The sequence below is a fragment of the Corallococcus praedator genome (genome assembly GCF_003612125.1).
In the GTDB taxonomy this organism is placed as follows: Bacteria; Myxococcota; Myxococcia; order Myxococcales; family Myxococcaceae; genus Corallococcus; species Corallococcus praedator.
Map to the genome: position 1 here is coordinate 1 of NZ_RAWI01000004.1, position 57,671 is coordinate 57,671.

Consider the following 57,671-nt stretch of genomic DNA (forward strand, 5'->3'; position numbering starts at 1 on the left):
CCAGCGCTCGCGGCGCTCCCTCTAGCTGGTGCTTCCACCACGAAAGCTGCGCCTCCAGCACTTCGCCCTTCAGCCACTCCCGCTGCCACACCGCGTAGTCCGCGTACTGCACCGGCAACTCCGGCAGCGGCGAGGCACGGCCCTGCGAATGCGCCTCGTACCGCGCCACCACTTCCCTCACCAGCACACCCATCGACCAGCCGTCCGACACGATGTGGTGCATCACCAGCACCAGCACGTGCTCTTCCTCCGTCAGACTCAGCAGCGTCGCCCTCAACAGCGGGCCCTGCTCCAGGTTGAACGGGCGCACGGCTTCTTGTTCCGCGAGGCGTTTGGCCTCCAGCGCACGCTCGGTGGCGGGCAGTGTTCCCAGCTCCACCACCTCCAGCCGGGTCTGAGACCTGGCGTCGATGACCTGGACGGGCGACCCGCCCTCGGTGTGGAACGTGGTGCGCAGCGATTCATGCCTGCGCACGAGGTCGTCGAAGCTCCGCTCCAGAGCTCCGATGTCGAGCGTCCCCGTGAGCTTCACCGCCACGGGCACGTTGTAGAAGGAGCTCCCCGGCTCCAGCTGATCCAGGAACCACAGCCGCTGCTGCGCGAACGACAAGGGCAGAGTCCCCTCGCGCGAGGCCCGAACCAACGGCGGCCCGTGCACTGCCAATCCAGGCCCTGACGTGCGCTCCAGTTGGTGCGCCAGCTTCTCCACCGTGGGGGCTTCGAAGATGTCGCGCAGCGGCAGCTCCACCTGGAACGCCTCGCGCACGCGAGACACCAGCTGTGTCGCCAGCAGCGAGTGACCGCCGAGTTCGAAGAAGTCTCCGTCCAGGCCGACGCGCTCCACCATCAGCACTTCAGCGAAGATGGCTGCCAGCTTCTCCTCGGTCACCGTGCGCGGCGCCACGAATCGCGCGAGGGCCGTCCCCGCCACGTCGGGCGCAGGCAGGGCCCTGCGGTCCACCTTGCCGTTCGGCGTCAGCGGCAGTGCATCCAGCACCACGTACGCCGACGGCACCATGTACTCCGGCAGCCGCTGCTTCACGTGACTCCGAAGCTCGCTGGCCTCCAACTCCGCTCCTGCGCGGGCCGTCACGTATGCCACCAGCCGCTTGCCTTCGGCTCCGTCGTCCCGGGCCACCACCACCGCTTCGCTGACTCCGGCGGATTGGCTCAGCGCCGATTCCACTTCACCCAGCTCGATGCGGTAGCCCCGCACCTTCACCTGCGTGTCCTTGCGGCCCGTGAACTCCAGCGTGCCGTTGCTCAGCCACCGCACCACGTCGCCCGTGCGGTACAGCCGTGCCCCTTCCGCGAAGGGATTCGGGACGAAGCGCTCCGCGGTCAACCCGGGCTGTCCCAGGTAGCCTCGCGCCAGGCCCTCTCCGCCCACGTACAGCTCACCGGGTACGCCCACCGGCACCGGCTGCATCGTCCCATCCAGCACGTACGCCGTCGTGTTCCGGATGGGTCGGCCGATGGACACCGTCGTGCCCACTTCCTCCGCCGTCTCCATCCGGTGCGTGCTGGAGAACGTCGTGTTCTCCGTCGGGCCGTACCCGTTGATGAGCATGCCTCCCGAGGCAAGCCGCTCCTTCACGCGGCCGACCGGCAGCACGTCTCCTCCGGCCAGCACCTGCTTCACCTTCGCCAGGGCCTGCGGCTGACGCGCCTGCATCTGCTCGAAGAGCGCCGCCGTCAGCCACAGCGACGTGATGCATGCCTCCTCCAGCTTGCGGCCCAACTCCTCCAGCGACGGCGTCCCCGCCGGGTACACCACCAGCTTCGCCCCGTGCAGCAGCGCGCCCCACACCTCCAGCGTCGAGGCGTCGAACGAGATGGGGGCCAGTTGCAGCCACACCTCTTCCGGTCCGAAGTGCGCGAAGTCCGTTCCCAGCACCAGCCGCGACACCGCCCGGTGCGGCACGCCCACGCCCTTCGGCTGGCCCGTGCTCCCCGACGTGAACATCACGTACGCCAGATTGCCGCCGACGACACTCGGGCTCGGATTGCTCTCAGGGTGGCGCGCGATGGCCCCCCACTCGGTGTCCACGCTCACCACCAGCTCGCCACCCGACGCGACTTCGTCCGCCAGCTTCTCCTGGGCTACCAGCAGCGCCACCTCCGCCTCTCGCTTCATCCACGAAAGGCGCTCCAGCGGGTAGCTGGCATCCAGCGGGACGTACACGCCTCCCGCCTTCAGGATGCCCAGCACACTCACCACCAGCTCCAGCGAGCGCTCCACGCACAGCCCTACCCTCACTTCGGGTCCCACTCCCATGGACCGCAAGTGGTGCGCCAGTTGGTTGGCCCGCCGGTTCAGCTCCCCGTACGTCAGCCGCTGCGCCCCGTACTCCACCGCCACCGCTTCCGGCGTCTTCAACACCTGCGCTTCGAAGAGGACAGACAGGCTGGATTCACGCGGGTACTCCGCTGGCGTTCCACCCCACTCCCGCACCAACCGCTGCCGCTCTTCCTGACCCATCAGCGGCAGTTCGCACAGCCGCTTCTCGGGCTGCTCGACCGCCGCATCCAGCAGCACCCGCAGGTGCTCCAACAGCCGATGCATCGTCTCTGCATCGAACAGGTCGCTGTTGTAGTTCACCGCCGCCACCACGCCTTGCGGCACCTCCTCCACCACCAACGACAGGTCGAACTTCGACGTCTTCCCTTCCGACTCCAATCCGGAAAGCGTCAGTCCCTGCGCCAGCTTCACCTCCGTCACTGGCGTGTTCTGCAGCGTCAACGTCACCTGGAAGAGTGGACCCCGGCTCAGGTCACGCTCCGGCTGCAGTTCCTCCACCAGCTTCTCGAACGGCACCTCCTGGTGCGCGTAGGCGCCCAGGGTCGCCTCGCGCGTCTGCGCCAACAGCTCACGGAAGCTCTGCTCTGGCGACAGCTTCGCTCGCAGCACCAGCATGTTGGCGAAGAAGCCGATCAGCCCTTCCGTCTCACCCTGCGTGCGCCCCGCGATGGGCGATCCGACGCTCACATCCTCCTGCCCCGAGTAGCGCGACAGCACCGTCTGGAACGCCGCCAGCACCACCATGAACGGTGTCGCGCCTTCTCTCTGTGCCAGGGCCTTCGCGCGTTCCCACAGCGGCTTGGACCACTGGTGTTCGAAGTGCCCTCCGCGGAAGGTCTGCACCGCCGGACGCGGCCGGTCGGTGGGCAGCTCCAGTGCTCGCGGCGCGCCCTCCAACCGCCGTTTCCAGTAGTCGAGCTGCGCCTCCAGGACCTCGCCCTTCAACCACTCGCGCTGCCACACCGCGTAGTCCGCGTACTGCACTGCGAGCTCCGGCAACGGCGCCGGACGTCCCAGCGAGAAGGCCTCGTAGAGCGCGGCCACTTCTCGCACGAGGACGTTCATCGACCAGCCATCCGACACGATGTGGTGCATCACCAGCACCAGCACGTGCTCTTCCTTTGACAGCTTCAGCAGCGTCACTCGCAGCAGCGGGCCACGCTCCAGATCGAACGGCTGGTGCGATTCCTGCTCCGCCAGACGCATGGCCTCCGCCGCACGGAGTCCTTCCGGCACGGGCCCCAGCTCCACCAGTCGGAAGGCCAGCACCGGCTCCGACGTGATGATCTGGACGGGCTTTGCGTTCTGGGTGCTGAACGTCGTCCGCAGCGACTCGTGGCGGCGCACGAGTTCCTCGAAGCTCCGCCGGAGCACTTCGGTCTCCAGGACACCCTCGACCCGCACCACCGCGGGCACGTTGTAGAAGGCACTGCCTGGTTCCATCTGATCCAGGAACCACAGCCGCTGCTGCGCGAACGACAGCGGCAGGGCCGCCTCGCGGTCCACGCGCTGCTTCAGCGGTGGAGCCGTGAGCGACTGGCCCGCACGAGTGGCCTCGTCGATGCGCTCGGCCAGGGCCGCCACCGTGGGCGCTTCGAACAGCTCCCGGAGAGGCAGTTCGATGCCGAAGGCGCCGCGGATCCGCGAAATCACCTGCGTTGCCAGCAGCGAGTGCCCACCCAGCTCGAAGAAGTGATCCTTCGAACCGATGCGCTCGACTCGCAGCACCTGGGAATAGAGGCCCGCCAGCAGTTCCTCGGTGGGCGTACGGGGGGCCTCGTAGTCGGAGCCGGTCGTGCGATGCGCCGCTGCCGGTGCGGGCAGAGCCTTGCGGTCCACTTTGCCGTTGGGCGTCAGCGGTAGCGCGTCCAGCACCACGTACGCCGACGGCACCATGTACTCCGGCAGCCGCTGCTTCACGTGGCTTCGAAGCTCGCTGGCCTCCAGCTCCGCTCCTGCGCGGGCCGTCACGTATGCCACCAGCCGCTTGCCCTCGGCTCCGTCGTCTCGGGCCACCACCACGGCCTCGCTGACTCCGGCGGATTGGCTCAGCGCGGCTTCCACTTCGCCCAGCTCGATGCGGTAGCCCCGCACCTTCACCTGCGTGTCCTTACGGCCCAGGAACTCCAGACGCCCGTCGTCCTGCCACCGCGCCATGTCTCCCGTGCGGTACAGCCGGTCGCCTTGGCCGAAGGGATTCGGGACGAAACGCTCCGCCGTCAGCTCCGGCCGGCCCACGTATCCACGGGCCAGGCCCTCTCCGCCCACGTACAGCTCGCCCGGCACTCCCACCGGCACCGGCTGCATCGTCCCGTCCAGCACGTACGCCGTCGTGTTCTGGATGGGCTGACCGATGGACACCGTCGTGCCTACTTCATCGGGCCCTTCCATCCGGTGCGTGCTGGAGAACGTCGTGTTCTCTGTCGGGCCGTACCCGTTGATGAGCACGCCTCCGGTGGTGAGCCTCTCTTTCACACGGCCCACCGGCAGCACGTCTCCTCCAGCCAGCACCTGCTTCACCTTCGCCAGGCCCTGCGGCTGCCGCGCCTGCATCTGCTCGAAGAGCGCCGCTGTCAGCCACAGCGACGTGATGCTTGCCTCCTCCAGCTTGCGACCCAGTTCCTCCAGCGACGGCGTCCCCGCCGGGTACACCACCAGCTTCGACCCGTGCAGCAGCGCGCCCCACACCTCCAGCGTCGACGCATCGAAGGAGATGGGTGCCAACTGCAGCCACACCTCTTCCGGCCCGAAGCGCGCGAAGTCCGTTCCCAGCACCAGCCGCGACACCGCCCGGTGCGGCACGCCCACGCCCTTCGGCTGGCCCGTGCTTCCCGACGTGAACATCACGTACGCCAGGCTCCCCCCGCCCACTTGGGCAGGCAGGTTGCTCACGGGCTGGCTTGCGATGAGCGTGTCCCACTCGGTGTCCACGCTCACCACCGACGCGCCCTCCGCGAGGCCCATGGGCTGGAGCAGCTTCTGTTGGCCGACGAGCAGCGTCACCCCGGCCTCTCGCTGCATCCACGAAAGGCGCTCCAGCGGGTAGCTGGCGTCCAGTGGGACGTACGCGCCTCCTGCCTTCAGGATGCCCAGCACGCTCACCACCAGTTCCAGCGAGCGCTCCACGCACAGGCCCACCCTCACCTCGGGCCCCACGCCCATCAACCGCAAGTGGTGCGCCAGTTGGTTGGCCCTTCGGTTCAGCTCCCCGTACGTCAGCCGCTGCGCTCCGTACTCCACCGCCACTGTTTCCGGCGTCCTCTGTACCTGCGCCTCGAAGAGGACTTGCAGACTGGAGTCACGCGGATACTCCGCTGCCGTTCCGCTCCAGGCCTTCACCAGCCGCTGCTGCTCCTCCGGACCCATCAGCGGCAGTTCCCACAACCGCTTCTCCGGCGCCCGCACCGCATCTTCGAGCAATACGCGCAGGTGCCCCAGCAACCGCTCCACCGTGCGGCCCTCGAACAAGTCGCTGTTGAACTCCAGCGCGCCCGACAGGCCCTCTTCCGATTCGCCCAGGCCCAGCGTCAGGTCGAACTTCGCCGTCTTGCCTGACGACTCCGCCGCCTCCAGCTTCAGCCCCGGCAGGCTCACCGCTGAGCCCGGCGCGTTCTGCAGCACGAACATCACCTGGAAGAGCGGGCCCCGGCTCAAGTCACGCTCCGGTTGCAGCTCCTCCACCAGTCTCTCGAATGGCACTTCCTGGTGCGCGTACGCACCCAGCGTCGTCTCCCGCACCTGCGCCAGCAACTGCCGGAAGCTCTCCTCCGGCTTCAGCTTCGCCCTCAACACCAGCGTGTTCACGAAGAAGCCAATCAGCCCCTCCGTCTCCGCCCTCGTGCGGTTCGCGATGGCAGAGCCCACGCTCACGTCCTCCTGCCCCGCGTACCTCCCCAGCACCGCCTGGAACGCCGCCAGCAGCACCATGAAGGGCGTTGCGTTCTCCCTCTGCGCAAGCCCCTTCACCGACTCCCACAACGCCCTCGGCCACTGCACCGGCCTCGTGTCTCCCCGGTACGTCTGCACCGCCGGACGCGGCTTGTCCGTCGGCAACTCCAGCGCTCGCGGCGCTCCCTCCAGCCGCTGCTTCCAGTAGCCGAGCTGCGCCTCCAGCACTTCGCCCTTCAGCCACTCCCGCTGCCACACCGCGTAGTCCGCGTACTGCACCGGCAACTCCGGCAGTGGCGAGGCACGGCCCTGCGAATGCGCCTCGTACCGCGCCACCACTTCCCTCACCAGCACACCCATCGACCAGCCGTCCGACACGATGTGGTGCATCACCAGCACCAGCACGTGCTCTTCCTCCGACAGCCTCAGCAGCGTCGCCCTCAACAGTGGGCCCTGCTCCAGATTGAACGGGCGCTGGATCTCCTCTGCGACCCACCGCTGCGCCGTGACGTCACGCTCCGCAGCCAGCTCGCTGACATCGAGCAGATGGAAGGATTGGGCCGGCGCCTCCGCGATGACCTGCACCGGCTCGCCGCCCTCTGCGCGGAACGTCGTGCGCAGCGATTCGTGCCGGCGTACCAGCTCGCGGAAGCTGGTCTCCAGCGCCGTGGTGTCCAGGCGCCCCGTGAGTTTCACCACCGAGGGCACGTTGTAGAAGGAACTGCCCGGCTCCAGTTGATCCAGGAACCACAGCCGCTGCTGCGCGAACGACAACGGCAGTGGCTTGTCCCGAGGCGCTCGCCTCAGTGGCGGTGCTCGGACCGCGGACTCCTCCTGCCCAAGCTTCTCTTCGATGCGCAGGGCCAGCTTCTCCACCGTGGACGCCTCGAAGACGTCGCGCAGGGGGAGCTCCACACGCAACTCTTCCCTCACCCTCGACACCAACTGCGTCGCCAGCAGTGAGTGCCCGCCCAGTTCGAAGAAGTCTCCGTCCAGGCTGATGTGCTCGACGTTCAGCACGTTGGCGAAGATGGCCGCCAGCTTCTGCTCGGTGTCCGTGCGCGGTGCCACGAAGCGCTCGGGCCCCGGGCTTCGGGCCTCCGGCGCGGGCAGCGCCTTGCGGTCCACCTTGCCGTTGGGCGTCAGCGGCAGTGCGTCCAGTACCACGTACGCCGACGGCACCATGTACTCCGGCAACCGCTGCTTCACGTGACTGCGCAGGGCGCTGGCTTCCAGTTCCGCTCCTGCGCGGGCCGTCACGTACGCCACCAGCCGCTTGCCTTCGGCTCCGTCGTCCCGGGCCACCACCACGGCCTCACTGACTCCGGCGGACTGGCTCAGCGCGGCTTCCACTTCGCCCAGCTCGATGCGGTAGCCCCGCACCTTCACCTGCGTGTCCCTGCGGCCTGTGAACTCCAGCGTGCCGTTGTTCAACCACCGCACCACGTCACCCGTGCGGTACAGCCGTGCCCCTTCCGCGAAGGGGTTCGGGACGAAGCGCTCCGCTGTCAACTCGGGGCGGCCCACGTACCCGATGGCCAGACCCTCTCCGCCCACGTACAGCTCGCCCGGCACTCCCACCGGCACCGGCTGCATCGCCCCGTCCAGCACGTACGCCGTCGTGTTCGGAATCGGCCGGCCGATGGACACCGTCGTGCCCACTTCCTCCGCCGTCTCCATCCGGTGCGTGCTGGAGAACGTCGTGTTCTCCGTCGGGCCGTACCCGTTGATGAGCACGCCGCCTGCGGCAAGCCGCTCCTTCACGCGGCCCACCGGCAGCACGTCTCCACCCGCCAGCACCTGCCTCACCTTCGCCAAAGCCTGTGGCTGCCGGGCCTGCATCTGCTCGAAGAGCGCCGCCGTCAACCACAGCGACGTGATGCTTGCCTCCTCCAGCTTGCGGCCCAACTCCTCCAGCGACGGCGTCCCCGCCGGGTACACCACCAGCTTCGCTCCGTGCAGCAGCGCGCCCCACACCTCCAGCGTCGAGGCGTCGAACGAGATGGGGGCCAGTTGCAGCCACACCTCTTCCGGCCCGAAGTGCGCGAAGTCCGTCCCCAGCACCAACCGCGACACTGCTCGGTGCGGCACGCCCACGCCCTTGGGCTGGCCCGTGCTTCCCGACGTGAACATCACGTACGCCAGATTGCCGCCGCCAGAACTCGGGCTCGGATTGCTCTCAGGGTGGCGCGCGATGGCACCCCACTCGGTGTCCACGCTCACCACCAGCTCGCCGCCCGATGCCACCTCGTCCGCCAGCTTCTCCTGGGCGACCAGCAGCGCCACCCCCGCCTCTCGCTTCATCCACGAGAGGCGCTCCAGCGGGTAGCTCGCATCCAGCGGGACGTACACGCCTCCCGCCTTCAGGATGCCCAGCACGCTCACCACCAGTTCCAGCGAGCGCTCCACGCACAGGCCCACCCTCACCTCGGGCCCCACTCCCATTCCCCGCAGGTGGTGCGCCAGCTGGTTGGCCTTCCGGTTCAGCTCCCCGTACGTCAGCCGCTGCGCCCCGTACTCCACCGCCACCGCGTCCGGCGTCTTCAGCACCTGCGCTTCGAACAGCTCCGGCAGCGACCTCTCTCGCGGGTACTCCGCCGCACTGCCACTCCACTCCCGCACCAGCCGCTGCCGCTCCTCCGGACCCATCAGCGGCAGTTCCCGCAGCCGCTTCTCTGGCGCCCTCACCGCCTCTTCGAGCAACACGCGCAGATGCCCCAACAGGCGCTGCATCGTCGCGGCTTCGTACAGGTCGCTGTTGTAGTTCACCGCCGCCACCACGCCTTGCGGCACCTCCTCCACCACCAGCGACAGGTCGAACTTCGACGTCTTCCCTTCCGACTCCACTCCCGCGAGTCGCAGCCCCCGCGCGAGCTTCACCTCTGTCACTGGCGTGTTCTGCAGCGTCAACGTCACCTGGAACAGCGGACTGCGGCTCAAGTCACGCTCGGGTCGCAGTTCCTCCACCAGCTTCTCGAACGGCACCTCCTGGTGCGCGTACGCGCCCAGCGTCGCCTCACGCGTCCGCGCCAGCAGCTCACGGAAGCTCTGCCCGGGCGTCAGCTTCGCTCGCAGCACCAGCATGTTGGCGAAGAAGCCGATCAGCCCCTCCGTCTCCCCGTGCGTGCGCCCCGCGATGGGCGCGCCCACGCTCACGTCCTCCTGCCCCGAGTAGCGCGACAGCACCGTCTGGAACGCCGCCAGCAACACCATGAACGGGGTTGCCCGCTCACGCCGGCCGAGCACCTCCAGGTCACGCCACAGCGCCCTGGGCCACAGCACATGCCGCAGCTCTCCGCGATACGTCTGCACCGCCGGACGTGGCTTGTCCGTGGGCAACTCCAGCGCGGCCGGGGCTCCCTCCAGCCGCTGCTTCCAGTAGCCGAGCTGCGCCTCCAGTACCTCGCCCTTCAGCCACTCGCGCTGCCATACCGCGTAGTCCGCGTACTGCACCGCGAGCTCCGGCAGCGGCGCCGCACGCCCCAGCGAGAAGGCCTCGTAGAGCGCGGCCACCTCGCGGACGAGCACGTTCATCGACCAGCCGTCCGACACGATGTGATGCATCATCAGCACCAGCACGTGCTCCTGACTCCCGAGCCGCAGCAGGGTGGTCCGCAGCAGCGGCCCCTTCTCCAGGTCGAACGGTCGGAGGGACTCGGCTTCCGCGCGGCGCCGGGCCTCCTGCTCACGCTCGGCTCCCGGCAATCCACCCAGATCCACCAACTCCAGCGCGACCCGGCCCGCAGGCGAAATGACCTGCACGGGCAGACCGCCCTCGGAGCGGAACGTCGTCCGCAGGGATTCGTGGCGGCGGACCAGCGCTTCGAAGCCGCGCTCCAGTGCGGCCACGTCAAGCGGCCCTGTCAGCCTCACCACCGCCGGCACGTTGTAGAAGGCACTGCCGGATGCGAGCTGCTCCAGGAACCACAGCCGCTGCTGCGCGAACGACAGCGGCAGGACGTCCTTGCGGTCCGCCCTCGGCTTCAGCGGAGGCGCCACGAAAGCGGCGTCGGACCGCGCCGAGCGATCCACCCGTTCGGCGAGCATCGCCACCGTCGGCGCTTCGAAGAGTTCCCGCAGGGGCAGCTCGATCCCGAAGGCACCCCGGATCCGGGAGATGGCCTGCGTCGCCAACAGTGAGTGCCCACCCAGCTCGAAGAAGCCGGCGTGGACGCCCACCCGCTCCAGCCCCAGGACCTCCGCGAAGAGACCCGCCAGGACCTCTTCCGTGGCCGTGCGCGGTGCGACGAAGGCCTCTGGCTCCGTGGCCTGGAAGTCCGGTGCCGGCAGCGCTCCCCGGTCCACCTTGCCGTTGGGCGTCAGGGGCAGCGCCTCCAGCACCACGAAGGCCTGCGGCACCATGTAGTCGGGCAGCGTCCAGCCCAGGTAGTCGCGGAGGGCTTCGGCCTCCAGGGATTGGCCCGGCTTCGGCACGGCGTACGCCACGAGGCGCTTGCCTCCCGTCACGGCCTCGCGCGCGACCACCACCGCCTCACGCACGTCGGGGTGCCGCTCCAGCGCGGCTTCCACCTCTCCCGGCTCCACGCGGTAGCCGCGGACCTTGAGCTGGTGATCCACGCGACCGAGGAACTCCACCCGGCCCTCCGCCAGCAGGCGAACCCGATCCCCCGTGCGGTACATCCGCGCTCCCGGCACGTCCGAGTGCGCATCCGGCACGAAGCGCTCGGCCGTCAGGTCCGGGCGGCCCAGGTAGCCCCGGCCCACCGCGCTCCCGCCAATGCACAGCTCTCCCGGGATGCCCGCGGGCACCGGGCGCAGGTGCGCGTCCAGGACGTAGATGCGCGCATTGGGAATGGGCCGGCCGAGCGGTACGGACGCGGACACGCGCCCCTCCGTGCCGCGCTCCACCCGCTGCGTGAGCACGCCCACCGTCGTCTCGGTGGGCCCGTAGTGGTTGAACACCACCAGCTCCGGCGACAGCGCGCGCACCCGGTCGATCAGCGCCCAGTCGGAGACATCGCCGCCCAGCACCAGGCGCTGGCGCGGCAACACCCGCTCGGGGTTCCCGGACGCCAGGAGCGCCTGCAGGTGCGCGGGGACGATCTTCAGGCAGTCCACCGACTCGTGCTCGAAGAGCGCGGCCAGCGCGGACGGATCCGACGCACGCTCGCGCGACACGAGGTGCAGCGCGCCGCCACGGCAGAGCGTCGGGAACACGGCGGTGTGGCCCAGGTCCGCGGCCAGCGTGGACACGGAGGCGAACGACGCGCCTTCCGGAAGCTCCAGCCGTTGCGACACGCCTTGTACGTAGTTGACGAGCTGCCGGTGCTCGATGGCCACGCCCTTCGGTCGGCCCGTGGAGCCGGATGTGAAGATGACGTAGGCGAGGTTCTCCGGGGCCGCCGTGGGCACCGGGCTGCCTTCACTCCGCTCCATCAGGCGGCCCGCGTCCGCATCCAGGCGGATCACCGCTCCGCCGTCCCAGCCCAGGGCTTCCGCCAGCGCCGACTGCGTGACGAGCACCCGCGCCCCCGCGTCCGCGAGCACACCCCGGAGGCGTTCAGCGGGAAACGCGAGGTCCAGGGGCACGTAGGCGCCGCCCGACTTGAGGATGCCCCACAGGCCCACCAGGGCACTGGCCGAGCGGTCCAGGTACAGGCCCACCACGACGTCCGGGCCTACGCCCAGCGAGCGCAGGTGGTGCGCCAACTGGTTGGCTCGTAGGTTCAGCTCGCGGTACGTCAGGCGCGAGTCCTCGGCCACGACGGCGAGCGCATCCGGGGTCCGCTCCACCTGAGCCTCGAAGAGGGCCTGGACGGTAGCGGGCGCGAAGGGAGTGCGGGTGTCGTTCCACTCCACGAGCACCCGGCGCTGCTCGTCCTCGCCCAGCAGCGGCAGCTCCGCCAGCCGGACGTCGGGAGTCCGCAGGGCGGCCTCCAGCAGTACGCGCAGGTGCCCGAGCAGCCGGTCCATCGTCCCGGGCTCGAAGAGGTCGCTGTTGTACACGGCGCTGACCGAGAGCCCTTGCGGCGTCTCGGTCAGCTCCAGCGTCAGGTCGAACTTCGACGTCCGGGCCTCCCCGTCCATCCCCTCCAGGGTGAGGCCCGGCAGGCGCAGCTCCACCGTGGGCGTGTTCTGCAGGATGAACATCACCTGGAAGAGCGGACTGCGGCTCAGGTCGCGGTCTGGCTTGAGTTCCTCCACCAGCCGCTCGAAGGGGATGTCCTGATGCGCATACGCCCCGAGCGTCGTCTCCCGCACCTGCGCCAGCAGCTCACGGAACGTGGGGTTGCCACCGAGCCGTGCCCGCAGCACCAGGGTGTTGATGAAGAAGCCGATGAGCCCTTCTGTCTCGGCCCGGGTGCGATTGGCGATGGGAGAACCCACGCACACGTCGTCCTGTCCCGAGTACCGCGACAGCACCGTCTGGAACGCCGCCAGCACCACCATGAAGGGCGTCGAGCCCTCCCGGTGCGCGAGCGTCTTGACCGATTCCCACAGCGCATGGGGCCACCGGACGTCGCGGCTGTCGCCCCGGAACGTCTGGACCGCGGGGCGCGGTCTGTCCGTCGGAAGCTCCAACGCACGGGGCGCTCCCTGGAGCTGTTCCTTCCACCAGGCAAGCTGGGCTTCCAGCACCTCGCCCTGGAGCCACTCGCGCTGCCACACCGCGTAGTCCGCGTACTGGAGGGGAAGCTCGGGCAGCGGCGACGGCAGGCCCTGCGAGCACGCCTCGTAGAGCGCGGCCACCTCGCGGACGAGGACGCCCATCGACCAGCCGTCCGACACGAGGTGGTGCATCACCAGCACCAGCACGTGCTCCTGCTCCGACAGCTTCAGCAGCACCGTGCGCAGCAGCGGCCCCTGCTCCAGACTGAACGGGAGCGAGGCCTCCTGGCCGACCCGACGCTGCGCCTCCGTGGTGCGCTCGGCCGCTGGCAGTCCACTCAGGTCCACGACGGGCAGCCGCACCCGCGAGTCCTGGGAGATGCGCTGCACGGGCGCTCCGCCCTCGGCATGGAACGTCGTGCGCAGGGATTCATGGCGACGTACCAACGCGTCGAAGGCGTGCTCCAGCGCGTCGACCCGCACCGTTCCCGTCAACTTCACCGCCACCGGGATGTTGTAGGACGGGCTGCCTGGCTCCAGCTGATCCAGGAACCACAGCCGCTGCTGCGCGAACGACAGTGGCAGCGCGTCCGTGCGCGGCACCCGCTTCAGCGGTGGCACCTGGAGGCCCGGCGCGAGGGTGAGCACGCCTTCCAGCCACCGGGACAGCTTCTCGACCGTGGGGGATTCGAAGACGTCCCGGAGCGGCAGCTCCACCTGGAACACTTCGCGCACACGAGATACCAGCTGTGTCGCCAGCAGCGAGTGACCGCCCAGTTCGAAGAAGTCTCCGTCCAGACCGACGCGCTCCACCTTCAGCACTTCGGCGAAGATGGCTGCCAGCTTCTGCTCGATGGTCGTGCGCGGTGGAATGAACCGCGCGCTCGCAGTGCCCTCCGCGTCCGGTGCGGGCAGGGCCTTGCGGTCCACCTTGCCGTTGGGCGTCAACGGTAGCGCGTCCAGCACCACGTACGCCGACGGCACCATGTACTCCGGCAGCCGCTGCTTCACGTGACTCCGAAGCTCGCTGGCTTCCAGTTCCGCTCCTGCGCGGGCCGTCACGTATGCCACCAGCCGCTTGCCTTCGGCTCCGTCGTCCCGGGCCACCACCACCGCTTCGCTGACTCCGGCGGACTGGCTCAGCGCGGCTTCCACTTCACCCAGTTCGATGCGGTAGCCCCGCACCTTCACCTGCGTGTCCTTGCGGCCCGTGAACTCCAACGTGCCGTTGCTCAGCCACCGCACCACGTCGCCCGTGCGGTACAGCCGTGCCCCTTCCGCGAAGGGATTCGGGACGAAGCGCTCCGCGGTCAACCCGGGCTGTCCCAGGTAGCCTCGCGCCAGGCCCTCTCCGCCCACGTACAGCTCGCCCGGCACTCCCACCGGCACCGGCTGCATCGTCGCGTCCAACACGTGTGCCGTCGTGTTCGGAATCGGCCGGCCGATGGACACCGTCGTGCCCACTTCCTCCGCCGTCTCCATCCGGTGCGTGCTGGAGAACGTCGTGTTCTCCGTCGGGCCGTACCCGTTGATGAGCATGCCCCCGGAGGCAAGCCGCTCCTTCACGCGGCCCACTGGCAACACGTCTCCACCCGCCAGCACCTGCTTCACCTTCGCCAGGGCTTGCGGCTGACGCGCTTGCATCTGCTCGAAGAGCGCCGCCGTCAACCACAGCGACGTGATGCTTGCCTCCTCCAGCTTGCGACCCAACTCCTCCAGCGACGGCGTCCCCGCCGGGTACACCACCAGCTTCGCTCCGTGCAGCAGCGCGCCCCACACCTCCAGCGTCGAGGCGTCGAACGAGATGGGGGCCAGTTGCAGCCACACCTCTTCCGGCCCGAAGTGCGCGAAGTCCGTCCCCAGCACCAACCGCGACACTGCTCGGTGCGGCACGCCCACGCCCTTGGGCTGGCCCGTGCTTCCCGACGTGAACATCACGTACGCCAGATTGCCGCCGACGACGCTCGGGCTCGGGTTGCTCTCCGGCTGGCGTGCGATGGCACCCCACTCAGTGTCCACGCTCACCACCAGCTCGCCGCCCCATGCCACTTCGTCCGCCAGCTTCTCCTGGGCGACCAGCAGCGCCACCCCGGCCTCTCGCTTCATCCACGAGAGGCGCTCCAGTGGGTAGCTCGCATCCAGCGGGACGTACACGCCTCCCGCCTTCAGGATGCCCAGCACGCTCACCACCAGCTCCAGCGAGCGCTCCACGCACAGGCCCACCCTCACCTCGGGCCCCACTCCCATTCCCCGCAGGTGGTGCGCCAGCTGGTTGGCCTTCCGGTTCAGTTCCCCGTACGTCAGCCGCTGCGCTCCGTACTCCACCGCCACCGCTTCTGGCGTCTTCAACACCTGCGCTTCAAAGAGGACAGACAGGCTGGAGTCACGCGGATAGGCCACCGCCGTGCCGCTCCACTCCTTTACCAGTCGCTGCTGCTCAGCCGCCTCCATCAGCGGCAGTTCCCACAGCCGCTGCTCCGGACGCGCGACCGCCTCCGTGAGCAACACGCGCAGGTGCCCCATCAGCCGGCACATCGTCTGCGCTTCGTACAGGTCGCTGTTGTAGTTCACCGCCACGGCGAGTCCGTGCGGCGCCTCTTCGACCAGCAGTGACAGGTCGAACTTCGAGGTCTTCTCCTCGGAGTCCATGCCCTTCAGCGTCAGCTCCCGCAGACGGAACTCGGACGCGGGGGTGTTCTGCAACGTCAACGTCACCTGGAACAGCGGGCCCCGGCTCAGGTCGCGCTCCGGATGGAGTTCTTCGACCAGCTTCTCGAACGGCACGTCCTGGTGCGCGTACGCCCCCAGCGTCACCTCGCGCACCCGCGCCAGCAGCTCACGGAAGCTCTGTCCGGGCGACAGCTTCGTGCGCAGCACCAGCGTGTTGACGAAGAAGCCGATGAGCCCTTCCGTCTCCTCGCGCGTACGGCCCGCGATGGGCGAACCCACGCTCACGTCGTCCTGCCCTGCGTAGCGCGACAGCACCGTCTGGAACGCCGCCAGCAACACCATGAAGGGCGTCGCGCCCTCCTTCTGCCCGAGCGCCTTCACCGCGGCCCACAGCTCCGCCGGCCACATCGCTTCCAGCAGACCGCCGTGGAACGTCTGCATCGCCGGACGCGGCTTGTCCGTGGGCAGCTCCAACGCTCGCGGTGCCCCTTCCAAGTGCTGGCGCCAGTACGCGAGCTGCGTCTCCAGCACCTCGCCCTTCAGCCACGCGTGCTGCCATGCAGCGTAGTCGCCGTACTGGAGCGGCAGCTCCGGCAGCGGCGAGCGCTGTCCCTGGGCCAGCGCCTCGTAGAGCGCCGCCACCTCGCGCACGAGGATGCCCATGGACCACTCGTCCGACACGATGTGGTGCATCACCAGCACCAGCACATGCTCCTGCTCGCGCAGACGCAGGAGCGTGGCCCGCAGCAACGGCCCCTTCTTCAAATCGAAGGGCCGCTGGGCCTCCTCCTCGGCCCACCGCTTCGCCTCCGCTTCGCGGCCTGCTTCCGGCACCTCCTCCAGCGACACCACCGCGAAGGCGAGCTCCGGCTCCGGCGCGATGACCTGCACCGGCGTGCCGCCCTCGGCACGGAACGTCGTACGCAGCGATTCGTGCCGGCGCACCAGCTCCTCGAAGCTCCACTCCAACGCGCGCGCATCCAGCGGCCCGGTCAGCTTCACCCCCGCGGGCACATTGTAGAAGGCGCTCCCGGGCTGGAGCTGATCCAGGAACCAGAGGCGCTGCTGCGCGAACGACAGCGGCAGCTCACGGGCGTGTGACTGCGACTGACTCCGGGGGACCACCGACAGCCCGGGCCCGCGTCGCTGGGCTTTGTCCACCCGCAGCGCCAGCTCGGCCACCGTCGGCGCTTCGAACAGCTCTCGCAGCGCCAGCTCCACCCGGAACGTCGATCGCACCCTCGACACGAGCTGGGTCGCCAGCAGCGAGTGCCCCCCCAATTCGAAGAAGCCGTCGTGCACGCCCACGCGCTCGACGCCGAGCAGCCGGCTGAAGAACCCGGACAGCAGCTCCTCGGTGGGCGTACGCGGTGCGAGGTACTCGCGCTCGGTGACGTCCACGTCCGGCGCGGGCAGGGCCTTGCGGTCCACCTTTCCGTTCGGCAGCAGTGGCAGGGATGCCAGGACCACGAAACGCGAGGGCACCATGGGCGGTGGCAGGCGCCGGCCCAGGTGGGTCCGCAGCTCCGCCGCGTCCAGTCCATCTGCGCCTTCCGTGGACGGCTCCGGTGTCCTGGAGACGCGGGGCACCACGTAGGCCACGAGCCTCATGTCACCCGGCACGTCCTCGCGCGCCACCACCACCGCGACGCGCACGGCCGGGTGCTCCGCCAGCACCGCTTCCACCTCGGCCAGTTCGATGCGGTAGCCCCGCACCTTCACCTGCGTGTCCACCCGGCCCAGGAATTCCAGCGTGCCGCCCGCGAGCCAGCGCGCCCGGTCTCCTGTGCGGTACAGCCGTGCGCCCGGATCTCCTCCGAAGGTGTCCGGCCCGAAGCGCTCCGCCGTCAGGTCCGGACGGCCCACGTAGCCGCGCGCCAGCCCCTCGCCGCCGATGAACAGCTCTCCAGGGACTCCTGCGGGAACCGGCTGGCCCCGGGTGTCCAGCACGTACGCCCGCGTGTTCCCGATGGGACGGCCAATGGGCACGGTGGGGCCTTCGCCCGGATCGCCTCCGAGCCACGCCGTCGCGTCGACGGTGGTTTCGGTGGGCCCATAGGCATTGACGAAGAGCGTGGACGGCAGGCGCTCATTCACCTGGCGGACGAACTCCACCGGGAGCGCCTCGCCTCCGGACAGCAACACGCGCAGGCCCGCCGCGCGCTCCACGCGCGCATCCTCCAGCAGGACGCGGAGCTGCGACGGCACGAGCTGGAGCACCGTCACCCGCAGGCGCTCCAACGAGGCCAACAGGGCGTCCGTGTCGCTCTCCGCCTCGGCCGGCGGGAGCACCAGCCGGGAGCCGGACACCAGCGTGGCCAGCACCTCCGGCACCGAGGCGTCGAAGCCGAGCGAGGCCTTCTGCAGCACCCGGTCCTCGCCCCCCAGCGCCAGCGCGGCGCTGTACCACGCCGTGTGCCGCGCGAGCGCGCGATGGGAGACGAGCACGCCCTTGGGACGGCCCGTGGAGCCGGAGGTGAAGAGGACATAGGCGGCGTTGTCCGCCACCACTCCGGAATCCCACGCCTCGGAGGACGCTGGCTCCAGGTCCTCGTCGAGCAACACCACGGGCGTCGCGCTCGCGGGCAACACGTCCCGCAGGGCGCGCTGGGTGAGCAGCACCGCGGGCCTGGCGTCCTCCAGCATGAGGGCCAGGCGTTCGCTCGGAGCGTCCGGCTCCAGCGGCACCCAGGCACCACCTGCCTCCAGGATGGCGATGAGCCCCACCACCATCTCGGGCGAGCGGCGGGCGCACAGGCCCACGCGCACCTCGGGCCCCACGCCGAGCTTCCGCAGGTGTCCGGCCAGCGAGCGCGACCGGGCCATCAGCTCCGCGTAGGTGAGCTGCCCTTCGTCCCAGGAGAGCGCCACGGCCTCCGGGATGCGGGCCGCGAGCGCCGCTACCTGCACGTGCACGGGCGTGTCGCGGGGGTACTCCACTGAGGTGTCGTTCCACTCCACGAGCAGCCGGTGTCGCTCCTCGGACGACAGCAGCGGCAATCCGGCCAGGCGCTGCTCCGGCGTGGCCACCGCAGCTTCCAGCAACGTGACCCAGTGCGCGACCATGCGCTGGACGGTGGCGGGCTCGAAGAGGTCGGAGTTGTACTCGAACACCCCGCCGAAGCCGTCCGCCTGGTCCTCCAGCGCCAGCGTCAGGAAGAACTTCGCGGCGCCCAGCTCCATGTCCATCGCGCTCATTTCGAGCCCGGGCAGCAACGCCTCCGGCATGGGCGTGTTCAGCAGGGAGAACATCACCTGGAACAGCGGCGAGTGGCCGAGGCTGCGCTCCGGCTGGAGCTCCTCCACGAGCTGCTCGAAGGGAACGTCCTGGTGCGCGTAGGCACCGAGCGCGACGTCCTTCACCTCCCGCAGCAAGGAGAGGAACGGCTTCTCCGCGGACGGACGGGCCCGCAGCGCCAGCGTGTTGACGAAGAAGCCGATGAGCCCTTCCGTCTCCGCGCGGTTGCGGCCCGCGACGGGCACACCCACGACGAGGTCATCCTGGCCCGAGTAGCGGGACAACAGCGCCTGGAAGCCCGCGAGCAGCACCATGAAGGCCGTGGCGCCTTCCCGCTGGGCCAGGGCCTTCACCGCCGAGGAAGTGGCCTGGGACAGGCGCACCGGGACGGTGGCTCCACGGAAGGTCTGCATCGCCGGCAGCGGCCGGTCGGTGGGGAGCGCGAGCACCTGGGGCGCGCCCGCGAGCTGCTGCCGCCACCAGTCGAGCTGACGTCGAAGCGCGCCACTTCTCAGCCAGGCGCGCTGCCAGGCGGCGAAGTCGGCGTACTGCACCTCCAGCTCGGGCAACGGTGAGGGCCGCCCTTCGCGGAACGCTCCGTAGAGCGCGGAGAGCTCCCGGACGATGACGCCCATGGACCAACCGTCCGAGACGATGTGGTGCATGTTCGCGAGCAGCACGTGCTCCTGCTCCGAGCGCTTCAACAGGCGCGTGCGGAGCAGTGGACCGCTGGAGAGATCAAACGCGCGGAGCGATTCCTCGTGGAGCAGTCGGTGGACTTCCTCCTCGGCCTGTTCCGGGGGAAACGAGGACAGGTCCACCACCATCAAGGTGAACACGGGAGGATGGGAGATGATCTGCACCGGCGTGCCGCCTTCGGTGCGGAACGTCGTGCGGAGCACCTCGTGCCTGCGCACCAGCTCGCGCAGGGCATGTTCCAGGGCGTCCACGTGCAGCTCACCCGACAGCCGGATGGCCAGGGGGATGTTGTAGAGGGGGCTGCCCGGCTCGAGCTGGTCGAGGAACCACAGCCGCTGCTGCGCGAACGACAGTGGCAGCGCGCCCAGGCGCGGCATCCGCTTCAGCGGCGGTGCCTGGACTGCCGCGATTCCCGCCTGGGTTTGCTCCACCCGGAGGGCCAGCTTCTCCACCGTGGGGGATTCGAAGACGTCTCGCAGGGGTAGCTCCACCTGGAACGCTTCGCGCACGCGTGACACCAACTGTGTCGCCAGCAGCGAGTGTCCGCCCAGTTCGAAGAAGTCTCCGTCCAGACCCACCTGCGCGGTGTTCAGCACCTCGGTGAAGATGGCTGCGAGCTTCTGCTCGGTAACCGTGCGCGGTGCCACGAAACGCTCGGGCTCCGGGCTTCGGGCCTCCGGCGCGGGCAGCGCCTTGCGGTCGACCTTGCCGTTGGGCGTCAGCGGCAGCGCATCCAGCACCACGTACGCCGACGGCACCATGTACTCCGGCAGCCGCTGCTTCACGTGGCTTCGAAGCTCGCTGGCCTCCAGCTCCGCGCCCTCCTCCGCAGTCACGTACGCCACCAGTCGCTTGCCTTCGGCTCCGTCGTCTCGGGCCACCACCACGGCCTCGCTGACTCCGGCGGACTGGCTCAGCGCCGCTTCCACTTCACCCAGTTCGATGCGGTAGCCCCGCACCTTCACCTGCGTGTCCTTGCGGCCTGTGAACTCCAGCGTGCCGTTGCTCAACCACCGCACCACGTCACCCGTGCGGTACAGCCGTGCCCCTTCCGCGAAGGGGTTCGGGACGAAGCGCTCGGCGGTCAACCCGGGCTGTCCCAGGTAGCCTCGCGCTAGGCCCTCTCCGCCCACGTACAGCTCACCGGGTACGCCCACGGGCACAGGCTGCATCGCCCCGTCCAACACGTACGCCGCCGTGTTCCGGATGGGCCGACCGATAGACACCGATGTGCCGACTTCTTCGGGCCCCTCCATCCGGTGCGTGCTGGAGAACGTCGTGTTCTCCGTCGGGCCGTACCCGTTGATGAGCATGCCTCCGGAAGCAAGCCGCTCCTTCACGCGGCCCACTGGCAGCACGTCTCCTCCGGCCAGCACCTGCCTCACCTTCGCCAAAGCCTGTGGCTGCCGGGCCTGCATCTGCTCGAAGAGCGCCGCCGTCAGCCACAGCGACGTGATGCCCGCCTCCTCCAGCTTGCGGCCCAACTCCTCCAGCGACGGCGTCCCCGCCGGGTACACCACCAGCTTCGACCCGTGCAGCAGCGCGCCCCACACCTCCAGCGTCGAGGCGTCGAACGAGATGGGGGCCAGTTGCAGCCACACCTCTTCCGGCCCGAAGTGCGCGAAGTCCGTCCCCAGCACCAACCGCGACACCGCGCGATGCGGCACTCCGACGCCCTTCGGCTGTCCCGTGCTTCCCGACGTGAACATCACGTATGCAAGGTTGCCGCCGCCGACACTCGGGCTCGGGTTGTTCTCCGGCTGGCGCGCGATGGCACCCCACTCGGTGTCCACGCTCACCACCAGCTCGCCGCCCGACGCCACCTCGTCCGCCAGCTTCTCCTGGGCGACCAGCAGCGCGACTCCGGCTTCGCGCTTCATCCACGCCAAACGCTCCAGCGGGTAGCTGGCATCCAGCGGGACGTACACGCCTCCCGCCTTCAGGATGCCCAGCACGCTCACCACCAGCTCCAGCGAGCGCTCCACGCACAGGCCCACCCTCACCTCGGGCCCTACTCCCATCCCCTTCAGGTGGTGCGCCAGCTGGTTGGCCCGTCGGTTCAGTTCCCCGTACGTCAGCCGCTGCGCTCCGTACTCCACCGCCACTGCTTCTGGCGTCTTCAGCACCTGCGCTTCGAACAGCTCTGGCAGCGACTTCTCGCGCGGGTATTCCGACGCGCTGCCGCTCCACTCCTTCACCAGTCGCTGGTGCTCCTCCGGCCCCATCAACGGCAACTCCCACAGCCGTTGCTCCGGACGTGCGACCGCCGCCTCCAACAGCACATTCAAGTGCCCGAGCATCCGGTCCATCGTCCCGGCCTCGAACAGATCGCTGTTGTAGTTGACCATCGCCACCACGCCGTCCTGCACCTCCTCCACCACCAGCGACAGGTCGAACTTCGACGTCTTCTCCTCGGCCTCCATCCCCTTGAGGGTGAGGCCCTGCAGCCGGACCTCGGACGCGGGGGTGTTCTGCAGCGTCAACGTCACCTGGAAGAACGGGCTGCGGCTCAGGTCGCGTTCGGGCCGGAGCTCCTCCACCAGCTTCTCGAAGGACACGTCCTGGTGCGCGTACGCGCCCAGCGTCACCTCACGCACCTGCGCCAACAGTTCACGGAAGCGCTGCCCGGGTGCCAGCTTCGCCCGCAGCACCAGCGTGTTGACGAAGAAGCCGATGAGCCCTTCCGTCTCCGAGTGCGTACGGCCCGCGATGGGCGCGCCCACGCTTACGTCCTCTTGCCCCGCGTAGCGCGACAGCACCGTCTGGAACGCCGCCAGCAACACCATGAACGGCGTCGCACCCTCGCGCCGACCGAGCGCCTCCACCTCGCGCCACAGCGTCTTGGGCCACCGCACGAGCCGGTTCGCGCCCCGGAACGTCTGCGCCACGGGGCGTGGCTTGTCGGTGGGCAACTCCAGCGCTCGCGGCGCCCCTTCCAACTGATTGCGCCAGTACGCGAGCTGCGTCTCCAACACCTCGCCCTTCAGCCACTCGCGCTGCCACACCGAGAAGTCCGGGTACTGCACGGGCAGCTCCGGCAGCGGCGACGGCAAGCTCCGCGACAGGGCCTCGTACAGCGCGGACACCTCGCGCACGAGGATGCCCATGGACCAGTAGTCCGACACGATGTGGTGCATCACCAGCACCAGTACGTGCTCCTGCTCGGACACCTTCAGCAGCACCGTGCGCAGCAGCGGCCCCTGCTCCAGCAGGAACGGGCGACGCACTTCTTCCTCGGCCCGGGCCTTCGCCGCGGCCTCGCGTTCGCCCTCGGGCAGCGAGCCCAGGTCCACGACCTCCAGCGGCACCCGGGCCTCGGAGGTGATGAACTGCACGGGCGAGCCGCCCTCGGTGCGGAAGGTGGTGCGCAGCGATTCATGCCGCAGCACCAGTGCCTCGAAGCTCTGCTCCAGCGCACGTACGTCCAGCGCACCCGTCATGCGCACCGGGGCCCAGAGGTTGTACGACGTGTTCGTCGGATCGAGCTGCGCGAGGAACCACAGGCGCTGCTGCGCGAACGACAGAGGAGCCGTGCCGTCCTCGCGCGCCGTCCGCTTCAGCGGAGGCGCCTGGATGCCCGCGACAGCCACCACCCTCGCGATCCGCTCCGCCAGCGCCGCCACCGTGGGCGACTCGAAGACGTCGCGCAGCGGCAGGTCCACCCGGAAGGCCTCGCGCACCCGCGCGACCAACTGCATGGCCAGCAGCGAGTGGCCGCCCACCTCGAAGAAGTTGTCGTAGAGGCCCACCGATTCCAGGCGCAGCACCTCCGCCCAGAAGCCCGCCAGCATCTGCTCCGCTGGCGTGCGCGGCGCGACGTGCGCCTGCTTCCGGGGCTCCCGCACCGCCTCCGGCGCGGGCAGGGCCTTGCGGTCCACCTTCCCGTTCGGAAGCAGCGGCAGCCGATCCAGCACCACCACCGCCTGCGGCACCATGAAACGGGGCAACCGCTGATCCAGCCCCGCGCGGACGTCGCCGCCCTCCAGCGCCTGCCCGTCGCGAGCCACCACGTAGGCCACCAGCCGCTTGTCGCCCGGAGCATCCTCGCGCACCACCACGAGGGCCTCGCGCACGCCCGGCTGCCCGAGCAGCGCGGCCTCCACCTCGCCCGGTTCGATGCGATGGCCCCGCACCTTCACCTGCGTGTCGCCACGGCCCAGGTACTCCAGGACGCCGTCCCGCCTCCAGCGCGCCTTGTCGCCGGTGCGGTACAGCCGCTCTCCGTCTCCGAACGGGCCCGGCACGAAGCGCTCCGCCGTCAGCTCCGGCCGGCCCAGGTAGCCGCGCGCCACGCCTTCGCCGCCGACGTACAGCTCTCCCGTCACGCCCGCCGGAACAGGCTCCCGCTCACCATCGAGCACGTAGATCCGGACGTTGTTCAGCGGCCGGCCGATGGCCACTTCCCGCCCGGGCTCCTCGGGCCCGGCGGACAGATCCACCGACGTGGCCACCGCCGTCACCTCGGTGAGTCCGTAGGTGTTCAGCAGGGGCACCGTGCTCCCCACGCGGCGGCGCCACTGCGCCACCCGTTCGGGCACCGCCCGCTCGCCACCGATGACCACCCACTTCAACCCCGGAGGCAGCCGGGCCTTGCCCGCGTCCAGGCTCGCCGTCACCTCGTGCCAGAAGGCCGTGGGCAGGTTGAGCTGGGTGATGCCCGCCGCCTCGCACCGGGCCAGGAACGCGTCCGGTACGTCCAGCATCTCCGGAGTGCGCAGCACCAGCGTGCCGCCCCGCGTGAGGCATGGGTAGATCTCCTCCGCGCTCGTGTCCCAACTGATGGACGCGAACTGGAGCACCCGGTCTCCCGGCTCCACCGGGCAGATGCGCCACTCCGCCCGGATGAAGCTCGTCAGCGAGCGGTGCTGCACCACCACGCCCTTCGGACGTCCCGTGGAGCCCGACGTGTACAGCACGTACGCCGCTGCCTCCGGCGGGACCTCCACGCCCGGCGCCGTCGCATCGCCCACCTGCCTGAGCGATTCCACGTCCAGCCACACACAGCCCGGCGCCCCGCCCAGCTTCTCGCGGAACGACTCGCGCGACACCACCACGCGCGCGCCGCTGTCCTCCAACATGAAGCCCAGCCGCTCCGTCGGGTACTCCGGATCCAGCGGCACGTAGGCACCGCCCGCCTTGAGCACGCCCAGGAGCGCCGCCAGCATCTCCACCGAGCGCTCCACGCACACGGCCACCCGGGACTCCAGCCCCACCCCATGCTCCCGCAGCCGCCTCGCCACGCGGTTCGCCCGCGCATCCAGCTCGCGGTACGTCACGGACTCGGGGCCTGAGACCACGGCCGTGGCCTCCGGCGTCCTCGCCACCTGCGCCTCGAACAGCGCATGGGCCCGGGCGTCGCGAGGCAGGGCTTCGCTCGCCCCGTTCCACTCCACCAGCAGCCGGTGACGCTCCGACGCCCGGAGCAACGGCAGGGCCTCCATCGCGCGGTCGGGAGACTCCACCGCCGCGTCGAGCAGCGACTCCAGGTGGCTCAACATCCCCTCGATGGTGGCCGCGTCGAACAGGTCCGCGTTGTACGTGGCCGCCAGCGTGATGCCTTCGGGGCCTCGCGCCATCATCAGCGTCAGGTCCAGCTCCGTGCTCGTCACGTCCGCGTCGAGCATCCGCACAACCAGCCCCGGCACCTCGCGGACCCGAGGCAGCGCATCCAACTGCCCGAAGAGCACCTGGAACATCGGCGCGCGCGTCAGGTCGCGCTCCACACCCAGCGCCTTCAGCAGCGGCTCGAACGGGACGTGCGGGTGCGCGAAGGCCTCCACCGTGCCCGCCTTCGCGCGGCGCAGCAGCTCGCGGAAGTCCGGGCGGCCTGACAGGTCCGCGCGCAGCACCAGCGGTTCGAAGAAGAGGCCGATGAGCCCCTCCGTCTCCTTCCGGCTCCGGTTCGCGTATGGGGCACCGATGAGCAGGTCCTGCTGTCCGCTGTACCGGGACAGCAGCGCCTGGAGCCCGGCCAACACGGACATGAAGAGCGTGGCGCCCTCGTTCCGCGCCAATGCCTCCAGCCGCTCCACCAACGTCAGGGGCAGCACGGCCTTGCGCTGCTCCGCCCTCCCCGTCGCCGAGCGCCTGGGTCGATCCGTGGGCAGGTCCAGTTCGTGCGGCGCGCCCTCCAGCCGCTTGCGCCAGAACTCGAGGTGCGCGTCCAACGCCTCACCGCGCAACTGCCCCCGCTGCCACGCCGCGTAGTCCGCGTACTGGAGCGGCAGCTCCGGCAGCGGAGAGGGCTGGCCCTGGGAGAAGGCCGCATGGAGCGCCACCACCTCGTGGGTGAGCACGCCCATGGACCAGCCGTCGGAGATGATGTGATGCACCACCACCAGGAGCACGTGCCGCTCCGGCGTCACCCGCAGCAGCACCACCCGGACCAGCGGGCCGCGCGCCAGGTCGAATGGCGTCTGCATCTCCCGCTGGATGCGCTGGCGCACCGCGGCCTCACGCTCCTCCGCCGGGACGTCCTCCAGCCCTTCCACGGTGAAGGGAAGCCGGGCTTGCGCTTCCACGAGCTGCACCGGCGTTCCGGACACCTCACCGAAGTGCGTGCGCAGTGCTTCATGGCGGCGCGCCACCTCCTGGAAGCTGCGCTCCAGCACGGCCACGTCCAGGCGCCCCGACAGCTCCACCACCAGCGGCAGGTTGTAGGCCGGGAGCCCGGGAGAGAGCTGCTCCAGGAACCACATGCGCTGCTGGGAGAACGTCAGCGGCAGCGCGGGCCGGGGCTTCTTCTCCAAACGCTTCGCGAGCAGCGCGAGCTTCTCCTCGCGCGTGAGCGTGGGCTTCTTGTCCGTCTCGTTCCCCATGGCTCAGCTCTCCGCCTCGGTCGCGTCCAGCAGTGCGTCCAGTTCCTCGTCCGACAGCTGATCCAGCGAGGCCGGATCCAACTCCCTCGACACCCGTGCGATGGGCGCGTCCGCGAGTTGCTGCATCGAGCCCGCCATCCGCGACACCACCTCCGCCAGCCCCGCGAGCGTGGGCGACTCGAACACCGCCGTCAGAGGCAGCTCCACGCCCAGGGCCTCGCGCACGCGCGAGACGATCTGCGCGGCCATCAGCGAGTGGCCTCCCAGGGCGAAGAAGTCGTCCCGGGCGCCAATGCGCGGACGTCCGAGCAGCTCCGTCCAGATGCCCGCCAACGTCAGCTCCTCCGGCGTCGCGGGGGCGACGTACTCCGCGGCGTTGCCCGTGGGCGCAACGCGCGCACGCAGCAGCCGCCGGTCCACCTTCCCGCTCGGCGTCAGCGGCAGTGACTCCAGCGCCTCGAAGGCCGAGGGCACCATGAAGTCCGGCAGCCGCTCCTTGAGGAACGCGCGCAGTGCTGAAGCATCCAGCACCTGTTCCGGCTTCAGGACGACCCACGCCACCAACCGGGCCTCGCCGGGCGCGCTCTCGTGCGCCACGACGGCCACGCGGGTGACCGCCGGATGGAGCGCCAGCGACGCCTCCACCTCGCCGGGTTCTACCCGGGCGCCGCGCACCTTCACCTGATCATCCGCCCGGCCCAGGTACTCCAGCCGGCCGTCCATCCGCCACCGCGCCACGTCTCCCGTGCGGTACATCCGCGCGCCGGGCTCCTGACCGAACGGCTCCGGCATGAAGCGCTCCGCCGTCGCCTCCGGCCGGCCCAGGTAGCCCCGCGCCACGCCGGGCCCCGCCACGTACAGCTCGCCCCGCACGCCGGGCGGTACGGGCCGAAGCGAACCATCCAGGACGTACGCCCGCAGGTTGTCGATGGGCCGCCCGATGGAGACCGGGCCCGCGGTCACCTCGTCCGCCGTCGCGTCCGCCGCGACCTCCGAGGAGCCGTAGAGGTTGAGCAGCCGCGCATGCGGCATCCGCTCGCGGAAGCGCGCCGCCAGCTCGTCCGGCAGCCGCTCGCCGCTCGTCACCCAGGAGCGCAGCGAAGGCAGGCGCCGCGCCACGTCCGGCACCTCCAGCAACGCCCGCAGCAACGAGGGCACCAGCACCAGCCGCGTCACCCGGCCTGCTTCCAGTGCGTCCACCAGCCGCGCCGGATCCTTCACCGTGTCGTCCGGCAGCAGCACGGAGGGCACGCCCGCCAGCAGCGGCCCCAGCAGCTCCCACACCGAGTCCACGAAGCTCAGCGCCGTCTTCACGACGCACACCTCGCCGGGCTCGAACGGGAAGGTGCGCCACATCCAGGCGAAGCGGTTGAGCGTCGCCTTGTGCGTGGCCATCACGCCCTTGGGCCGGCCCGTGGAGCCGGAGGTGAAGATGACGTACGCGAGCGCGTCACCTCCTGGCGCTGGTGGCAGCGGCTCGCCGCCTTCCGGACCGTCCTCCTCCAGCCACAACGTGGGCGTGCCCGCATGCGGAGGCAGCCGGTCCGCCAGATGCCGCCGTGCGAGCAGCACCGACGGCCGGCTCTCCTCCACCATCCACGTCAGCCGCTCGCGCGGATACGCGGGATCCAACGGCACGTAGGCGCCGCCCGCCTTCAACACGGCCAGCACCGCCGCCACCATCTCCACCGATCGGTCCGCGCACAGGGCCACCCGTGATTCGGGCCCCACGCCCACGCTGCGCAGCCGACGGGCAAGCCGCTCCGCCCGGGCCGACAGCTCCCGGTACGTCACGCGCGTGTCTCTCGCCATCAGGGCCAGCGCGTCCGGCGTCCGGGCCACCCGCGCGTCGAAGAGCGCCGACAGGCTGGCGTCCTCGTCGAAGGCGATGCGCGGTCCGTTCCAGTCCTCCAGCACCCGCCGCCGCTCCTCGTCGCGCAGCATCGCCACGTCGGCGATCCGCTCCACTCCGGAGGCCAGTCCCTCCAGCAGCACGCGCCAGTGCTCCAGCAACCGGGCCACCATCTCCGCGCCCAGGAGCGCGGGGGCGTAGGCCAGACTCAGGCGCAGCTTCTCGCCGGGAACCACGTAGGCGATGAGCGGGTAGTTGCCCTGCTCCTGGCTCTCCACGTCCCGCACTTCCAGGCCCGGGACGTTCTGGCCCAGCGAGGTGTCGAGCGGGTAGTTCTCGAAGATGAGCAGGCTGTCGAAGAGCGGCAGCCCGCGCGGCACCTCGCTCCAGCCCTTCACCTGGACCAGCGGACTGTGCTCGTACCGGCGCAGCTCCAGTTGGCGGGCCTGGAGCTTCTGCAGCCAGGGCACCACCGCCTCACCGGAAGGCAGTCCCACGCGGATGGGCAGCGAGTTGATGAACAGGCCCACCATGGACTCGGCGTCCGGCAGGTCCACCGGGCGGCCGGAGACGGTGGCTCCGAACACCACGTCCTCCTCGCCCGCGTAGCGGCCGAGCAGCAACGCCCACGCGCCCTGCGCCAGCGTATTGAGCGTCACCGCGTTGCGCCGCGCGAAGGACTGGAGCGACGCGGTGGCTTCTTGCGACAGCCACAGCTTCTCCTCGCCCGTGACAGCGGCCTCCACTCCGGGCGCCACGGGCCGCGCGCCCGGCAGCGGTGTCGGCGTGGTGAAGCCCGCCAGCTCCTTGCGCCAGAACGCCTCCGCCAGCGACAGGTCCTGCCGCTGCACCCAGGCCATGTAGTCGCGCCAGGCGGGAGGACGCGGCAGCGAGGGCTCGCGGCCTTCGGTGAGCGCCGCGTAGCAGGCGAAGACCTGTTGCAGCATCAGGCCCACGCTCCATCCGTCCATCACCAGGTGGTGGTGGCTCCAGAGGAAGCGGTACTCCTCCTCTTCCACCCGGACCACCTGCATCCGGGCTAGCGGCGCGGGCGACAGCTTGAAGCCCCGGGTGCGGTCCTCGCGGACCAGGGCCGCGATTCTCGCGCGCTGCTCCTCCACCAGGACGCCGCGCAGATCATGCTCCGTCCAGGGCAGCTCCACCTTCGCGTGGACCACCTGGAGGGGTTCGGACAGGCCTTCGTGGACGAACGACGTCCGCAGGATGGCGTTGCGCGCGATGACCTCCGACCACGCCCTTCGCAGCGCGGCGACGTCGGCCTTGCCGCGCGACGTCCACGCGAGCTGTTCGTGGAAGACGCCCGAGCCCGGCGGGGCCAGCGCCACGTGGAAGATCATGCCCTGCTGGAGCGACGTGAGCGGATACAGGTCTTCGACGTCCGGGTATTGCCGCAGCAGGCGCTCCAGTGACGCGGGCGACAGCCGGGCGAGCGGGAAGTCACCGGGCGAGCGGCGCTCCGCATCCTGCGTGCCCCGGCCGGCCATCAGCTCGCGCAGTGACGCCACGAAGTCGCCCGCCACTGCTTCGATCGTGGCTCGATGATGAACGCTCGTGCTGAAGGCCCAGGAGACCTTGAGGCGGCCTTCGCTCACCACCGCGTTCACTTCCAGCCGGTGGGGCCGGCGACCTCCCGGACCATGCCATGGTCCGCTCGGCTCCTCCGTGAGGACGAAGCGCTCCGAGCCCCTGGCCGCCGCGTCGAGCTGGCCCAGGTAGTTGAAGCCCACCTCCGCATGCGGCGAGGAGCGCAGCGTCTGGACCGTGTCCTGACGCAGATGGCGCAAGAGCCCATGGCCGATGCCGTTCGCCGGCAACCGCCGCCGTGCGTCCCGCAGGGCCCGCAGCCCATCACCGGGACTGCCGCCCTCCGGCAACTCCACCTCCAGCGGGAAGGTGCTGGTGAACCAGCCCACCGTGCGTGACAGGTCCACGTCACCGAACAGCGCCTCGCGCCCGTGGCCTTCCAGTTCCAGCCGCACCTTGCGGCCTCCAGCCCAGTTCGCCACCGCCCGAGCCACCGCCGCGAGCAACACTTCGTCCACGCGCGCCCGGTACGCAGTGGGCACCTCGCCCAGCAGCGCCTTCGATTCCTCCGCGCCGAGCGTCACCGTCACCAGCGCTTCCGAGCCCGGCGTGTCCTCCCCTCCCGGCAGGTCCACCGGCAGCGCAGGGACATCACTCGCGGCCTTCCACAGCGGCAGCTCGCGCCCCAGGGCTTGCGAGTCGGCGTGCTGCATCAGCCGCTCCGCCCAGGACTTGAAGGACGTCGTCTTCGCCGGCAGTACCACCGGTTCACCACGCTCCAGTCGCGTGTAGGCCGCCTCCAGGTCCTCCAGCAGCGGACGCAGCGAGACTCCGTCCACCGCGAGGTGGTGCACCACCAGCAGCAGCCGATCCATCCGGCCCGCGCCCCGCTCGAAGAGGGCCGCGCGCAAGAGCAGCCCTTCGCCCAGGTCCAGGCTCCGGTGGACCTCCGCGCCCACTGCCTCCAATGCCGCACCCTGCTCTGCCTCCGGCACGGACGACAGGTCCACGCGCCGCACGGGGACGCGTTCGGGCACGCCCGCGAGGGACTGGCGCCAGCCCTCCGACGTCCGCGTGAAGCGCAGGCGGAGCGCGTCGTGGTGCGACACCAGCGCGCGCAAAGCCTCCTCCAGCAACGCCGCGTTCACCGGTTGGCGCACCTCCAGCACCGCCGCCAGGTTGTAGTGGTGCGGCTCCGGCAGCGCCCAGTCGTCGAAGAAGACGCGCTGCATGGGCGTCAGCGGCACGGGGCCTTCCACCAGCCCCTGCTCCGCCGTTCCCGCCTTCGCGGTCCCCGCCGCCGCGGCCAGCTCCACGAGCGTCTGCCGCTCGAAGAGCATGGCCGGCTCCAGTGCCAGCCCCGCCGCCTTCGCGCGGGAGACGATCTGGATGCCGAGGATGGAGTCGCCGCCCAGTTCGAAGAAGTTGTCGTGCAGGCCCACGCGCTCCACGCCCAGCACCTGGGCCCAGAGAGCCGCCAGCGTCTTCTCCGCTTCAGTGCGCGGCTCGGTGAAGGCCTTTCCGGTCCCCAGGCGCGCGGCGTCCGGAGCCGGCAGCGCCCCCCGGTCCACCTTGCCGCTGGGAGACAGCGGGAATGACTCCAGCGCGACGAAGGCCGCAGGCACCAGGTGCTCCGGCAGGCGCTCCTTCATGAAGGCCCGCAGCGCGGTCGTGTCCAAATCGGCGGCGTGCACGACGTAGCCCACCAGCCTCCGCGTTCCCGGCGGATCCTCGCGCACGATCGCCACCGCGTCGCGCACTCCGGGGTACTGGCGCAGCGTGGCTTCCACCTCGCCCAGCTCGATGCGGAACCCGCGCAGCTTCACCTGGAAGTCGGTGCGGCCCAGGTACTCCAGGCGCCCGTCCTCGCGGTAGCGGACCCGGTCGCCCGTCCGGTACAGGCGCGCGCCGGACTCACCGGAGAACGGATCCGGTCCGAAGCGCTCCGCCGTCAGCTCTGGCCGGCCCAGGTAGCCGCGCGCCACGCCCGGCCCGCCCAGGTACAGCTCGCCCGGGATGCCCGGAGGCACGGGCTGTCCCCGCGCGTCCAGCACGTAGGCGCGCATGTTGGCGATGGGGCGGCCGATGTCCGGGCGCTCCACGTCCAGCTCGGAGGAGACGGTCGCGCAGACCGACGCCTCCGTCGGGCCATAGCCATTGAGCAGCCGCCGGCCCGGCTTCCAGCGCCGCGCCAGCTCCGGGGTGCAGGCCTCACCGGCGGAGATGATCGTCTCCAGCGCGGGGAGCCCGTCCGGCTCCAACTGCGACAGCGACGACGGCGTGAGCGTCACCGTGGTGATGCCCCGCCCTTCCAGCACCGCGCGCAGCGGAGCGCCCGGCAGCAGCGACTCGCGCGGGACGAGGTGCAGCTCCGCCCCGGCCACCAGCGTGGACAGCACCTCCAGCACGGATGCGTCGAACCCGAGCGCCGCCGCCTGGAGCACGCGCCGTCCGGGGCCCACACCATGGGCCCGGGTGATGGAGTGCAGCGTGTTGCCAAGGCCCTGGTGCGGCACCAGCACGCCCTTCGGTGTCCCCGTGGAGCCAGACGTGTAGATGACGTATGCCAACTGGGACGGCAGCGAAGCCACGCGAGGCGGCTCCGAAGGATGGCGCGCGATGCGGCTCCACTCCGTGTCCACGGCGACGAGCAGCTCACCGCCCGCGGGGAGCACATCCACGAGGGCATCCTGCGTCACCACCACGGACAGCGCGGCGTCCCGCATCAGGTAGCTCAGCCGCGCCGTGGGGTACGCGGGATCCAAAGGGACGAACGCGCCGCCCGCCTTCAACACGCCCAGCAACCCGACCACCAGCTCCACGGAGCGCTCCGCGCACAGGCCCACCCGCACCTCCGGGCCCACGCCCAGGGTGCGCAGGTGGTGCGCGAGCTGGTTGGCCCGGGCTTCCAGTTCGGCGTACGTCAGGCGCTGGTCGTCGGCCACCACCGCCACGGCGTCCGGCGTCCGCGCGGCCTGGGCCTCGAAGAGACCGTGCAGGCTCACGTCCTGCGCGAACGTTTCGCGGGTGTCGTTCCACGTCACCAGCATCCGCTGACGCTCGGCCTCGGACAGCAGGGGTAGCTCCGCCACGCGCTGGGACGGATTCGCGGCGATGCCCTGCATCAACCGCACGAAGCGCTCCCACAGCAGCTCCACGGTGGACAGGTCGAACAGGTCCGCCGGGTACTCCAGGGCGCCCGAGAGGCCGTCCGTCGTCTCGCGCAGCTCCAGCGACAGGTCCACCTTGGTGGCGCCGATGTCGAGTTCGATCATCTTCACGCCGAGGCCCGGCGTGCGGACCTCCACCGTGGGCGTGTTGTGGAACGTGAGCATCGCCTGGACCAGCGGCATGCGGCTGGGGTCGCGAGGCACGCGCAGCTCGTCCACCAGTCGTTCGAACGGAATCTCCTGGTGGGCATACGCACCAATGGACGCCGTCTTCACGCGGCGGAGCAGCTCCACGAAGGTGGGCGCGCCCGACAGGTCGCCCCGGATGGCGAGCGTGTTGAGGAAGCAGCCGATGAGCCCCTCCAGCTCCGGGCGGTTGCGGCCTGCGGCGGACGTGCCGACGATGATGTCGTCCTGGCCCGAGTACCGGTGCAGCAGCGTCTGGAACGCCGCCGTCAGCACCATGAACGGCGTGGCGCCCTCGCGGCGGCCCACGGTCCACAGCGCTTCCATCAACGGCCTGGGTACCGCGACCTGGAGGCGGCCACCCCGGCCCGACCAGCGCGCGGGGCGAGGACGGTCCGTCGGAAGCTCCAGCACCTGCGTACCCGCGAGCTGCTGCTTCCAGTACGCGAGCTGGGCCTCCATGCCCGGCCCTCGCAGCCAGCCTCGCTGCCACACGGCGTAGTCCGCGTACTGCACCGGCAGCTCCGGCAGCGGCGATGGGCCGCCCGACGCGAGCGCGAGGTAGACCGCCACCAGTTCGCGGAAGAGGACGCCCCCGGACCAACCGTCCGAGGCGATGTGGTGCAGCGTGAGGTGCAGCACCGAGTCCGTCTCACCGATGCGGATCAGCGCGGCCCGCATCACCGGGCCGTGCACCAGATCGAAGGGCTTGCGCGCTTCGACCAACGCCAGCTTCAGGGCATCCGCTTCGCGCGCCTCGGCCGTGCTGCCATGGGCCTCCAGCCGCTCCAGCACCAGGGGCATGGACGTGGCGATCACCTGGTGCGCGCCGCCGTCCTCCAGCGCGAACGTGGTGCGAAGGACCTCGTGCCGGCGCACCAGCACGTTCAGCGAGGACTCCAGCAGCGTCACGTCCACCGCGCCATCCAGGCGCAGGGTGACGGTGTTGTTGTACGCGATGCCCGCCGGGTCGAGCTGGTTCAGGTACCAGATGCGCTGCTGCGGGAAGGACAGCGGCAGCGGCCGGTCGCGCGGCACGCGAGCCACCGGCGTGGCCAGCGCGGAGGGAAGCTCCGCGGTCGGCGTGCGCACAGCGGGAACCTGGGTCGCCACCGTGTCGCGAGCCGTCTTCACGGCCGGGCGGCGCACCTTCGCAGCGCGAGCAGGCGCCACCAGCTCCACGACTCCGGTGTCCCGGAAGCGGGCTCGCTGCCCCGTCAGGAAGAAGCGTTCGTCGGAGCCGGGCGGGGAGATGAAGCGCGCACGGGTGGCCTCCAGGTCGTTCCAGAAGCCGAGGGGAATGGCGGCGCCCCCCATGGCCAGCTCCCCCACCACGCCGACGGGCACCGGCCCGCCGGACGCATCGCGCACATACACGGGCGCGGAGGCGGGGGAAGGCCAGGCCGCGCCCACCAGGGAAGCCTCCAGTTCCACGGCGGGCCGTGCGGAGACATCTTGCGGCTCACCGCCCAGCATCCACTGGCGCACGCTGTCCAGGGAGCTTCCTGCTCCGGTGAGTTCCTCCAGGGCACGGGCCTGCGATGGAGCGCAGCGCAGCGTGGTGACCCCCTCGCTTCGGATGAGTTCCAGCAGCTCTCCGGGCTCGGAGGCACCCTCGGCCAGCGCTGTTTCGGCGGGCCGCACCTGGCTGCGCTTCCGCAGCACATCCAGCAGACGCAGGCTGGACATCATCGGCTCCAGCTCCACGCCGAAGTCCACGAGGCACGCGATCTCGTCCACATCCAGGGAGCGCACGCGCTCCACCACGCGCGCGCAGTCCTCGACCGAACCGAAGAGGCCGCCCTCGCGGATGTAGTGCTCCACGCCCTGCGCGAGCATCACCTCCACGTCCTCCGGGGTGAGTCCCCGCACGTCCACCTGGAGTCCCTGGCTCGCCACCAGGTTGGCGAAGACGTCCACCGAACTGCGGAAGTAGCGCAGCAACGGTTCGCGCACGGCCTCTCGCACCGCGTCCAGGTCCTCGCCGAGGAAGGTGTGGAGCATCAGCGTGACCTGGCCACGGCCGGGGCCATGCCCTGCCTTGCGATACGTCTCGCGGTACAGCGCCACCTTCGCCGCGAGTTCATCCAGGCTGGAGCCCAGCCCGAGCACGTTGGTGAGGATGCCCGCGCCCACCTCGCCAGCCTTGCGGAACGTCTCCGGGTTGCCCGTGGAGGTGAGCCACACCGGCAGCTCCGCCTGCTTCGGCCGGGGCCGCAACGCCAGCTCCACCTCGTTGCCCGCGCCGTTGCGGCGCTTCACCGTGCCGCCGCGCCACAGCCTCCGCACTTCCTCCAGCCGCTCGATGAGCACCTCGCGCCGCCGGGCGAAGGTGTCCGGAGACAGCGAGAAGTCATTTGCGTGCCAGCCCGTGGCGAACGAGATGCCGACGCGTCCCTTCGACAGGTTGTCCACCACGGACCACTGCTCGGCCACCTCGATGGGATCATGGAGTGGCAACACCACGCTGCCCGCGCGGATCTGCACGTTGCGCGTGAGCATGGCCAGCGCACCGCCCACCACCGAGGGCTGGGGATACAAGCCGCCGAACGAATGGAAGCGCCGCTCCGGAGTCCAGACGGCGGAGAAGCCGTGCGCGTCCGCGAACTTCGCGCCCTCCAGCAGCAGTTCGTACTTCTCCTCGCCCAGCGAGTCCTCGTCGTTGGCGAAGTAGGACAGGCTGAAGTCGAGGGGTCGGCGGGTGTCCGGCTTCCGACCCAGGACGGCGAAGCGCGCGGCCAGCCGCTCGGGCGGGAGGACGACGCGCATGCCTCGAACCAGCGCCCACAGCAGGTCCAGCCCTGCTGGGTCCGCGGAAGGCCCGCCCGCCGCCAACCACACCCCACCCTCGTTCGCGCCCATTCGCGCGTCCAGCGAAGCCAGCACGTGCGCGATGTTGCGATGGGACAGCATCACGCGGCCACGCCCACCCAGTGCATCAGGCGAGGGAACAATGAACGCCAGGCGCTCGGGGGGCACGGCCTGCGGCGCTGTCGCCCCACCTGCTTCCACGGACTCCACCGCCAGCGCGCGGAAACCCTTGGGAAGCGAGGGGACGTCACCGGACCGGGCCACCAACAACAGCCGGGGTCCTTGCACGGGAAGGAGGGATGCCAGCTCCGCGACCTCTCCCGCCGTCACGGGAAGGCATGCCCCGCCCGCCTCCAGCACGCCCCAGAGCGCGATGACCGACTCGACCGACGGCTCCATCCGCACGGCCACCGGAACCTCTACGCCCACGCCCTCCTGCTTCAGCCGGGTCGCGAGCCCACGGGCCCGTGCAGCCAGCTCCCGCCAGGTGAGGCGGCGAGTTCCCGTACTGATCGCCACTGCATCAGGCGTCCGCTCCACACGAGCCTCGAGCCGTGACAGCAGATCGGCGGCGGACGCCTCCACGACCACTGGCACCGGAACGCTCCGCTCCTCGGGAGCCACCAGCGGCATCCGCGACACACGCAGCTCCGGATCCGCGAGGACCGCGCCGAGCAGTGTCTGGAGGTGCCCCGCCAGCCGCGCGACGCGCGACTCGTCATAGAGTTCGGTGGCGTACTCGATGAAGCCGTGGAAGCCGCCGCTGTCGCTCTCGTTCAAGAGCAGCGTCAGCTCACCGAGCGTGGCGCCAAACTGCGCGGGCGTGCCCGGCACCTCGACCAGACGGATGCCCAGGCCGCCCACCGACGGAGCCGCCGTGGCGATGTGCGCGTGCAGCACCAGGGCCGCGTCACACAGACGCGAACGTGCCGGATCCCTTCCAGGCGCCACGAGGGGCAGCAGGTGTTCGAAGGGGACGTCCTGATGGCTGGACGCACCAATCGTCGTCTCGCGCGCCCGCGCCACCAGCTCGCGGAACGACGGATCGCCCGAGAGATCCGTGCGCAGTGCCATCGCATGGGCGACGAAGCCGATGAGCGGCTCCAGCTCGCCCCGTGCGCGGTTGCCCACCGGCGTGCCCACCACGATGTCCTCGCGCCCCGAGTAGCGGGCCAGCACCGACGACAGCGCCGCCAGCAGCGTCATGAAGGGCGTCACGCCCTCGCGCTGGCTGAAGGCCATCAACGCGTCGCTGAGTTCCTGAGACAGGACCACCGGGAAGCGGGCCCCACGCAGGCGCAGGTTCGTCCCGCGCGGACGATCCGAGGCCAGCTCCAGGGACGGAGGAAGCTCCGCCAGCACCTCGCGCCAGTACGCCTCCTGGGCCGCCAGCTTGCCCCCGGCCAGCGAGCGGCGCTCCCACGCCGCCGCATCCACGTACTGCACGGCCAGTTCCGGCAGTGGCGCCGGCTTGCCTTCGAGGAACGCGTGGTAGTTCGCCGCCATCTCGCGGAAGAACGCCACCATGGACAGCGTGTCCGCGGCGATGTGGTGCACCGTGAGCAGCATCAGGTGCTCCGCCTCCTCCAGCCGCAGCAGGCTGGAGCGGACGATGGGTCCGTGCTCCAGCGAGAACGGCCGCACCGCCTCCTCCAGCGCCAGACGCAGCGCCTCCGCCTCACGGTCTCCACCGTGTCCACGCAGGTCCACCACGGGCACCTGGATGCGGACCTCCGCCGCGAAGCGCTGGATCACGCGCCCGTCCTGCACGCGGTACGTCGCACGCAGCATCTCGTGCCGGCGGATGACCTCGTTGATGCTCCGCGCCAGGACCGCGACGTCGAGCACCCCGGAGAGCCGTACCGCCAGCGGCATGTTGAGGGACGGATTGCCCGGGTCGAGCTGCTCCATCCGCCAGACGCGCTCCTGCACCACGGACAGGGGCAGCTCACCCGTGCGGTCAATGCGCACCATCAGCTCGGACGCCGCCATGCCGTCCGAGGGATGGGAGGCCTGGAGCATGGCCTCGATGCGCTTGGAGATGCCCGCCACGGTGGGGGCTTCGAACAGCGCGCTCAGCGGGAGCTGCACGTTGAACGTCTCACGCAGACGCGTGAGCATCTGCGCCGCCATCAGCGAGTTGCCACCCAGCTCCAGGAAGTCGTCGTCCGGGCCCATCTCCACCGCGCCCAGTCGCTCGCGCCAGATGTCCATGACGCGTTGCTGGATCTCTCCCACGGAGGCGGGGACCTCGGTGGCGAGAGGGGGTTTCTGGGTAGGGCTCTGCTCCGAGGGACGGAACACCGTCGCGGACGGCGCCGGCAGCACGAGCGGCGCGCCCTGTGACTCCAGGCGGCAGGACTTCTCCTCGAACGGGTACGTGGGCAGCGGAACGCGGCGGCGCTGCTCCCCGCCGTGGAACTTCTGCCAGGCCACGTCCACACCCGCGGACCACAGGTCGCCCAGCGATTGCAGCAACCCACGATGGTCCCCTTCCGTGGGCCGGCGGCGCAGCGACGGAGCGGCGAGCAGGTGTTTCTCCTGCCGCGTCCGCGCCCGGACCAGCGAGGTGAGGTCCGTTCCCGGGCCCACTTCCAGCAGGACGCTGCACCCCTCACCGAGCAGTGCCTCCACGCCCTCGGCGAAGCGGACCGGCTGGCGCATCTGACGGGCCCAGTACGTGGGGTCGGTGGCCTCCTCGGGACGGATCCACGTGCCCGTGAGGCTGGACACGAACGGCAGCTCCGGCTTCTTCAGGCGCAGCGAGGACACCGCCCGCGCCAGGTCCGGCATCAGCGGCTCCACCGCGCTGGAGTGGAACGCATGGGCCGCGGGCAGGCGCACCACACCCACGCCGCGCTCCGAGAGCACGCCCTGCAACTTCGCGATGGCCTCCACCGGCCCGGAGACGACACACCGGCCCTGCCCGTTGACGGCCGCCAGCGCGAGCCCGTCCCCGAGCAGCGGAAGCACCTCCGCCTCCTCCAGCCCCACCGCGAGCATCGCGCCGGGAGGCAACCGCGCCATCAGCGCGCCCCGAACCACCGCGAGCCGCAATCCGTCCTCGGGCGACAGCACGCCGGCCACACAGGCCGCCGCGTACTCGCCGTAGCTGTGCCCCAACAGCGCATGGGGCTTCACGCCCCAGGACATCCAGAGCCGGGCCAGCGAGTGCTCGACGATGAAGAGCGCGGGAAGCGCCACGCGCGGATCCGAGAGCTTCCGGGCCGCGGACTCCTCCTGACCCTCGGCGGGCAGAAGAAGCGCACGCACCTCGGCCGCGAGCGACGGCTCCAATCGGCCCAGCGCGGCGTCCACGTCCTTGCGGAAGCCCGGCTCGGCGGCATGAAGCTCGCGCCCCATGCCCACCGCCTGCGCGCCCTGCCCCGGGAACAGGAAGGCCACCCGGCGATTGCGACCCGCCTCCACCGTCGCGGGCTTGCGCAGTCGCTCCGCCAGCTCGGCCCCGTCCGCCGCCACCACCGCGCGGCGATGCTCGAAGGCGCGGCGGCCCACGTTGCGCGTGAAGGCCACATCCGCCAGCGACAACCCCGGCGCGGCTTCCACATGCGCGGCCAGCTCGCGCGCCATCGCCTCCAGCGCGGAAGGCGTACGCGCGGACAGCGTCACCACGTGCCGCGGTCGAAGGCTGCGCGGGCTCACCGCGTCCGGAGGCGCCTCCTCCACCACCACGTGGGCATTGGTGCCACCGATACCGAAGGAGCTCACGCCCGCGCGGCGCGGTGCATCGCCTCGCGGCCAGGGCTTCAGTGCCGTGTTGACGAAGAAGGGACTGCGCTCGAAGTCGATCTCCGGGTTGGGACGCTCGAAGTGGAGGCTCGGGGGCAGCTCGCCGTGCTGGAGCGACAGCACCACCTTGATGAGTCCGGCCACGCCGGCCGCCGCGTCCAGGTGCCCCAGGTTCGTCTTGAGCGAACCGATGCCGCAGAAGCCCGTGCGCTCCGTCGTCTTGCGGAAGGCCCGCGTCAGCGCGGCGATTTCAATGGGGTCCCCGAGCGACGTACCCGTGCCGTGGGCCTCCACGTAGCTGATGTCGTCACCTTCCAGGCCCGCGTAGGCCAGCGCATCCGCGATGACCTCCGTCTGACCCTCGATGCTCGGCGCGGTGTAGCCGACCTTCTGTTGGCCGTCGTTGTTGACGGCGGAGCCCTTGATGACCGCGTGGATGTGGTCTCCGTCCCGCAGCGCGTCCGCGAGCGGCTTGAGCACCACCACGCCCACGCCGTTGCCCGCGACGGTGCCCCCGGCCTGATGGTCGAAGGCGCGGCAGTGACCGTCCGGCGAGAAGATGAGTCCGTCCTGGTGCAGGTAGCCCGTGCGCTGGGGGCTGGCGATGCGCACCGCGCCGGCCAGCGCGATGTCCGACTGCCGCGTCAGCAGGCTCTGGCAGGCCATGTGGATGGCGACCAGGCCGGTGGAGCACGCGGTGTACACGGCGATGCTCTCGCCCCGGAGCTGGAGCTTGAAGGACGCCTTCATCGCCAGGCTCTCCGGGCCGGCGGTGGCCAGCTCCAGTCCGGCCCCCGGGTCCTTGCGCGCCTCGTTCAGCAGGTTCAGCAGGTGGCCCGAAGCGCCCGCGCCCGCGTAGAGCGAGATGCGGCCCTTGTAGCGCGTGGGGTCATACGCCGCGTCCTCCAGCGCCGCCCAGGCGCACTGGAGGAACACACGCTGCTGCGGATCCATCCACTGCGCCTCGCGCAGGGGGATGTCGAAGAAGCCGTGGTCGAAGCCGTCCGCGCCTTCGAGGATGCCGCCGGCGCGGATGAAGCGCGGGTGCTTCCACAGCTCCTCCGGAATGAGCGGCGAGCGCTCCAGCTCGGCCTCGGAGAAGAACGAGATGGACTCCACGCCGCCACGGACGTTGTTCCAGAAGTCCCCCAGGTCGCGAGCGCCCGGGAAGCGGCCGGCCATGCCGATGACCGCGATGTCGTTGCCGGTGTCTTCGCCCTGCACGTCATCTGCCTCAGTCATTGTCGTGATTCCCTCGCCGGCCCTGCCGCCGGATCGCCTGCCGCCGCTGCTGGGCGCGATCCACGTGGGCCTCGTTGTCCTGGGTGTCCGCCGCCGACTCGCCGTCCCGCTCCAGGGACATGACGAACGCGCGGACGGTGGGATGTTCGAAGAAGCGCGTCGCCGGGACGTCGCGCTTCAGGGTGTCGCGCAGCAATGCGCACGCCTTGACCACGGACATGGAGCTGCCGCCCAGGTCCGCGAAGAAGTGGTCCTCCACGCCGACCCGCTCCACGCCGAGCACCTTCGCCCAGAGCTCCGCCACCTGGCGCTCCAGCGCCGTGCTCGGCTCCGCGAACGTGCTCCCAGCCGGGCGTGCCACGTCCGGCTCCGGCAGCGCCGCGCGGTCCAGCTTGCCCACCGGGGTGAGCGGCAGCGCGGACAGCGGCACCAGCGCTGAAGGCACCATGAACTCAGGCAGCGCCTCCGCCAGGAAGGCCCGCAGCACGCGAGGCTCCAGCATCTCCCCTGCCCTGGGCACGGCGTAGGCCACCAGCCGCTTGCCACCCGCGGGGTCCGGCCGGGCCACCACCACCGCCTCGGCCACCGCCGGGTGCGTGCGCAGCGCCTCTTCCACCTCGCCCGGCTCCACCCGGTAGCCGCGCACCTTCACCTGCGCGTCGAGCCGTCCGAGGAACTCCAGCGTCCCGTCCTCGCTGTAGCGCACGCTGTCGCCGGTGCGGTACAGCCGCCCGCCCGCCTCCGTCCCGAAGGGATCCGGAACGAAGCGCTCCGCCGTCAGCTCCGGCCGCCCCTGGTAGCCCCAGGCCAGACCGTCCCCGCCGATGAGCAGTTCGCCCGGCACGCCCACGGGCACCGGCAGCAAGCCACCGTCCACCACGTACACGCGCGTGTTCGCGATGGGCCGGCCGATGGGGATGGCTCCGTCCGTGACGGCGCCCTCCATCACATGGCAGCAGGTGAAGGTGGTGCCCTCGGTGGGCCCATAGCCGTTGATCAGGACGCCACCGCGTGCGAGCCGCTCGCGCACCACGGTCGGAGGCAGCACGTCTCCGCCCGCCAGCAACTGCCGCACCCCGTCCAGCGCGTCCGGCCTCGCGGCGCTGATGGCCTCGAAGAGCGCTGCGGTCAGCCACAGCGTGGTGACCCCGTGGCGGGTGAGTACGTCCTTGAGCGAGTCCACCGTGGGCGTCTGGGGAGGAAAGAGGACCAGCTTCGAGCCGTGCAGCAGCGCGCCCCACAGCTCGAAGGTGGCGGCGTCGAAGCAGATGGGCGCGAGTTGGAGGAAGACCTCCTCCGGTCCCCACCGTGCGAACCGCGAGCCCAGCACCAGCCGCGACACCGCGCGCTGCGGGACGCAGACGCCCTTGGGCCGTCCCGTGGAGCCCGACGTGTACATGACATACGCCAGCGACTCCGCGGGCACCGTCACCTGCGGCGAGGCTTCGGACTCATGCGCCACCTCACTCCAGGCTTCGTCCAGCAGCAACACCGCCGCGCTCCCCGAAGGCAGCAGCTCCAGCACCGACCGCTGCGCCAGCACCACGGGCAGCCGCGAGTCCTCCACCATGAAGGCCAGCCGCTCTCGCGGGTAGGTGGGATCCAGCGGCACGTACGCACCGCCTGCCTTGAGGATGCCCAGCATCCCCACCACCAGTTCGAGCGAGCGCTGCACGCACAGGCCCACGGGCGTCCCCGGCCCGACGCCGCGCTTGCGCAGGTAAGCAGCGAGCTGATTCGCCCGCCGGTCCAGCTCGCCGTACGTCAACCGCGAGGCCTCGCACTCCACCGCCACCGCGTCGGGCGTGCGTGCCGCCTGCGCCTCGAAGAGCTCCGCGAGGCAGGCCTCACGGGGGTAGTCCACCGCGGTGTCGTTCCACTCCACGAGCACGCGCTGGCGTTCCGCCGCGTCCATCATGGGCAGCTCGCCCAGACGCTGGCCGGGGTCCGCGACCGCGCCCTCCAGGAGCACCTGGAGCTGCTTCATCAGCCGCGCGGCCGTCTCCGAAGTGAAGAGGTCCGCGTCGTACTCCAGCGTTCCCCCCAACCCTTCCGGCGTGTCGGAGAGGGAGAGCGTGAGGTCGAACTTCGCCGTGCCCGAGCCCAGTTCCACGGGGCGCAAGGCCAGCCCCTCGGGCGAGACATCGCGCCGTGTGCCCTCCTGAAGCGCGAACACCACCTGCACCAGCGGCGCGTGGCTCAGGCTGCGGGGCGGATGCAGGGCCTCCACCAGCTTCTCGAACGGCACGTCCTGGTGGGCGTACGCATCCAGGGTCGTCTCCCGCACCTGCCGCAACAGCTCACGGAAGGTGAGCGTCCGAGGCAGGCGCGAGCGCAGCACCAGCGTGTTGACGAAGAAGCCGATCAGCTCCTCCAACCCGGGCTGTTGCCGTCCGGCGATGGGCGAACCCACGCACACATCCTCCTGGCCCGACACACGGGACAGCAAGAGTTGGAACGCCGCCAGCAGGCCCATGAAGGGGGTGATGCCCTCGCGGACGCAGAGGGCGCGAAACCTGTCCGACAGTCGGACAGGAATGTGCACGGGCAGCAGGTCCCCCCGGAAGCGCTGGAGGCCAGGACGGGGGAAGTCCCTGGGCAGCTCCAGGACCGCGGGCGCCCCCGCGAGTTGCTTCCGCCAGTAACCGACCTGCGCGGTGAGGGCTTCACCCTGGAGCCACTCGCGCTGCCACACCGCATGGTCCACGGGTTGGAGCGTGGGCTCGGGAAATGGTGAGGCCAGGCCGCGCAGCCGTGCCCCGTACAGCGTCGACAGCTCCCGGACGGCCACGCCCAGGGACCAGCCGTCGGAGATGATGTGGTGCAGCGTGAGGACCAGCAGGTGCGCACGCTCGTCCGTGCGGACCAGCAGGGCTCGGATCAGCGGCCCGTGGGCGAGGTCGAACGGACGGCGCAGTTCCTCCGAAGCGGCGCGCAGGGCCTGGGCGTCGCGCTCCGTCTCCGGCAGGCCCCGCAGATCGACCACGGGCAGGGACAGCGCCACGCTCGGGTGGATGACCTGTACCGGCTCACCCGCATGGCTCGAGAAGGTGGTCCGCAGCGCCTCATGACGGAGGACCAGGTCAAACAGGGCCTGCTCCATCGCGGACACGTCCAACGCCCCGGTGAGCCACGCGGCCCAGGGAACGTTGTAGAGGGCCGTCCCCGGCTGGAGCTGCTCCAGCAGCCACAGGCGCTCCTGCATCGCGGACAGCGGCAGGGGCCCGTTCCTGGGCACGCGGACGATGGGCGGCGGACGCTCGGACCCGATGGACCTCCGGGCGACACGGATGCGCTCGGCCAGCCGCGCCACGGTCGGATCATCGAACAGCTCACGCAGCGACAGGGACACGCCGAAGTGGGCGTGGATCCGCGCGACGACCCGCGTGGCCAGCAGCGAGTGACCGCCCAGGTCGAAGAAGCTGTCGTGGGCCCCGACGCGGGAGACACCGAGCAGTTCGCTCAGGAGCCCAGCGACCCATTCTTCTTCGGGGTCCCGGGGCGCGATGAAGTCCACGGTCGGATCATTCGCGAACTCGGATCCGGTGGGGTCCGGCAGCGCGCGGCGATCCACCTTGCCGTTGGGCGTGAGCGGCAAGCGCTCCAGCACCATGAACGCGGAAGGAACCATGTACGCGGGCAGGTGCACGCCGAGGAAGGCGCGCAGGAGCGAAGTCACCGGAGCGTCGTCCGCCGAAGCCACGACATAGGCCACGAGCCGACGCGATCCGCCCACCGAGTCCTCTCGCGCGAGCACGGCCGCCTGCCGCACCGACGGATGGCGCAGCAACACCGCTTCGATTTCCGCTGGCTCCACGCGGAAGCCACGCACCTTCACCTGCGTGTCCGCGCGGCCCACGAACATCACCGAGCCATCGTCCAGCAGACGGACCCGGTCGCCCGTCTTGTAGAGCCGAGCGCCGGGGCGCGTGCTGAACGGATGCGGCACGAAGCGCTCCGCCGTCAGCTCCGGCCGTCCCAGATAGCCGCGAGCCAGTCCGTCCCCACCGAGCCACAGCTCTCCCACCCCGCCCGGAGGCACCGGAGCCATGGACCCGTCGAGTACGTACTGCACCGTGTTCGCCAGCGGCCTGCCAATGGGAATGGAAGCAGCGCCCTCCGCCACCTTCGTGACGAGGTGCCACGTGGAGAAGGTGGTGCTCTCGGTGGGACCGTAGACGTGCAGCAGCCGCTCGGGCGGCCCATCGCGAAGGACCTGGCGCACGGGCCTCGGGTCCACCGCCTCGCCACCGAAGTGGAGCTGCCGCAGACCACGGAAGGCGTCCGGCGCCTCGGCGGCCACCTGGTTGAACCAGGCCGTGGTGAGGAAGAGGACGCGGATGCCCTCGTCCTTCAGCCACGTGGCGAAGGCCCTGGGTGCGAGCGCCGTCTCCCGGTCCACGCCGACCACGCGAGCACCGTTCAGGAGCGCGCCCCAGATCTCGAACGTGGCCGCGTCGAACGAGGCGTTGGACGCCTGCGCCACGCGGTCCTCCGGCACCACATGGATGAAGTCCGTCTCCACCACCAGCCGGACCACAGCCTGATGCGAGACACAGACGCCCTTGGGCGTCCCCGTGGATCCGGACGTGTAGATGACGTACGCGGCATCGTCCGGGCCCGCTCCGGACGTGGTGACCGCCTTCGCAGGAGTGCCCTCCAGCGCTGGCTCACCGTCCAGCGCGAGCACCCGCACGCCCTCCGTGGGCAGCACCTCCCGCAGCCCTTCCTGGGTGAGCAGCACCTGGGCCCCGGCGTCCGCGAGCATCCACGCCAGTCGCTCGCGCGGATACGCCGGATCCAGCGGCACATAGGTCGCACCGGCCTTGAGGATGCCGAGCATCCCCACGACCAGCTCAACGGAGCGCTCCACGCAGAGGCCCACGGTGGAGCCGCGCCGGACGCCCAATGCGAGCAACCGGTGAGCCACCTGGTTCGCCCGCGAGTCCAGCCCGGCATACGTGAGCGAGCTCCCGCCGTAGACCACCGCAAGGGCGTCGGGCGTCCGGGCAGCCTGCGCCTCGAACAGCCCATGCACCGTGGCCTCGCGCGGATACGCGGTCGCCGTGGCATTCCACTCAACCAGCACACGGTGGCGCTCCACCTGGGACAGCAGCGACACGTCACCGAGCCGCTGCTCCGGCCTGGCGATCATCTCCTGCAGGAGCGTGCGCCAGTGCGACAGCAGCCTCGCGGCGGCGTCGCCCCGGATGCGCTCCGGTCGGTATTGCAGCTTCAGGCGCAGCGAGCGGCCGGGCAGCGCCACCGCGGTCAACGGATAGTGCGTGCGCTCGAAGACCGTGACGTCGCGCACCTCCAGCCCGGCCACGCCTCGCGAGAGCGCCGCGTCCACCGGGTAGTTCTCGAAGACGAGGAGGCTCTCGAAGAGCGGCGTGCCCCGGGGCACCTCGCTCCATCCCTGGAGGCGGGTGAGCGGGACGGGCTCGCGCTGGTTCAGCTCCACCAACACGGACTGGAGTTCACGCAACCAGGGCAGCAGTCCCACCGCAGGCCGGACGCGGGTACGCACGGGAAGCGAATGGATGAACAGGCCTACGGCCTCCTCGATGCCCGGCACTTCCGCGGGCCGTCCCGCGAGCGTCGTCCCGAAGACGGCATCCTCCCCACCGCCATACCGGGACAGCAACAGCGCCCACGCGCCGTGGACCAGCGTGCTCGGCGTCAGCCGGTGGCGACGCGTGAAGTCCTGGAGCGCGGTGGTCTCCGCTTCGCTCAGTGCCAGCTCGTGTTCGCCCGGGTCGCGCTCGTTCGCGGAGCCACCCTCCGCTGGCAATGGCGTCGGAGCGTCGATGCCAGCGAGCTGTTCCCGCCAGAAGGAGGCCTCCTGCTCCGGGCTGCGCCGACCCCGCCACTCGAAGTAGGCGCGGAAGTCCGCCACGGCGGGAGGACGCCAGGTCCCGCCACGCGAATTCACCGCGTACACGTCGAGCACTTCGCCCAGCACCCGCGCCAGACTCCACCCGTCCAGCAGCAGGTGATGGAAGCTCCAGACGCACCGCCAGACGTCGTTTCCCAGGCGGACCAGTGCCAGCCGCATCAGCGGCGCACGTGACAACTCGAAGCCTTGCGCCCGGTCCTGGCGCAGGAAGAGGGCCATGGCCCGGGACTGATCCTCGGAGGAAAGACCGCGCCAGTCGTCCACGGACCAGGGCACCTCCGCGCGCGAGTGGATCACCTGGAGCGGTTCCTCCACGCCTTCCCACAGGAAGGATGTCCGCAGTGCCGGGTGACGCTCGATGACCGCGTCCCACGCGTTCCGCAACGCGTCGGTATCCAGAGGACCTGCGAGCGTCCAGCTCAGCTGCTCGAAGTACGCGTCCGTGCCGGGCTCCAGCAACACCTGGAACAGCAGTCCGTGCTGGAGCGGCGACAGCGGGTAGCGCTCTTCGCCCAGCTCCGCGAGTTCCGTCAGCGCCCGCACGCAGTCCTGCGCCAGGGTCTCGACGGTCCCGCGCGCGTGCAGCGCCTCGCTGTAGTGCCACGTCAACTCCAGGCGACCGCCAATCAGACGGGCCACCACCTCCAGCACATGGCTCCGCAGGCCACGCGTTCCTTGAGAAGCGCCGGTGGATCCGGAGGCGAGCGTGAACAGCGCCGTGTCACGCGTGCCGGAATCAAGCTGGCCCAGGTAGTTGAAGAGAACTTCTGAAGAGGCGCGCGCATCCCGCAGCGGCGCGGCATCGTCACCGTGGCGCAGGTAGCGCAGCAGGCCGAACCCAAGGCCCCTGCCCACCCGGCGCTCACGTGCGGCACGGACCCGTTCGAGCACCGCCACGGACTCCGAACCCTCCGGCAGTTCCAGCCGCACGGGATACAGCGCGGTGAACCACCCCACCGTGCGCGAAAGGTCTACGTCCTCGAACAGCTCCTCGCGACCGTGGGCCTCGACGTCGATGCGCAGCCGGCGACCGCCGGTCCACCACGCCAGCGCCCTCGCCACGCCCGCGAGCAGCGCATCCTCCACGCCAGGACGCGGTCCGGAAGCCGAAGCCCGCAGCAGCGCACGCGTCACCGCGGGCTCCAGCGCCACCGTGACGGTGCGCTCCGACTCCTGCGTATTCACCCCGTCCGGAAGGTCGCGGGGAAGCAGGGGCACGTCCGCGCCCAGCTCCTCGCGCCAGAAGGACAGCTCCTCCGCGAGGGCCGACGACGCCGCATGCGCCTCCAACCGCTGTGCCCATGCCTGGAACGAAGTCGTCTTGGCCGGAAGCGCCACGGACCCGCGCCCCCCGAGCTGGCGCAGCGCGGTGTCCAGATCCTCCAGCAGCACGCGCCAGGAGACGCCATCCACAGCGAGGTGGTGGATGACCAGCAACAAACGGCCGGTCAGCCCCGCACCCCGGTCGAACAGCACCGCGCGCACGAGACGGCCTTCGCCCAGGTCCAGCCCCGCCTGCGCTTCCGTGGCGATGCGCTCCATCGCCACGGCGTGCTCCGACTCCAGCAACATGGACAGGTCCACCTGACGCAGCGGAACCTCACGTCCAGGCTCCGCGCACGACTGCTCCCAACCCGCCACCCCCAGGGTCAGCCGCATCCGGAGCGCATCGTGATGGTCCACGAGGGCCCGCAGCGCCCGAGCCAGCACCTCGGCGTCCACGGGCTCGCGCGTCTCCAGCAGCAGTGCCTGGTTGAAGTGATGCGCCTCGGGCAGCTCGCGTTCGAGGAACCACCGTTGGATGGGCGTGATCGGAACGGGGCCCACCACCGGCCCCTGTTCGCCCGCGCGTCGGGCACTCACCGCCACCTGGGCCAGACCGGCCACTGTCGGAGACTGGAAGAGCTGCCGTGCCGTGAGGTGGATGCCCGCTTGCCGTGCGCGAGCAATCACCTGCAGCGCGAGGATGGAATCTCCACCCAGTTCGAAGAAGCGATCATTCGCCCCGACGCGCTCCACCCCCAGCACGCTCGCCCAGATGCGCGCGAGCTGGTGCTCCAGTTCACTCCGGGGTTCAACGAAGTCCTCACCGCCAGCGAGCGGGCCCCGCTCCGGCGCGGGGAGCGCGCGGCGGTCCAGCTTCCCGCTGGGAGACAGTGGAAGCGCCTCAAGGGTGACGAAGGCCGAGGGCACCATGTGCTCGGGCAACCGCTCAACCAGGAAGGCGCGCAGCTCCGAAGCCGGAACTTCCGAGGAGACCACGTACGCCACGAGGCGCCGGTCCCCCGGGATGTCCTCTCGCATCGACACGGCCGCCGCCCGCACGGCCGGGTGCTGGGACAGCACCGCTTCAATCTCCCCAAGCTCGATGCGGAAGCCGCGCACCTTCACCTGGTCATCCAGCCGCCCCAGATACTCGATGGAGCCATCCGCCAGGAAGCGTGCCTTGTCACCCGTGCGGTACAGCCGCGCGCCCGGCATGGAGGCGTAGGCATCCGGGATGAAGCGCTCGGCGGTCAGCTCCGGGCGTTGCCAGTAGCCGCGCGCCAGCGGAGTGCCCCCAATGAACAGCTCGCCTGGAACGCCCGTCGGCACCGGACGCAGGCGCGCATCCAGCACATACATCCGCGCATTGGCGATGGGACGCCCGATGGGAACGAGAGGCCTCCGGTCCTCGCGCACGCAGGTCCACGCTGTCACGTCGACCGCGGCCTCTGTGGGGCCGTAGAGGTTGTGCAACTCCGCGCCCACGCACGCGAAGAAGCGATCGCGCAGATCCGGAGCCAGCGCCTCGCCACTGCAGAACACGCGCCTCAGACTGGCGCAGGACTCAGCCAGCGACGGCTCCTCCAGGAAGGGACGGAGCATGGATGGCACGAAGTGCAGCGTGGTGATGCGCTCGTGATTGATGGTGTCCGTCAGGTACGCGGGCTCGCGGTGGCCTCCGGGCCGAGCCAGCACCAGCCGCGCGCCCGTCATCAGCGGCCAGAAGAACTCCCACACGGAGACATCGAAGCTGAACGGCGTCTTCTGGAGGACGCGGTCACTTGCGTCCAGACCGTAGGCCTCCTGCATCCAGTGGAGCCGGTTGCAGATGGCCGCGTGCGTGTTCATCGCGCCCTTGGGCCGTCCGGTGGAGCCCGAGGTGTAGATGACGTAGGCCAGTCCCCTGCCCTCCACCGCCACGTCGAGACGCTCCGCACCCTCGCGCGCCACCGCCTCCCAATCCGAGTCCAGGCACACCACCGCCGCGCCGCCGTGAGGCAGTCCCGCCGCGAGCCGAGCCTGGGTGAGCAGCACCGGTGCCGCTGCATCCGCGAGCATGTACTCCAGCCGCTCGCGTGGGTACTCCGGGTCGAGCGGCACATAAGCCCCGCCCGCCTTGAGGATGCCGAGCAACCCCACCACCATCTCCAGCGATCGCTCCAGGCACAGCGCGACCAACCGGTCCGGTCCCACGCCCAGGGTACGCAGGTGATGCGCGAGCTGGTTCGCACGCCGGTCCAGCTCCCGATACGTGAGTGCTTCGCCTTCGAAGCTCACCGCCACCGCATCCGGCGTGCGGTCCGCCTGCGCCTCGATGAGCCGGTGCAGGACGTCCCCTTCCGCACGGGGGCGCACGGTGTCGTTCCACTCCACCAGGATCCGGTGCTGCTCCTCTGGAGGCATCAGTGCCAGGTCGCGCACGCGCTGCTCGGGATCGTGCACGCCCGCGTCCAGCAGCACGCGCAGGTGCCCCAGCAGGCGCGAAGCGGTGGCCGGCTCGAACAGGTCGGTGCTCAGCTCCAGATTCGCGACGAAGCCCTCCGCGGTGTCCGTGAGGATGAGCCGAAGGTCGAACTTCGCCGTGTGACTCTCCTGTTCCAGGACGCGCAGCCGGAGGCCCGGCATCGCGATCTCCGGCAGGGGGTCCTCCTGAAGCACGAGCATGGCCTGGAAGAGCGGGCTGCGGCCCAGGTCGCGCTCGGGCTGGAGCGCCTTCACCAGTTCCTCGAACGGCGCGTCCTGATGCGCGAAGGCGCCCAGCACCGTCTCCCGAGCCCGGGCAATCAGCTCCCGGAAGGAAGGCTCCCCGGCGAGTGACACCCGGAGCACCAGCGTGTTGACGAAGCAGCCGATGAGCCCTTCCAGCTCGGTCCGGTCGCGACCGGCCACCGGGGTGCCGACGCACAGGTCGTCCTGACCTCCCTCACGGGACAGCAGCGCGGAGAAGCCCGCCAGCAACACCATGAAGGGCGTAGCACCCTCGCGCTGGGCGAGCGCCTTGAGCCCACGCGACAGCTCCGCGCCCAGGAGCACGCTCCGGTTCGCGCCGCGACTGCTGCGCACCGCGGGACGCGGATGATCCGTGGGCAGTTCCAGGGCCCGGGGCGCGCCGGCCAGCCGGGCACGCCAGTACGACAACTGGGCCTCCAGTGTCTCGCCGCGAAGCCAGGCACGCTGCCACGCCGCGTAGTCCACGTACTGGAGCGGCAACTCCGTCAGCGGCGAACCCTTGCCCTCGGAGAAGGCGCGGTAGAGCGCCGCCACCTCGCGCACCAGTACACCCAGGGACGCGCCATCCGTCACCAGGTGGTGCAGCACGAGCAGGAGTACATGCTCCCTCGCTTCCAGGTGGATCAGCGTGGCCCGCAGCGGCGGCCCCGAGCCGAGGTCAAAGGACCGCAGGGCCTCCTCCCGCGTCCGCCGTGAAAGCGCATCCGCACGGGCAGAGCCAGCGATCGCCGACAAGTCGACCCGAGTCAGCGAGAGCCGAGCGTCGGGAGCGATGCGCCACGAGGGAATGCCATCCTCGTCACGGAAGGTGGCCCGGAGGACCCCATGGCGCCGGACCACCTCACGGAGGCAGCGCTCCAGCACCTGCGCATCGAGCGAGCCCTCCACGCGGACGGCCACCGCGTCGTTGTAGGCGGCACCGCCCGGTTCAAGCTGTTCAAGGAACCACAGCCGCTGCTGGGCGAACGACAGGGGCAGCGAACCCTCGTGCGCGCGAGGCACCAGTGGGGGCACGCGAGACATCACCCGGGGGAGCGAATCCAGGCGCGCGGCCAGTGCTGCTGGGGTCGCGGACTCGAAGAGTTCGCGCAGGAGCAGGTCCACCCCGAACGACTCGCGGATCCGGGACGCAGCGCGAGTGGCGAGCAGCGAGTGCCCGCCCAGCGCGAAGAAGTCGTCCTCCACGCCAACCCGCTCCACTCCCAGCAGCGAGGCCCACAGCTCCGCCACGCGACGTTCCGTCTCCGTCCGAGGCGCCACGTACTCGCGAGCCACGTCACGGGCGCCCTCCGGAGCAGGCAGCGCCTTGCGGTCCACCTTCCCATTGGGCGTCAGCGGGAGCGCCTCCAGCACAACCACCGCCGAGGGCACCAGATGCTCAGGCAACGACCGCCGGGCGAAGGCTCGCAGTGCCTCCACCGAAAGCGCCGCATCCGGCCCGGGCACGACATACGCAACCAGCCGGGCACTCCCGGGCACATCCTCCCGAGCCACCACCACCGCCTGCGCCACACCCGGGTGACGAACCAGCGCGGACTCGATCTCTCCGGGCTCCACACGGAAGCCACGGACCTTGAGCTGGTGGTCCACGCGCCCCAGGAACTCCACCGTCCCATCCGACCGCCACCGCGCGCGATCACCCGTCCGGTACATCCGAGCACCGGGGTGGCCGCCAAACGGATCCGGCAGGAAGCGTTCGGCGGTCAGCTCCGGCCGAGCGTGGTAGCCCCGGGCAACTCCAGCACCGCCAATGAACAGCTCACCGGGCACGCCGATGGGCGCGGGCAGGAGCGCCGCATCCAGCACGTACAGCGAGGTGTTGGCGATGGGCGTGCCAATGGGAACCGGCCCCGGCGCACCGTCCACACGATGCGTGGAGGACCAGATGGTGGTCTCCGTGGGGCCGTACATGTTGATCAGGGCACCACCCACGGTGTCGCGCAGCCGTGCCGCCAGCTCGGGCGGAAGCGCCTCGCCTCCCACCATCAGCCGCTCCAGGCCCGCGAGCGCGCCCGGCGCACCGGGCTCCAGCAGAAGCGCCTGGGCCAACGAAGGCGTGCACTGCAGGTGGGTGACACCGTGCCGCTCAAGCTGCGCGGTCACCGTGCCGCCGTCCTGCGCCTGGAGGAGGAAGTCCCGCTCGGAGCGCTGCCGCACGGCATCCAGCGCGGGCAGGCTGGCGAGCACCGCGTCCGTGTCCACGCCGAAGTCGATGAGGCACGCGACCTCATCCACGCCCAGCGACTCGATCCGGGCCACCTGCTCACGACACGTGCGCGGAGTGCCGAAGAGCCCGGCTCCCTCGAAGAAGCGCCCGAAGGCGCGCCCCACGAGCGCTTCCAGATCCGCCGGAGGAACAGAAGCCGGATCCAGATCGAGCCCGAGCGTCCGCCCCAGCCCGCGCATCAGATCCGCGGAGGTGCTCAGGTAGCGGCGCAGAGGACCTTCCACCGTCTCGCGCACGCGCTCCAGGTCATGCCCCACGAACGTGTGGAGCATCAGCGTCACGTGGCCCTCGCCCTCATGGCCCGCCTCGCGCCAGGCCTCTCGGTACAGGGCAATGCGCTCCTTGAGTTCTTCCCAGCGCTGGCCCAGCAGGTGCGTGAGCACGCCCGCGCCCAGCTGGCCCGCCTCGCGGAAGGTGTCCGGATTGCCGGCGGCGGTGAGCCACACGGGCAGCTCGCGCTGCACGGGAGTCGGTCGGATCCGAATCTCCACCGGGTTGCCAGTGCCGTTGGGCAGGCTCAGGGCCTCGCCACGCCAGAGCCGCCGCACGGTGTCCAGGTCCTGGCGCGATTGCTCGCGACGGTCCGCATACCGGGCCGGAGCGAGGACGAAGTCATCCGCGTTCCAGCCCGGAGCCACGGAGATGCCCACGCGCCCCCTGGAGATGTTGTCGACGAGCGACCACTCCTCCGCGACGCGCACCGGGTGGTGCAGTGGCAGGACGACGCTGCCGGCGCGGATGGCCACGCGCTCGGTGATGGCGGCGAGGGCCGCGCCCGTCAGGGAGGGGTTGGGGTAGAGCCCACCGAAGGAGTGGAAGTGACGCTCCGGCGTCCACACCGCCTCGAAGCCATGGCGGTCCGCGAAGCGCGCGGACTCCAGCAGCAGACGGTAGCGCTCCGCGCCCGAATCACCCTCGTCCGCGGCGAAGTAGAAGAGGCTGAAGCCCAGGGGCTTGCGACGCGAACGGGTCGCCCGGCGAGGTGCGGCCCCCAGGCTCCCCTGCTCTCCCTGCACGACGACCTTGAAGCCACGCGCCAGCGTCCAGAGCAGCTCCAGCACGGAGATGTCGAAGGACACGCTGGTCACCGCGAGCCAGGTGCCCGGCATGGCGCCCACGCGCGTGTCCATGCCCGTGAAGAAGCTGGCCACGTTGCGGTGCGGAATCAGCACGCCCTTCGGCCTGCCCGTGGAGCCGGAGGTGTAGAGGACGTAGGCGAGGTTGTCGGGCCCCACGTCACACGAAGGCACCGCCTCCGCCTCCCCCGGAGCATCAAGCAGCACCACGGTCCGTCCACCGAACGGGAGTGCTCCCGCCAGATGTCGGTGCGCGAGCACCACCGAAGCGCCGGAGTCCTCCAGCATGAGGGCGAGCCGGGCCTCGGGGTACGAGGGATCCAGCGGCAGGTACGCACCGCCCGCCTTGAGGATGCCCAGCAGCCCCACCACCAGCTCCGCCGAGCGGTCCGCGCAGAAGCCAACGATGCACTCCGGCCCGACGCCCTGTTCACGCAGGCGCCACGCGACCGCGTTGGCCCGCCGGTCCAGCGCGCGGTACGTGAGCACCTCGTCACCGCACACCACCGCGACAGCTTCGGGAGTACGCGCGGCCTGGGCCTCGATGAGCGTGTGGAGACACGCATCCGGGAAGTCCGTGCGCGTGTCGTTCCAGTCCAGCAGCACCTGACGACGCTCGGGGTCTGGCAGGAGCGCAAGCGAGGAGAGCCGCTGATCCGGATCCGCGACGATGGACTCCAGGAGCACGCGCAGCCGAGCCACCAGCCGAGCCGCGGTGTCCGCATCGAAGAGGTCCGTGGCGTACTCGAGCCATCCGTCCAGACCCTGCGCGCCCTGAGCGAGGGACAGGGTCAGGTCATAGGGCGTGGCGCCAGGATCGATGTCCACGCGACGGGCGTCCAGACCGGGCAGCGCGAGTCCGGCACCGGGCTCCGGCTGGAGCACGAACAACACCTGGAACAGTGGAGCACGGGTGCGGTCCCGCGCGGGCTGGAGGGCCTCCACCAACCGCTCGAAGGGAACATCGCGGTGGGCGAATGCGTCGAGCGCAACCTTTCGGGTCCGCCCCAGCACCTCACGGAAGGAAGATGCTCCGGAGAGGGACGCGCGAAGGACGACAAGGTCGAGGAAGCAGCCAATCAGCCCTTCCAGTCCAGCCCGCTCACGTCCATTGACGGGGGTCCCGACACAGAAGTCCTCCTGGCCCGAGTGACGTGCGAGCAGCACCTCGAAGGCCGCCAGCAGCGTCATGAACAACGTGGCGCCTTCGCTGCGGCCCAGTTCCTCCAGCCGGGCCGTGAGCGACTCCGGAAGATTCAGCGCCACGCGGCCACCACGGTAGGACGGCGTGGGTGGACGAGGACGATCCGTCGGAAGTTCCAGCGCGACGGGAACACCGGCCAGCCGCGCCTTCCATCCGTCGAGCGAAGCGGCCAGCGCGCTGTCCGTCTCACGCTCCCGCCGCCAGCGAGCGAAGTCGGGATACTGGAAGGACAGAGGGGCCAGCGAAGTCCCGCCCCCGTAGAGCGCGCTCAACTCCCGGGCCAGGATGCCGAACGAGGCTCCGTCGGAAGCGATGTGATGCATCACCACGACGAGCAGGTGCTCGCGCGCTTCCAGTTGGCTCAGCGTGACCCGGAACAGCGGCCCGCGCACGAGGTCGAAGGAAGCACGCGCTTCCTCGCGAGCCAACAGGAGCGCCGCCGCCTCGCGGTCCCCCACCGGAAGCTCGCGGAGATCCACACGCCGGAATGAAGAAGCCGGTTCAGAAGCGGTCACCTGCCAGGGAGTGCCATCCTCCTCACGGAACGTCGCCCGAAGCGCCTCGTGCCGAAGAACGAGCGCCGCGAAGGCACGCTCCAACGCCACGTCATCCAGGGCTCCCGTGAGCCGGACCGCCGCAGGGAGGTGATACGCGGGGCTCCCACGCTCCAACTGCTCGAAGAGCCACAGCCGCTGCTGCGCGGACGAAAGCGGAGCGGGCTTCCCCTCCTCCGCGCGGATCAGCCCCGTGCCAGTTGCTTCACCACGCGCCGCGAAGACCGTGCGCGCGAGCTGCGCCACGGTAGGCCCCTGGAGCAGGACCTCCATGCGCAGGACGGTGCCCAGGGATTCGACGTCATTCGCAAGCTCCACGGCGCCCAGCGAGTCCAGACCGAAGGACGTGATGGGCATGTCCCGCGCCAGCGTCTCCGGACGCACGCGGAGCCGCGAGGCGATCCGCGCCAGCAGCCACGTCTCCAGTTCCTCCACGGTGACCGGTTCGGCAGCGACAACAGGAGCACTTCCCTCCCCGAGGGAAACCTCCGCGTCCGCCTCGCGCCAGGTCAGCAGCGCCCGAGCCGTCCCCGCCAGCAGCTCCGCCCGACAAGCGCGACGCTGGATCTTCCCGCTGGACGTCTTGGGCAGAGCGCCCGGCTCAATCAGGACGAGCGTGTGGAGCTGCACCTCGTGCGCCTCGGACAGGCCCCGGCGGACGGCGCCCACCACGTCGTCCGCTGTCCACGGCTTGCGAGGATCCACCTCGTACATCACCGCGAGCCGCTCCTCGCCGCCCACCTCGATGGAGAACGCCGCGCCACAGCCGGGCCGCAGCGCGGGGTGACTCCGTTCGAGCGTCAGCTCCAGATCCTGAGGGTGCAGGTTCCGGCCTCGCAGGATGACGAGGTCCTTGCGGCGACCCGCGACGAACAGCTCACCATCCCGCATCAGGCCCAGGTCGCCGGTGCGCAGGAACCGCCTCCCATCCTCCGAGTCCGCCAGGCGCGCGCCGAAGGCCGCCTCGCTCTCCTCGGGTCGCTCCCAGTAGCCCTGGGCCACGCTCGGGCCGGAGACCCAGATCTCCCCCACCCGTTCGGGGGGGCACGGTCGCCGCGTCTCCGGGTCCACCACCAGCAGCGTCTGATCCGGCAGCGTCCGGCCACACCCCACCAGCGGACGAGCACCGGAGCCTTCAGGGGCCTCCAGGGCTTCATTGCGCTCCAGCGCCGCGGAGTCCCAGGTGCGGGTGAGGACACCCTCTCCCTTGCGACCGCCAGAGGCGATGAGCGTGCCCTCCGCGAGCCCATAGCAGGGATAGAACGCCTGGCCCTGGAAGCCCGAAGGCGCGAAGGCCTCCGCGAAGCGCGTCATGACTTCCGGGCGGATGGGCTCCGCGCCGCAGAACGCCAGCTCCCATCGTCGAAGGTCCAGGCCCTCGCGCTCCGCAGGAGGCACCTTGCGCACGCACAAGTCGAAGGCGAAGCACGGACCGCCACTGATGGTGCCACCGAAGCGGGACAGCGACTCCAGCCAGAAGCGAGGGCGGCGAAGGAACGCGAGCGGCGACAGCAACGCCACGGGGAAGCCCGCGTACAGCGGCTGGAGCACTCCGCCGATGAGGCCCATGTCGTGGTACGGCGGCAGCCAGATGACACCCACGCTGTCCGAGCGGACTTCGAACGCGTGGGAGATCAATCCCAGGTTGTGCAGCAGGTTACCGTGGCTGAGCTGTACGCCCTTCGGATCGCCCGTGGATCCGGAGGTGTACTGGAGGAAGGCCAGCGTGTCCGACGTGGGAGCCGGGCGCCGCCAGCCCGCTTCGGTCCCTTCGGGCAGCGCATCGGTGGCGACCCAACGCAGGGCCGCCAGTTCGGGGGCACCCTCGAAGAGCCCCTCACCCATCTCCTGGATGAAGGACGTGGTGAGCACGACGCTCGCGCGGGCGTCGCGGATGATGGCGCGCAGCCGGGGCAGCGTCCGATCCAGGCGCGTGGGGTCCGGGGGATAGGCGGGCACGGCGACCAGCCCGGC

General features: G+C 70.4%; 3 protein-coding genes (1 of these 3 running past the window's edge). All 3 read right to left on the reverse strand.

Annotated elements, in window-relative coordinates; genetic code table 11:
* A partial coding sequence (locus tag D7Y13_RS01135) for a non-ribosomal peptide synthase/polyketide synthase (protein WP_120630622.1) occupies nt 1-26,185 on the reverse strand: 26,185 nt, incomplete at its 3' end.
* 3 nt (nt 26,186-26,188) lie between these two features.
* Entirely contained in the window at nt 26,189-40,741 is a 14,553-nt protein-coding gene (locus D7Y13_RS01140; protein WP_120582309.1) for a non-ribosomal peptide synthetase/type I polyketide synthase, read from the reverse strand.
* A protein-coding gene (locus D7Y13_RS01145; RefSeq protein ID WP_120582310.1) for a non-ribosomal peptide synthase/polyketide synthase crosses the window boundary here: on the reverse strand, nt 40,734-57,671 show its 3' portion. 264 nt of this gene lie beyond the right edge of the window; only the last 16,938 of its 17,202 coding nucleotides appear in the window; the start codon falls outside the window, past its right edge; it ends in the stop codon at nt 40,734-40,736. The genes D7Y13_RS01140 and D7Y13_RS01145 overlap by 8 nt, the downstream gene beginning before the upstream one ends.

Excerpts from the sequence above, each read along its gene's own strand:
- D7Y13_RS01140 (WP_120582309.1), bottom strand. The coding sequence starts at position 40,741 with ATGACTGAGGCAGATGACGTGCAGGGCGAAGACACCGGCAACGACATC.